We start from the raw sequence: 57,282 nt of genomic DNA, 5'->3' as shown, positions 1-57,282 counted from the left end.
GCAGCGCGGCCTTGTCATCGGCGAGCGGAATGTTGACGGCACTCGACGCGTCGTAACCCACGCCGCCGTCCTGGGTGCTGGAAACATTCGCCCGCACGGTGCCGCTGTACGCCGTGGTGTCCGGAACGTTCGTCACGTACTTCACCAGGCCGCCCATCGTGCTGGCGCCGTACAACGTACCTTGCGGGCCGCGCAGAATTTCAACGCGACTCATGTCGAACAAGCCGACGTCGAGGGCCAACTGCGCGCTCGCCACGAACGCGGTGCTGGAACCGTAGGGCACATCGTCCACATAGATTCCCACGGTCGGCGAGACGTTATAGCCGCTCGTGATACCGCGCAGATTGACTTGGGTCTGGCCCACGCCGCTGCTGGTGAAGTTCAAACTCGGTACGGTGTTGGCGAAGTCGACGAACTGCGTGGCGCCCAGCGCTTGCAGGTCACGGCCGGTCATCGCCGTGATCGACATCGGAATGTCTCGCAGGCGCTCCTCGACCTTCTGCGCCGTGACGATGATTTCTTCGAGCGCCGATGGCTCGTTCGGCGCAGCGTTACCAGGGGTGCTGCTTTCAGGCACCCTGCCGCCACCCACAACCGGCGGTTCTGCCTGTGCCAGCTGTAACGACTGGGGTGAGACTTCAGTCGGCAGCGCCAGACTCTCTCGCGCCGTCGTCACGGCGCCCGACTTCTGTGTCAGCTCTTGCGTGGTGACGACAATATATGCGCGATCGTTGAGCGGTCGAAACGTCAAGCCCGCCGGCGCAAGCAACTCTCGCAGCGCCTGCTCGGCGGAGTAGTTGCCGTTGAGCGGGCCGACCATCGCATCGCCCTTCACCGCGTCGCTGAAGCGAACGATCTGCAGCCCCGTTTGTTGGGCGAGATCCTTGAGCGCCACATCCAACGTTTGTCGTGGAATGTGCAGGTTATGCCGCAGAATGGCGGCGCTGGACTCGGCCGCCAGAGAAACACTCGCGATCCCGACACAAGCAAACGCCGATGCCACGCCGATCCGCATGATCTTTCTCCCCGCCCCTGTTAAGCATGAATGTATGGGCAGGCAGAAGACTGGATGACGGTTTGATTCCTCCCCCGGTCGTGCAAGCGGAAATTTCATCGAGGGGTCGTGCCGATGACGATCCCTGCATCGGTCCGGGTGATGCTGACGTCCGCGCCGCTCTCACGAATGAACGCCAGCAATGTCTCCGAATCCGTGGCCTCGAACACGCCACTGACCTTGCGAGTGGCGAGTTGCGCATCGTCGATGCTCAGCTGCACGCGGTTGTAGCGGTTGAATTCCTGAATGACGTCGGCCAGTGTGTCGTTCTCGAACACGAGCTGACCTTGCGCCCATGCAAGCGCCCGCGTGGTGTCGACTACTCGCACCGGAGCCACGTTGCCAGAGTCCCGCACGGTCACCTGTTGCCCGGCCGTTAGAAAGATCTCGGCGCCATCGGCTTGCGCCTTGGGAGAGTCGGCCACCGCCACTTTGCCTTCGACGACGGTCACGACGACGCCTCGCGATCCGCTCTCCACGCCGAACGCGGTGCCGACCGCACGCACCGATGTTTGATCGGCACTGACCAGGAACGGACGCTGTGCATTCTTGGCCACGCGAAACAGCGCGCGCCCGCGCTCGAGCTCGACTCGACGCAGTTGCTCTTCGAACTTCACTCGCAACCGGGTCTCGGGCTCCAGCTGCACGACCGTGCCATCTTCCAGCATGACCTGCCGCCGTTCGGCCAGCTTCGACTCGATCACATCGCCGCGAAGGCCCAGCGCGAACCACGTGCCGAGGACCGCGATCAGGCAGCTGCTTGCCGCAATCGCCCAGGTGCGGACTCGCGAGCGGGCTTCATGACCGCCGTTCGATTCCTCCGCATCCTCGGGCGCACGCTCATCGACATCGCGCAGCTGCACGATGTTGTCGGGCGCCGCGGCGCCGCCGACCTCTACCTCATCCCACAGCTTGAATCGTTCCAGCGAATCGTGAACATGGGCGACGCGTAGAAATTCCGCGACGTGCAGCGGAGACTCACGCAACCACTCGGTGAACAGCTCACGCTCGGACTGCGAGACTTCGGTCGGCTTCTGAATGCTGAGCCGATTCCACCATTGGGTTGCCTCGTGTGTGGCGCGGGCGCGCCGGTCATTCGTGTCCATACTGGAGCGCTCTGGTCAATTCGTCGTTGAGCTCGCGTCGCAATTTGCCGTAGCTCTTTTCGAAGTCACGCCGCACGATCCGAAAAGAAACATTGAGCCGGGTCGCGATCTCCGCCTGGCTCAGGCCCTCCTCGAAGTACAGCTTTAAAATGGCGCGCTCGCGGGGTGACAAGGTGTTGAGCGCGCGCAGGATCTCCCGCTGCGCGGCCTCGGAGTCCAGGGCCTTTTCCGGACTGTCCTCGGCCGCCAGCGACGCGAGCCAATGCGGTTCATGAAGCAGCCGGTTGCTGGAGCGAATGCTCCACTCGGCAGCCACGTTCGACGCCATCTTGAACAGGTAGGCCTGCGGGTGCTCGACGATCTGAGCCGCGTCATAACGCAGCAGGCGCAGGAACACCTCCTGCGCCACGTCGTCGAAATCGGCGGGACGCACGGCGTTGCGGCTCGCCAGGAATCGACGCAATGGCGTCCGCCAGCGGCGAAACCACTCCACCAGCCGATTCTGTGGATCAAGGTTGGACATAACTCGTGCGCACCCGGGGCCCAGTTCCGGTGCGTTTAAGACTGGGCGATAGTCTAAATCCTCCCCCTTCCAGCTCCGAAATCGGCACTCTGTCTGTCCCCTTGCACGGATGGATCGGCCGGCGCTCGCGCCTATAACGGGGTCGATGAAGCGACTACATCCCTGCCTGGCCCTGCTGCTCTCAGCGACCGCTCTTTGCGGGCTCATCGCGTGCCAGACCACGAAACAGTCTCCCATCGATGACCTGTCAACCCAGGAAGGGCTGCAGCGTGCCGACGTCAAAGGCGTGGACGCGGTGTATCGACGGCCCGGGGCGAACCTCACTCCCTACAACAAGCTGCTGGTGCGCCCGGTGTACGTCGAGTTCAGCAAGAACTGGAAGCCGGAACAGAATTCGGAGCTGTACCGGATGAACGAGCCGGATCGCGAAAAAATCCGCCAGGAGCTCGCGCAGTTGTTCGCCGAAGTAATGGTCAAGGAGCTGCAGACCGAGGGTGGCTATCAGCTCGTCACCGAGCCCGCGGCCGACGTTCTCGAAGTGCGCCCCGCCATCGTCAATCTCTATATCACTGCTCCGGACGTCTCCATGCAGACCGCCGGACGCGTGCGCACCTTTACTGCCGACTCCGGCGAGATGACTCTGATCGCAGAGTTGCGCGACTCAGTCACCGGCACGTTGTTGGCCAGAGCCTTCGATCGACGCGAAGATAACGGCATGATGTGGCAATGGACCAACTCCGTGACCAACAGCGCCGACGCACGGCGCATCATCACCAGTTGGGCCGATACGCTGCGGAACGCGCTCGACGCGGCGCGTGGCAAACAAACCTGATTCACAGCTGCGCGTCGAGATGGAACGCGCGGGCGAACCAGGCTTGAAAGCGACGGCCCAACGACGCGTCCGGCTCTTTGTCGAGGCGCTCCCGGCCATCGCTCCACCACATCTTCCCCGCCTCCAGCTCGACATGCCACGCATGCTCACCGTCGGTCTGCCTCTGGAAGATCTGTTCGAGCTGCTGCGCCAGTACGTCGTTCTCGACGAGCACTCCTTGCTCGCAATTCAGCCATGCCGAGCGCGGGTCGAGGTTGTAGCTGCCGACAAACAGCGCCCGACCATCCACTGCGAGCGCTTTCGTGTGCAGGCTCGCCCCGGACGATCCGAGAAAGCTGGAGCCCGTTTTGCTCTGGGTCAGAGGCTTCAACTCCCAAATCTGCACGCCCGCTTCGAGCAGCGGCTCGCGATAGCGGGAGTAACCGCCGTGCACGGCGGCCACGTCGTTTGCAACGAGGGAATTCGTCAGCACGCGGACGTTGCGCGCGCTGCGAGCAGCGCTGGTCAATAATGCTGTGCCGTTGTCACCGGGAACAAAATAAGGAGAGATGATCGATAAGCGCGCCTGTGCTGCCTGCGCCATGGGCACGAGCGCGGCTGACACCTGCGCGCGCTTCGCGTCGCGTTCTTGCATCGTGACCTTGTTGGGGTCATCCGCCACAAATTGATACTTGCGCGCCCACTGCACCGGCCAGTCGCCCTCGACCATGCGTTTGATCGCATCGTTGGCTCGCAACGCCCTGGCATAGGGGCTATCTTCCGCCCGCGCTGCCTGCGCGGCCAGTTTCGGCCGCAACTGGTGCAGCGCCTCGCTGCTGACCTTATCGGGATCCAGCACTTGCATCGGATAAGCAGATCGCGAGTTCCAATAGGCATCGAACGACTCTGAAGCCTGGCGCACGACCGGGCCGATCATCGCGAAATCCAGATCGACGAAGTTCACCTCGTCGCTGGCGCTGAAGTATTCGTCGCCGATATTGCGGCCGCCGACGATCGCGAGCCGGTTGTCCGCGATCCAGCTCTTGTTGTGCATGCGGCGATTGACGCGCGAGAAGCTGCTCAGACCCTCCGCAAGCAAGCTGAACGTTCCTCGCCTCGAGGCGAAGGGATTGAACGTGCGGATATCGATATTCGGATGTGCGGAGAGCGCCGCAATCGCGTCGTTGTTCCGGCGCGCATCGACATCATCCAGCAGCACGCGCACCTTCACTCCACGGTCCGCGGCCAGGAGCAGTTCGTTTGCGAAATACATGCCCGTGAGATCGGCATGCCAGATGTAGCTTTGAACATCGAGGCTGCGCTTGGCCATGCGCGCGGTTTGAACTCGAACCACGAACGCTTCGGCCCCCTCGATGACCAACCGAAACGCCGATTCATCCGGGTGGCTCGCCTCGACTGCGCGGGTCGCCTGATCCAGCGGGGCGTCATCCGCAACTGCCAATGCGGCTTCTTCGGCGAGCTGCGGTCGCGGCTCGAGCTGAGCGCAGGCAGCAAAGTACGCCAGCAACGCGGCTGTTACTAAGACTGCGAAGAAGCGTTTGATTGGAGGTGCGGTGCGGCTCATCGCTCAGCACTAGGATAGGCGGACGCGGGGCCGATATCAAAAGCTCAGCACGAACATCGCCCCTTTTTCCAGCGGCCGGACGTGGCGCACCCGCCCGCCCATCCCGAACATCAGCTGCCGGACCACCGTCAGCCCGATGCCCTGGCCGCCTTCGCGGGTGCTGAAGAAAGGCAGAAAAATCTGCCGCTCCAGCCCGACCGGTACGCCCGAGCCGTTGTCTCGAACACTGATCTGCAAACGGCCGCCGCGGCTCTGGCGGGCGAGGACCCACAGCCGCGGCTTGATTTGCTCGGCCGTCGCCTGCTCCGCGTTGTTGATGAGGGCCAGCAGCACCTGCTCGAGCTGACCTTCGTCCGCCATCAAGCGCAACCCCGGCGAGCTCACTTCGAATGAAATCTCTCCACCACGCCCCGCCCAGGTCTGCGCTACTGCCTGTTGCAGTCGTTTGAAGAGCTCGGCCAGATCGACTGGCGCCAGTGTCGGCTGCGGCCATTGGCTGACCCTGCGATAGTTGCTCACGAAGCTCGACAAGCTCTCGGCGCGACGCGCAATCGCATCGAGCGCAGTTCGCAAGTCAGCTGAGCTGTCGGGCTCTCCTAACAAATTGTTGGCGGTCTCGCTGAGACTCTTGATGGGCGTGAGCGAGTTCATGATCTCGTGCGTCAATACTCGCAACAGCTGCTGCCACGCGTGCAGCGATTCGGACTCCAGTTCCTGCTCCAGCGGCGTCAGCGCAATCAATGCCTGCGCCTTGCCTTCGACCGCCAGCACCTGACGTTGCAGCTGCCAGCGCTCGCTGCCTCGCTCGGTGTCCAAGGTCACGGGACCGTTGCGCTCGCTAGTGCGAAGCAGTTGATGCAAGACTTCGCGATCGCGCACACCGCCGGGCGCAGACAAACGCCGAGCGCGACTGGTCAAAGGCTCGAGCGCCTGTTCTGTTTGAATCCAGGCGGCGACTGGCAAATGTTCCAGCTGAACCTGCAACGTCGACAATCGCCGTGCGTCCGGATGCGGCGGAGAGTCAGTCGTGGGCGCTGCAGATGAACGTGGTCGAGCCAATGGCCAGAGTCCCGCGAGCGCCGCCAGCAACAGCACCGACGCAGTGATCCAGGTGCGTGCCGAAGCTTCCGCTGACGCGGCGATGGCTCCGGCAGCAAACAGCAGCGCTGCGCCGATCAGAAGTCGCAGCTTCTCAAAGGCCATACCTTTCCAAGCGACGATAAAGCGCCGCGCGTGACAGTCCGAGCGCACGAGCGGCGGCGCTGAGATTACCCTGTGCTTCTGCCATGGCCGCGACCACCGCGGCTCGCTCTTGTTCGGCCAGTGGCCGCAGCGGTTCGGTTGGTTTGGGTGGTGGCGCCGGCTGCCCATCGCGCATTGCCTGCGACTTCTGCAACGCCTCGGTGCAAGTGGCGATCAGACGCACGTTGTCCCATGGCTTGGTAATGAAATCAAAAGCCCCTCGCTTGATGGCTTGTACCGCCAGATCGATATCGGCGTACGCGGTCAGCACCACCACGACCGGCGGATTCGGCCGACTGCAGACATCCGCCAGTAAGCGCAGCCCCTGCGCGCCATCGGTGCGCCCCGGGCCGAAGTTGAGATCGAGCAATAGCACCGCGGGTTGCAGCCGATCGAGCGCCGCGAACAACTCCGCTGGCCGGCGCAAGCACACGACGGGCGCAACTCGTCGCTGCAGTAGCAGCTGAGCGGCGATCCCCACATCGGGATCGTCGTCGAGCAGCAGGATCGATGGCGACGGTGTATCTGGCACGCTGTGCATCTTCGCAGCCCGAGTCGGCGGTACGCCAGCGGAGTGTTCGAAACCGGACAGGGGGCTTGGCTCGAGCGAGCCTCCGGCGGCAGGCTGTGCCCGATGCCCCTGAAATCGTCCCTGCACGCCGTCGATCTGAGCGCCCTTCACAGCGGCGCTTCAATGGACCGTCCGCTGCCGATGAAGTCTCGGCGGCAGCGAATGCTGCGGCATCTCGCGATCGCCGTGGTCGCTGCGATCGCCATGGGCGTCCTGTTCTGGCAGCGACCCTCGCAGCTTCCAGTGGTCAACGTTCCACAACTGGCGAAGGTGGTTGCCGGCGAGTTCCGGGACGAGCTCGCGGTACGCGCCCGCGTCGAGCCGATTCGGTCGGTGCTGCTCGATGCGGCCGAGGCCGGTCGTGTGGAAGCCGTCTTCGCACGAGAAGGTGAATGGGTCGAGGCCGGCGCCCCGCTCTATCAATTGCACAGCCCCGAGCAAGAGCAACTGCTGATGGCACGAAGCGCGGAGGTCGCGCAGCAGATTGCCAACGTCTCAATACAACGGAGCGCGCAAGCCGCGAGTCTCGCGCAGAGTCGCCGGGAGCTTGCACAGTTACGAGCGTCGCAGCAACAGGCGGAATCGGAGTATCGACGAATAGCAAAGTTGACGCGCGAAGGGTTCATGTCCGTGGCGGCGCTGGAGCAAGCAGAACGTCAGCACGCGCTGGCGACGCAATTGCTGGAACAGGCCCGCGAAGATCAGCGCTTCGAAGCCGAAATCCGCCAACGCTCACTGGATGAAATGGCCCGCGCGGTAGAAGGTCTGCAGCGCGGATTGCAGCTGCTCGAACGGGCACGCGAGCGGTTGACTCAGCACGCGCCAACGGCAGGAAGGCTGAGCGGCTTTCGTTTGCAGGTGGGTGCAAGTATCCGGCCCGGCGATCGTCTGGGCCGCATCGATGACGTCACTGGCGGCATGCAACTGGCGGCCGACATCGATGAATATTATCTGCCGAGACTGGAGCCGGGGCTGCCAGCCAACAGCAGCGTGGGCGTGCTGAAACTGACGCAGACGCTGCCACAGGTTCAGGATGGCAAAGTGCGAGTGCTATTGCAGTGGCCGGAAGGTGCTTCGCCGCCCCCGCACCTGCGTCCCGGACAAACATTGGAAACGCGCTTGCAACTCAGCCTGCCCTCGCCGGCACTGATTCTGCCCGATGGGCCGGGCGTGCAAAGCCAGCTCTATGTCCGCGATGGCGAGCAACTCGTCCGCCGCAACGTTCGGCTGGGCCGGCGCGCCGCCGGTCAAGTCGAAGTGCTGGCGGGCTTGCAGCCCGGCGACGAAGTACTGATCTCCCAACCTCCTGCCGAGGCCGCGAGGCTCGCTCTGCCATGATCGAATTGACGCAAGTCACCAAACGCTATCGAACCGGACAGGTCGAGACCACGGCGCTGGACCAGATCGATCTACAGATCGAGGCCGGCGAGTACGTCGCGATCACGGGCCCTTCGGGTTGTGGCAAGTCGACGTTGCTCGGCCTGCTCGGTTTGTTGGATGTGCCCACCAGCGGCAGCTACCGGCTGCAAGGCCAGGAAGTCGCCGCCCGAACCTCACGCGAGCTCGCGGCGATTCGTCGCGGCCGGATCAGTTTCGTCTTTCAAAGTTTCAATCTGGTCGATGAGATGACCGTGCACGACAACGTGCAGCTGGCGCTGCGCTATGGCGAGCTGTCAGCAAGAGCGCAGCGTCAGCGCGTGGCCGAAGTGCTCGAACGCCTGGGACTGACTCATCGCGCCGATCATCATCCGAGTCAACTGAGCGGCGGCCAGCAGCAGCGTGTCGCGATCGCTCGCGCCATTGCCTCGCGCCCTGCACTGCTGCTGGCAGACGAGCCCACGGGCAACCTCGACAGCGCACATGGCCAGGAGGTGATGCGACTGCTTCGCGAACTGAACGACGAAGGCACGACGCTGGTGATGGTGACGCATAGTGCCGAGCATGCAGCGCTCGCTTCACGCGGCGTGCGATTGCTCGACGGCAGAGTGCTGGTGGACACCTACGCGGACCAGCTCTGATGAAAGCACTCTTACTGGATGCCTGGCGCGGCGCCCGTAGTCGAAGCGCGTCGACCTTCGCCGCAGTCAGCGGACTGATGGTCGCGATGGCTGCGTGTTCGATAGTGGCGTTGCTTGCCGTCGCGCTCGCCGAACCGGATCCGACGATCGCCGATCCCGAACGCATCGTGCTGCTCGATATGAAAGGCAATCCGCCGGGCCAGCCGAGCCCGTGGTTCACCGGTTCGCCCGTGTCGTTCGGCGCGATGTTGAAGGAACGCCGCGCGCCCCTGGATCTCATCAGTCGCACCAGCGCCAACGGCCTGGACATCGATATCGAGGGCCGGAAGCAATCGGCGTTGTTATTGATCGCCGACTCGGACCTGGTGCCACTGCTGGGCCTCACTACATTACGGGGTGATTTGCAGAGCACGCTGACCCGACGAGACGCGATCGCGATCACGCTCGATCTCATGCGCAAACTGTGGGGAGATATTTCACCGGCCGAGGCCGTCGGCCGGCGCATCGACGCGCGTGGCGGCGTCTACACCGTCACCGCCGTCATCCCGAATTTCGATCCGCGAACGCCGCTTGGCAGAGCGAATCCGATGGTCGGTAATGCGTGGGCCCTGGTTGGTTTCGAATCGCCGGCGAATCCGATGAGCCAGCAGGAGCTCGCGGCGATCTTCGCAATCAACGGTCGCGTGTTCGCACGCTTGCGTCCGGACAGCTCGGTCGATCAGGTGGCCGGCTGGATGCGCGAGGCCTTCATGGACAATCCGCTCTATGCGCAATTGCCTGCGGACTGGAAAGCTGGCCGCGAAGCCGCTTATTTTCGCGGCATCACGCTCGATCAATTGCCTTTCCAAGGCGCCGCGAACGAGCAGCGCTGGCAATTGCTCGGCGCTATCGCAGCGGCCAGCTTGCTCCTGCTGCTGATGGCCGCGTTCAATTGCATGAATCTGCAGACCGCCACCTTGCTGCAGAGGCAACGCGAAACAGCATTGCGTCGTAGTCTCGGTGCAGATGCTCCGCAGTTGGTGCGTCTATGGAGTCTCGAAGTTCTGATATCGCTGCTGCTGGCCGTTACCGGTGCTTTGTTGCTCGCGTGGTGGACGACGCCTGCTATCGCGACGTGGGTGGGCCTGCCGCCGGAGCAATCCGTTGCCGATCCACTGCCACTGCAACTCGTGCTGGGGTTGGCCATCGGCGTGCTCGTGCTATTGGCACTCACGCTCGCTCTGCCTGCATCGATGGCCCTGCGTCAGCCGCCTGCCCCGGCTTTGCAAGGCCGCACCGCCAGCGAAGGCCCGTGGGGACGTCGGGTGCGTCAGGCGCTGTTGACGGTTCAGCTCAGCGGCGTCGTGCTGCTGCTCTCACTCGCAGGCGTGCTGACTCAACAGCAACGATATCTGCTGAGCCTGGACCGCGGCTTCGATACTCACAATCGCTTGTGGCTGGGCGTGATGGTGGATCCAGCGGCAGTTCCCAGCATGAGCGCGTTCACCGCCGCGCTTGATCGTCATCCGGCAATCAAAGGCTGGGCATTCAGCAACGCACGACCCGCCGGGGATACCGAGGGACCGAACGAGTTGCACGTCAGCCGCTCACAACACCGGCAGGTGCTGCGCGTGACGACTGTCTCGCCGGGTTTCTTTGCGACCTACGGCATGACGTTGCTGGCCGGCACACCGACGCTGGGCACTGGAGAAACTCACGTCGTCATTGATGAAAAGGCCGCGCGGTTGCTGGGCTTTTCCAATCCACAGGCCGCGCTCGGAGAGTTGCTTCGAGGTGGCGGCGGCTTCCTGCAAGAGGGCTCCGATGAACGGCGCGTCGTGGCCGTGGTGAAGAGCGTCAAGCTCGAATCCGCCCGCGACCCGGCACTGCCTCAAGCATTCCTGCTCAGTGACAAGCCCCAGTGGGATCTGACGGTCCACGGCACTGACATGACGACCTTGCGCCAGACGTTGGAAGATCTCTGGAAAGCCTACGGCCCGAGGCTGTTATATGACATCCAATCCGTCGACGCTCAGCTCGCTTCTGTTTATGAACAGGAGCAGCAATTGACCACGATGCTGACTGCCGTGGCATTGCTGTCGGTCGGCGTCGCGATGCTCGGTGCCTATGCGCTGATCGCCGATACGGTGCGGCGGCGACGTACGGAGCTGGTCCTCCGACGACTGCACGGAGCCGACGACGTCGCAATCCTTCGCCAGCTGGCTTTGGAATTCATGCCGCCGCTACTCATGGCTGCCGCGATCGGCTTGCCTCTGGCAACCTGGTTCGGCGAACGCTATCTGGCTGGATTCGTCGACCGCGTCGATGCGGGCACCGGCCTGGTGATGCCAATGGCGATTGCCGGCGCGGCGATGTTGTTTGTTACGACGCTCGCGACGCTGAGACATGTGCGGCAGGCGCTTGCGATCCAGCCAATCGAGGCGTTGACTGCAAGCTGATGGCAACGCCGCCGCTGAACGCCGCCCCCGAGCCGATCGAGTTCATTGCATTCACTTCGTACTGCGACTACGTCGGTGCCGACAATTACAATCCCCTCGAGCCGACGGAGACGCCAGATCCGCGCGAGCTGCTGTTGAACGAGCTCGACCAGAAACTCGCGCACGAGCGCATGGAACCGTGGCCTGGCTACTTGCACGAGGCGGTAAGAGCCGCCGGGTCACAGTGGCTGTTCGTTTGGGGAGTGATTCTGCACAGCGCGCGTGCCGTGTATCACGAAATCGATTCGCTCTACGACTTCCAGCTTCGCAACCAGCCTCCTGAAGTCCTCGCCGAGCTCGCCCGAATCAAAGAGGTCGCGGCCTCGTGGGTTCAACGCGCACGTGAGCACGCGATCTCTGAGCCTTGCGACTCACAGACGCAGCGAGAGTATGACCAGGTCTGGAAATCGTTTGAAGTCGCGGCGCAGACGCTCCAGCGCGCGAAGTTCTACCTGGACATTAGAAAACATCCCGTCCTTGCCGTTCATCTCGTCTGCAATCTGTGCGCGACCGAATCCGCGGAGGCGCTTGCGAGAATTCCTGAAAGCGTCCGCATACCCTTCGAAGCCGAAGCGCGGTGGGAGTTTCGCAATCACGATCGCAGGTTGACTCAAGCCCGCGCGATTCATCAGATGCTGGGCTACGGCGAGTCGGTGCAAAGCGGCCCCATGCAACACGACAGCGACGTGCTGCTGTTGCAAATGAAAGGCGATGTCGGGCTCGAGTGGTTCCAGAACATCGGCTGCGTGCTGCAGTTGTGGATCACGCCGGAAGCGCTGGCCGAGCGTGACTTTGCAGCAGTGAGGATGAGTTTGGAGTGCGACTGAATAGCGTCGAACACTTCGGGTCTACGTGGTTGGCCACGCCATTTCGAGCCACAGCTGTAACGTTTTATCGTGCCAGGAGAGTTTGCTGAGCAGATGCGGCCGCAGCTCTTCGTAGTGTCGATCCTTCAGAACCTTACGATCGATATATCCAGCGCGGGCGAGCCGAAGGAAATCTTCGCGATCCCGCTCCGCGTTGCGCTCCAGCTTCGATAGCGCGATGTCTGTGGCATCCAGCGCAAAAGCGGCTCAGGCGCTTCCACGGCGCGGAAGAAAACATTCGAACGAGACGGCTCGCATAATCAGCAGGCGGCGTCGCGATTGCGACGTGCTGCATGTAGAGACGGTACTTGCGATGGAGCCTCGATCCCAGCCCCGCCAGACTTTCGACATCGTCCTCAGGTGACTGCCCGATGGCAGCGAGGAAATCGATATCGGAGGTTTCGCGTCCGATACCGTATTGGTGAGTCACGACAAACCCGTCGAGGCAACGTAGCTCTACGGGGCCTTCAAGAAGTCCATCTAGATCTGCCAGGAAGGACCGCCATGGTTCGATTGGCGCTGCTTCAACCGAACGTCGTCCGGGCATCTCATATCACTGGCGCCAGGTCAGTACGGTTGAAGTTGATTCAAGTCACACCGCGAGATTGCACTTCGATAACGCGAGAGCCATTCGCCCTGCTCATTCGTATCAGGGACCTGGACTCCGCGCGCCTTGGAAATAGCAGACAGCGCGTCACGAACTGTAAATCCACCATGGATCAGGACGGCTGCGCCTACCAGTCCAGAGCGGCCGATTCCAGCTCGACAGTGGACAGCAGCGAAACGCCCCGCTGCGCACGAGTGATAGAGCCGACATGCCAATCGAGCAAGGTCCTCCGACGATGTAGGAACACCGCGGTCTTTGATCGGGAATGAATAAAAACGTATGCCGGCCGCTGCACAGTAGGCCGGCTCCTCGGCGAGATCGAGTTCATGCGCCTCAGACGGCTCTAATAAAGAGACGATGTCCGTGACGCCGAGCCGCGCCAGACCGGCGAACTCATCAGAGGCCCAATCGCCGGCCCGAGGTCGCCCCATTACGGCCAGACGGCCAGTGCCGATGCGCTCAACTTCGTAGAGGGTTGGTTGCATGTCCTTCGTATTCAAAGTGGGCTGTGGACTGTTGCGCCCCAGCCTTGAAAAGCAGTGCCGTCGACTTCATTTACAGCTGCAACGACTGACATTCACGCTGATTTCGTTACGATTTCGCAGCCGATTATTTAGCTTGTAATGTTCGTCGCGAGGCGCTTACAATGCGCGCCCTCCTGTTGCGGGGTGGAGCAGTCTGGCAGCTCGTCGGGCTCATAACCCGAAGGTCGCAGGTTCAAATCCTGCCCCCGCTACCAACCTTGTCGGCATTCTCGCCGACAAGTGGTTACCTGAATTTGCCGGCATCCGCTTGGCCTCGATCTGGGCCCTAAGCTAGCACGCCTGCGCCTGCAACCACCGTACCCTACTGCTCGAGCGGAACATCACACCGCGACACGCCGTATAGGCTTCTATTTGTTCTACCGCGGCTAAAGGATTTGCGCCGCTGCGGCTCGAGACAGAACCAGCAGCGGCGTTTTTCAAGACGCCCGCGTTACGGCAGTACGCGAGCGCACAGATCCAGCAATACCGACGGGAAAATGCCGAGGGCCAGCACGGCGACGCCGTTGGCGCTCAACACGGCGCGGATCGTGCCGCCGGCTTCGATGTTGTAGGTGTCGGACGGCTCATCGAAGTACATGAGCTTGATAACGCGCAGGTAGTAGAACGCGCCCACGACTGACAACAACACGGCGACCGCAGCCAGCCAGCTCAGACCCACGTTCACCACTGCACCGAGCACGGCGATCTTTGCCCAGAAGCCGACGAACGGCGGGACGCCAGCGGTGCTGAACATCAGCATCATCATGATCGCGGCGAACCAGGGGCTCTTGCGGGCCAGTCCTTTGAAGTCCTCAAGCTGGTCGCCTTCGAAGCCTTCGCGCGACAGCAGCAGGATCATGCCGAAGGAACCGACCGCCATGATCACGTAGGTCAGCGTGTAGAACATCGCCGCGCGATAGCCGTCGTTCGTGCCGGCGAGGATGCCCAGCAGGATGAAGCCGACGTGCGAGATGGTCGAGTACGCGAGCATGCGCTTGAGATTGGTCTGCGCGATGGCGACCACGTTGCCGATGATCATCGAGGCGATCGAGATCGCGATCAGCATGTTCTGCCAGCTCGCAACCATCGCATCGAGGCCTTCGGCGAGCACGCGGATCGCGAGGATGAACGACGCGATCTTCGGCGCGGAGCCGATGAACAAGGTCACCGGCGTCGGTGCGCCGTGATAAACGTCGGGCACCCACATGTGGAACGGCACGGCGCCAAACTTGAACGCGATGCCGACGATGACGAACGCCAGGCCGAAGATCAGGCCGATGTTGCTGGCCCCGACTTCGCGCACTCCCACCGCCAGCTCATCGAGCTGCAACGTGCCAGCGACGCCGTAGAGCATCGAGAAGCCATACAGCAACGCGCCGGAAGAAATCGCGCCGAGCACGAAATACTTCATCGCGGATTCGGCTGCGACACCCGAGTCGCGATCGAACGCCACCATCGCGTACAGCGACAGCGACAACAGCTCGACGCCCAGGTACACGGTGAGCAAGCTGCCGGCCGAGACCATCACCATCACGCCGAGCATCGCCACGAGCGCCAGGATGAAGTACTCGCCGCGGAACAGGCCATTCCGCTGCAGGTACTCCCGCGAGTACAGCAACGACACAGCAACCGTTCCATAAGTGAACAGCTTGAGCACATCACCCATCGGATCGGCGATGAACATGCCATCGAACGCGGTGACGCGGGCGTCGACCGCATAGTTCACGGTAACGAACGCGCAGCCCGCCAGGGTGAGCATCGTGAGTCCGTAGGTGACCCAGCGCTTGCTGTCGTCCAGGAACACATCGACCAGCAGGATCACGCAGATCGCCGTCAGCAGGAAGATCTCTGCCGCCGCAGCCTGCATACCAAAGTTTGTTACTACTGCTTCCATCTACTTAGGCTCGATAGGTTCAGAGCTTGGAGACGGTGATCTGCTGCACCAGGTTTTCCACCGTGGGGCGCATCACGTCCAGCAAAGGTGCGGGCCACAGGCCGAGTCCGAGCACCGCCACGGCCAGCACGCCGAGGACCAGCAGCTCACGGCCATTTACGTCGGTCAGTTCGGCGACGTGATGATTCGCCACCGGGCCGAACACCACGCGCTTGACCAGCCACAAGGTGTAAGCCGCGCCGAGAATCAGCGTCAGACCTGCCAGGAACGCGTACCAGAAGTCGGCACGGAAGCTGGCCAGAATCACCAGGAACTCGCCGACGAAGCCGGACGTCGCGGGCAAGCCGGAATTCGCCATGCCGAACAGCACCATGAAGGCCGCGAAGATCGGCATCGTGTTCACGACACCGCCGTAAGAGCTGATCTCACGACTGTGCACGCGGTCGTACAGCACGCCGACGCAGAAGAACATCGCGCCCGAGATCAGGCCGTGCGAAATCATCTGCACCATCGCGCCGTCGATGCCCATCGCCGCGCCCGTCGTGTCGCCGGAGTTCACGCGCATCAATTCGAACGTGAGGAACGAGCCCAGCGTGACGAAGCCCATGTGCGCGATCGAGGAGTACGCGATCAGCTTCTTCATGTCCTGCTGCACCAGGGCGACGAAGCCGATGTACACCACCCCGATCAGCGACAGCGAAATCACCAGCCAGTCGAGCGTGTCGCTCGCATCCGGCGTGATCGGCAGCGAGAAGCGCAGGAAGCCGTAGCCACCCATCTTCAGCATGATGGCAGCCAGGATCACCGAGCCGCCGGTGGGCGCTTCCACGTGTGCATCCGGCAACCAGGTGTGCACCGGCCACATCGGCACCTTCACCGCGAACGCGGCCAGGAATGCGACGAAAATAAACAGCTGCTCGTTCAGGCCCAGCGGCAGGCGCTGGAAGTCCGCGATCGCATAGCTGCACTGGCCGGCATCGCAGGTCTGCAGATACATGTAGATCAGCGAGACCAGCATCAGCACCGAACCGAGGAACGTGTACAGGAAGAACTTGATCGTCGCGTACACCCGGCGCGGTCCGCCCCAGATGCCGATGATGATGAACATCGGGATCAGCATCGCTTCCCACAGCACGTAGAACAGCAGCGCATCGAGCGCCGCGAACACGCCGATCATCAAGCCTTCGAGGATCAGGAACGCCGCGTAGTACTGTGCCGGGCGCTTGTCGATCACGCTCCAGCCGGCAATCACCACCAGCGGCGTGATGAATGCCGTCAGCACGATCAGCGGCATCGCGAAGCCGTCCACGCCAAGCGCGTAGTACGAATTGAACAGCGGGATCCAGGTGCGCTCCTCGACGAACTGCATCGCCGCGGTCGTGGTATCGAAGTTCGTCCACAGCAGCGTCGAAATGCCGAACGTGGCTGCGGTGGTGATGAGCGCGACCCAGCGACCGAGCGCAATGCCCTTGTCGCCGAGCAGGATCATGGCCACGCCACCGGCGATGGGCAGCCACATCAAGACACTGAGAATGGGCCAGGTAATCGTCGACATATCGGGTTCTTACTTTGAATTACCGCAGCACATACCACGCGAGGAGCACCGACAGACCGATGATCATCGCGAACGCATAGTGGTACAGATAGCCGGACTGAAGACGACGCATGACGCCCGACAGCCAGCCCACCGCACGCGCCGAGCCATTGACCGCCGCGCCATCGATTAGCGCCACGTCACCCACACGCCACAGCGCGGTGCCAAGACCGACGCTGCCGCGCGCGAACACCGCCTGATAGATCTCGTCGAAGTAGAACTTCTTCGCGAACAGGTGATACAGCGCCGAGAACTTGCCCGCGATCACCGCCGGCAGGTCCGGACGCTTGATGTACAGGAACCACGCCGCCGCCCAGCCTGCAAATGCCAGATAGATGGCCGGTTGCTGGAACGCGTGCAAAACGAATCCGAGCGGACCGTGCCACTCTTCGCCTATGTGGCCGAGCACGTCGTGCTCCTCGTTCACAAACAGCACGCCGTTGAAGAAATCGCCGAACAGCATCGGGCCGATCGTGACCGCGCCGATGAACAGCGACGGAATCGCCAGCAGGATCAGCGGCAATGTCACAACCCACGGGCTCTCGTGCGGCTCGACCGGGCCGTGATGGGCGTGATCGTCGTGGCTGGTGCCATGACCATGGCCGTGATCGCCGTGCGCAGCGGCAGCGTGATGGTCCTCATGCGTATCCGGCTCATGACCGGCATCCGCATCGCTCGTCAGATGAGTGCCATTGCTCTCACCGTGCGATTCGTGTGCAACTTCGCGGAAGCGCTCCGGACCGTGGAAGGTCATGAACACCAGGCGGAAGCTGTAGAACGCAGTGATGAACACGCCGAGGAACACGCACCAGTACGCGTAGGTCGCGCCGGGGATGTGCGAAGCGTGCACCGCTTCGATCAGCGCGTCCTTCGAGAAGAAGCCCGACGTGCCTGGGAAGCCGATCAGCGCAAGCGTGCCGATGGCCGAGGTCCAGTACGTGATGGGCATGTACTTCTTCAGGCCACCCATCTTCCGCATGTCCTGCTCGTGGTGCATACCGATGATGACCGAGCCTGCCGCCAGGAACAGCAGCGCCTTGAAGAACGCGTGCGTCATGAGATGGAACAGCGCGCCAGCGTAAGCGGACACACCGAGCGCCACCGTCATGTAGCCGAGCTGCGAAAGCGTCGAGTACGCGACCACGCGCTTGATGTCGTTGTTCACCAAGCCCAGCAGGCCCATGAAGAACGCCGTGGTCGCGCCGATGACCAGCACGAAGGACAACGCCATTTCCGACAGCTCGAACAGCGGCGACATACGCGCCACCATGAAAATGCCCGCGGTCACCATCGTTGCCGCGTGGATCAGCGCCGAGATCGGGGTCGGGCCTTCCATCGAGTCCGGCAGCCACACGTGCAGCGGCACCTGCGCCGACTTGCCCATCGCACCGACGAACAAGCAGATACAAACGACCGTGATCGCCTGCCATTCCACACCCGGGAAGATTTCCATCGTGTTCGCCACGATCGCGTCACGCGCATCGAACACGGTGGCATAGTCGAGCGAGCCGGTGTAGTACGCGACGCCGGCGATGCCGAGCACGAAGCCGAAGTCGCCGACGCGGTTGACCAGGAACGCCTTGAGGTTTGCGAAGATCGCCGACGGGCGCGTGTACCAGAAGCCGATCAGCAGGTACGACACCACGCCCACCGCTTCCCAGCCGAAGAACAGCTGCATGAAGTTGTTCGACATCACCAGCATGAGCATGGAGAACGTGAACAGCGAGATATAAGCGAAGAAGCGCTGATAGCCCGGGTCGTCCTTCATGTAGCCGATGGTGTAGACGTGCACGCACAGCGACACGAAGGTCACCACGGTCATCATCATGGCGCTCAGGTTGTCGACCAGGAAGCCGACTTCCATGCGAATGCCGTCGCTCACCAGCCAGGTGTAGACGGTCTGATTCACAATGGGCGCGCCGTCCACGAGCAACAGCTTCAACACGTAAGCCGACAGGCCGAACGCGATGGCAACGCCGGCGATGGTGACGGTATGAGCACCGGCCCGGCCGATGACCTTGCCGGCGATGCCAGCGAGGATGGCCGCCAGCAGCGGTGCGAGAACGATGGTCAGGAGTACGGATTGCGAGATCATTTCTTGTTAATCCGGGGACTAGCCTTTCATCGTGTCGAGCTGCTCGACGTTGATGCTCTTACGCTCGCGGAACAGCACCACCAGGATGGCGAGACCGATGGCGGACTCGGCGGCCGCGACCGTGAGGATGAAGAACACGAACACCTGCCCGCCGAGGTCGCCCAGCTGGCGCGCGAACGCGATGAAGTTGAAGTTCACCGCGAGCAGCATCAGCTCGATGCACATCAGCAGCAGAATGACGTTCTTCCGGTTCAGGAAGATGCCGGCGACGCTGAGCGCGAACAGAATGCCCGCCAGCATCAACACGAAGTTCAGGGAAATCATGACTGCTTCTCCCCTGCCTCGATCACGGGAGGCATCTTCACCACACGGATGCGATCCTTGGCACGGACCGACACCTGCGCACCGACGTCCTGCTGCTTGAGGCCGGCGCGGCGACGCATGGTCAGCACGATCGCGGCCACGATGGCGAGCAGCAGGATCACGGCCGCGAGCTCGAACGGATACAGATATTTGGTGTACAGCAGCTCACCGAGCGCACCGGTGTTGCTGTAGCCCGCCTCCGCCGCCACCTGCGTGACCGGCGTGACTTCCTGACCGAGCGTCTTCACGTACACGACGCTGCCTATCTCGGCCACCACGATCAGCGCGATCAGGATGCCGAGCGGCGCATAGCGCGTGAATCCCTCTCGCACCTCCGCAACCTTGATATCGAGCATCATGACCACGAACAGGAACAACACCATCACGGCGCCGACGTAGACCAGCACCAGCACGATGGCGAGGAACTCTGCCTCCAGCAATATCCAAAGGACGGCGCTGTTGAAGAACGAGAACACGAGGAACAGCGCCGCGTGCACCGGGTTGCGCGCGGTAATGACGCCGATGGCTGAAACCAGCAGCACACCGGAGAACGCATAAAAGAGGATTTCTGTGATGGACATAGCGGTTAGCGGTTGGCGGTTAGCGGTTGGCGGTTGGTACGCCGGAACCGAACAGCCCCGTCCCCTCTACTAGATTGCACGTTGAACACCGCATCACCTACTACTCGTGATTCTCTCTGGCTAACCGCCAACCGCGAACCGCCAACCGCTAACCGCTTCCTCATCGGTACTTCGCGTCGGCAGCTTTGTCGGCTGCGATCATGGCTTCGTAGCGATCGCCGATGGCCAGCAGCTTGTCCTTGGTCATGATGTTCTCGCCGGGATTCTCCATGTGGTACTCATGGATGCGCGTCTCGACGATGGCATCGACCGGGCAAGCCTCTTCGCAGAAGCCGCAGAAGATGCACTTGAACAGATCGATGTCGTAGCGCGTGGTGCGGCGGGTGCCATCGGCGGCGACATCGGACTCGATCGTGATCGCCAGCGCTGGGCACACCGCTTCGCACAGCTTGCAGGCGATGCAGCGCTCCTGGCCGTTCGCATAACGGCGCTGCGCGTGCAGGCCGCGATAACGAGGCGATTGCGGAGTCTTCTCTTCCGGGTACTGGACCGTGATGTTGGGACGCGCGACGAACTGGCGCATCGTCACGTACAGACCGACGATGAGCTCGGTCAGGAAGAACGTCTTGAAAAAACTGGCAGGCGTTTTCATGGCTTACTCGGTGCTAGCGCCTTTATTTGGACCACGGCCCGATGTCGTACGCGAAGAACACGCCGAGCACCGCCAGCCACACCAGCGTCACCGGAATGAACACTTTCCAGCCCAGGCGCATGATCTGGTCGTAGCGATAGCGCGGGAACGTCGCACGGAACCACAGGTAACAGAACAGGAAGAAAGCCAGCTTCAGGAACAGCCAGTGGAAGCCCGGCGCGGTGATGAAGCCCGGCAGCGGATAGCCTTCGAACGGCGACAGCCAGCCGCCGAAGAAGAAGATCGCGGTCAGCGCCGAAATCAGGATCATGTTCACGTACTCGGCGACGAAGAACACGGCGAACGCCATGCCCGAGTACTCGACGTGGAAGCCGGCAACGATTTCCGACTCGCCTTCCACCACGTCGAACGGCGCGCGGTTGGTTTCGGCGACGCCCGAGATGAAATAGACCACGAACAGCGGAATCATCCACCAGAAGAAGTAGCTGAAGTAGCCGCCCGACTGCTTCTCGATGATCTCACCGAGATTCAGCGAGCCCGCGGCCATGACGACGCCGACGAGCGCGAAGCCCATGGCGATTTCGTAAGCGACCATCTGCGCGGCGGCGCGCATGGCGCCAAGGAACGCGTACTTCGAGTTGGTCGCCCAACCGGCGAGGATCACGCCGTACACACCCGCCGAGCTGAGCGCCAGCAGATACAACAGACCGGCGTTGATGTCGGCCACCGCAAAGCCCGGCCACAACGGAACGACGGCCCACGCCGCGAGCGCAGGAATCACGGCCAGCAGCGGCGCGATGATGAACAGGAACTTGTTGGAAGCCGTCGGGACGACGATTTCCTTCAACATCAGCTTCAGCACGTCCGCGAACGGCTGCAGCAAGCCGCCGGGGCCGACGCGATTCGGACCGATGCGGGCCTGGATCGAGCCGATGACCCGCCGCTCGGCGAGCGTCAGGAACGCCATCGTCAGAATGACGCTGACGAACAGGATCAACGCGACCACGCCGTAGAAAACAACGGCGCGGATCCATTCCGGCAGGAACGGCAGCAGCGTATTTACGAAATCAGGAACGCCACTCACGCGCCGACTCCTCGTTCTTCGCGACCTTCACGCGTGTTCTGCAATGCCGACGAGCGACGGACCATTGCGTCCACCTGATAAATCGGAACATCGCGCACGACCGGAGCACCCGCCGCCTTCGCCTGCAAGGTGCGGGTCGCAGCCTTCGCAGTGAACGCACCCGCCTCATCGAGGGCGTTGCGAATGTCCGCAGTGATCTGATCGGCCGCGGTGTATTCGAAGCCGGGCAGATCCAGCAGGTTCGCCAACACGCGCAACACCTTCCAACCCGGACGCGACTCGCCCACCGGCGATGCGGCCCCTGGCACGCTCTGCCAGCGGCCTTCGAGGTTCACATACGTGCCCGCCGTTTCGGCGAACGTGCCGATCGGCAACACCACGTCGGCGAACTGAGCCGCCGTCGAATACGGCGACAGCGCAACGACGAACTCCGCGCCATCCAGCGCAGCGCTCACGCTCTCGGCGCCGATGTCGAGCTTCGGCTCGATGGCGCCGAACACGATGTAAGCCTTGAGCTTGGCCGCGAACATGTCAGCAACGTTCAAGCCCGGCGAAGCCACCGTCTGCCCGCCAACCGAGCGGCCCGGCAGGAAGCCCACCAGATGTGCGCCGACGGCATTGCCGCCTTCCGGCAGATAACCGAGCGTCGCGCCCGTGACTTCAGCCAGCGCGCTCGCGACCAAACGCAGATCGGCGAACGCCGGATCGCGCTGAGCAATCGCACCGAGCAGGATCAACCGACGCTCGCCTTCGCTCAGCTGCTGAGCAATGGCTTTGTGAGTGTCGTTCGGCTGCGCCTGTCCCACCAGCGACGCAATCGATGCCGGCGCGGTCTTGCCACTCGCGTTGATCGCGGCGGCGGCCACAGCGACCAAATGATCGAGCGAGCCCATGCCGTTCGATGCGAGATAGCCCGCGACCGGGAACAAGTAGTCGTAACGCTTCGCGTTGATGAAGGACACCCTGCCGCCTTTCAGCGCAGCCTTGCGGATGCGATGCGCGAGCAGCGGCACTTCCTTGCGGATGTTCGAGCCGACGACCAGCACGCTGTTCGCGGTCTCGAGCTCTTTGATGGACACACCGAGCGACGGGAACAACGGATCGCTCGCATCGTCGCGGAAGTCGCTGCGACGCAGACGGTGATCCAGGTTCGCACTGCCGAGGCCACGCGCGATGCGCGACAACAGGAACAGCTCTTCAAGCGTCGAGTTCGGCGAAGCAATCGCGCCGATCTGTCCGCCGCCGTGTTGTTTGGCGATGCGACCCAGCTTCTCGGCAACTTTCTGCAGCGCCGTTTCCCAATCCGTCTCCTGCAGCACGCCGTTCTCTCGAATCGACGGCTTCAACAGACGATCTTCGCTGTAGATGCCCTGGTAGCTGAAACGATCGCGGTCCGCGATCCAGGTCTCGTTCACGTCTTCATTCGCACGCGGCACGATGCGCATGACGCGACCGCGCAGCACGTGTGCATAGATGTTGGTGCCGACGGCGTCGTGCGGAGAGATCAGCGGATGCTGAGTCATTTCCCACGCACGCGCGCGATAACGGTACGGCTTGTTGTTCAACGCGCCGACCGGGCACAGATCGATGATGTTCGCCGACAGCTCGTGATCGACGCTCTTCTCGATGAACGTGCCGATCTCGGTCATTTCGCCGCGGCCGACGGTGCCCAGCTCCTGGAAGCCCTGCACGTCCTGCGTGAAACGCACGCAGCGGGTGCAGTGAATGCAGCGGGTCATGTCGGTGGAGACGAGCGGGCCGAGGTTCTTGTCTTTGACGACACGCTTGCGCTCGCTGTAGCGAGAGATGTCGCGGCCGAAGCCCATCGCCAGATCCTGCAGTTCACATTCGCCGCCCTGATCGCAGATCGGGCAGTCGAGCGGATGATTGATCAGCAGGAACTCCATCACGGCGCGCTGCGCGGCGATGGCTTTCGGCGACTTGGTGAAGACTTTCATGCCTTCGGCGACCGGAGTCGCGCACGCCGGCATTGGCTTGGGCGCCTTCTCCACTTCCACCAGGCACATGCGGCAGTTGGCGGCGATCGGCAGCTTCTCGTGGTAACAGAAGCGCGGAACGTACACGTCGTTCGCGTCCGTTACGTGGATCACCATCTGACCCTTGCGCGCCTTCATCGGCACGCCGTTGACTTCAATATTGACCTCGTCACTCATGCTGGGTCACTCGTTAAGCAGCGGCTGCACGGCGATCGCGTTCGACGATGCTGTGTCCGTGCTCGATGATGTATTCGAACTCGTGCCGGAAGTGCTTCATGAAGCTCTGCACCGGCCAGGCAGCGGCGTCGCCGAAGGCGCAAATGGTGTGGCCTTCGATCTTGTTGGCGACGTCGACCAGCATGTCCAGATCGGACTTCTTGCCCTGCCCCGCCAGCATTCGCTTCAACATGCGGTTCATCCAGCCGGTGCCTTCGCGGCACGGCGTGCACTGACCGCATGACTCGGCGTAATAGAAACGGGAGATGCGCTCGAGGGCGCGCACCATGCAAGTCGTGTCGTCCATCACGATCATCGAACCGGTGCCGAGGCTCGAGCCGACTTTGCGCACGCCGTCGTAATCCATCGTGGCGGTCATCATCGCGTCGCCGGGCACGACCGGCACGGAGACGCCGCCGGGGATCACGGCTTTCAACTTACGACCGTTACGAATGCCGCCGCAGATCTCCAGCAGATCCTTGAACGGAATGCCGAGCGGCAGCTCGATGTTCTGCGGCTTGTTCACGTGGCCGGAGATCGAAAAGATCATGGTGCCGCCGGCGTTCGGCACGCCGAGCTCGGTGAACCACTTCGGCCCCTTGCGCAGAATGGTCGGCACCGACGCATAGCTCTGCGTGTTGTTGATCGTCGTGGGCTTGCCGTACAAGCCGAAGTTCGCCGGGAACGGCGGCTTGAAGCGCGGCCGGCCTTGCTTGCCTTCCAACGATTCCAGCAACGCGGTTTCTTCGCCGCAGATGTACGCACCCGCGCCGACGAACGAATACAAATCGAAGTCCACGCCCGAGCCCAGCAGGTTCTTGCCGAGCAGGCCCGCGGCATAAGCTTCTTGCAACGCTTCTTCGAAACGCGGCACAGGCTCATCAAGGAACTCGCCGCGGATGTAGTTGTAACCAACGGACGCGCCCATGCAGTAACCGCCGATGGCCATGCCTTCGATCAGCGCGTGCGGGTTGTAACGCAGGATGTCGCGATCGTGGCAGGTGCCTGGCTCGCTCTCGTCCGAATTACAAACGACGTATTTCTGGCCCGGCGCGTTGCGCGGCATGAAGCTCCACTTCATGCCCGTCGGGAAGCCGGCGCCGCCGCGGCCACGCAGGCCGGAAGCTTTCACCTGCTCGATGATCTCTTCCTTCGGCGTCTTCTCGCGCAGGATCTTCTCCCACACTTCATAGCCGCCGGTCTTGCGATACGTCTCGATCGACGACGGACGCTCCATACCGAGCGTCGCGAAGCAGACGAAGTTGCTCGCGTACTTGCCTAACAGCAGTTTGTTTGATTCGTCAGTCATGGTTGGCGATGGCGGTTGAGTCTCGCGACCTTACTTGTGCCGATCCAGAATCTCGTCGATCTTCTCGGGCGTGAGATTCTCGAAGTACACGTGGTCGACCATCATCATCGGCGCGTTGTTACACGCGGCCAGACATTCCTCTTCGCGCTTCAGGAAGAAGCGGCCATCCGGCGTGCTCTCGCCCACCTTGATGCCGAGCCGTTTCTCGACGTGCGACAACATTTCCTCGCCGCCGCACAACATGCACGAGATGTTGGTGCACACGGAGATGCTGTGACGGCCGACCGGCTTGGTCTCGAACATCGAATAGAACGTCGCGACCTCGTAGACCTGGATCGGCGGCAGGCCGATGTACTCGGCCACTGCGTCCATCGATTCCTTGGTGAGATAGCCGCCGATGTCGTGCTGCACGGCGCGCAGCGCCGCGATCACGGCCGAGCGCCGGCGATCCGGCGGAAACTTCGTCAGCCAATGATCGATTTCATGGCGCGCATGCTCGGACAGAATGCTCTTGCGACCATGCGGGGCGTCGTGGGCGACGTTGCCGGTGTCGATTTCATCCAGCTCCGGCGCGCTCTTGCCGCCGTCGTTGGAACCTGGATCTTGCGTGCCGCTCATCGGTCGATTTCCCCGAATACGATGTCCTGCGTGCCGATCACGGCCACCACGTCCGCGAGCAAATGGCCCTGCACCATCTCTTCCAGCGAAGCGAGGTGCGGGAAGCCCGGCGCGCGGCACTTCAAGCGATACGGTTTGTTGGCGCCGTCGGACACCAGATAGATGCCGAACTCGCCCTTCGGCGCTTCGACGGCCGCGTAGGTCTCACCGGCAGGCACGCAGTAGCCTTCGGTGAACAGCTTGAAGTGGTGAATCAGCGATTCCATGTCGCCCTTCATCTCCTCGCGCTTCGGTGCGGAGACCTTGTGATCGTCGAGCATCACCGGGCCGGGATTGGCGCGCAGCCAGTCGACGCACTGTTTGACGATGCGATTGGACTGACGCATCTCTTCAATGCGCACCAGATAGCGGTCGTAGCAATCGCCGTTCACGCCGACCGGGATGTCGAAATCCATGCGGTCGTACACTTCATACGGCTGCTTCTTGCGCAGATCCCATTCGATGCCGGAACCGCGCAGCATCGGACCCGTGAAGCCGAGCTGCATCGCGCGCTCCGGCGTCACGACGCCGATGTTCACCGTGCGCTGTTTCCAGATGCGGTTGTCGGTCAGCAATGTTTCATACTCATCGACGTTCGCCGGGAAGCGCGCGCAGAAGTCATCGATGAAGTCGAGCATGCTGCCGCGACGACGATCGTTGAGACGATCCACGTCGGCCTGCGAGCGCCACTTCGAGGGCTGATATTTCGGCATTGTGTCCGGCAGGTCGCGGTACACGCCGCCCGGACGATAGTAAGTCGCGTGCATGCGCGTGCCGGACACGGCTTCGTAAACGTCCATGAGGTCTTCGCGCTCGCGGAACGCATACAAGAAGACGGTCATCGCGCCGATGTCGAGGCCGTGCGCGCCGAGCCACATCAAGTGATTCAGGATGCGAGTGATCTCATCGAACATCACACGGATGTATTGAGCGCGCTCCGGCACCTTGATGCCGAGCAGCTTCTCGATCGCCATCACATAGGCGTGCTCGTTGCACATCATCGACACGTAGTCGAGACGATCCATGTAGCCGATCGATTGATTGAACGGCTTGGACTCGGCGAGCTTCTCGGTCGCACGATGCAACAGACCGATATGCGGATCGGCCTTCTGGATGACCTCGCCATCCATCTCGAGCACTAGGCGTAAGACGCCGTGCGCGGCAGGATGCTGCGGGCCGAAGTTCAGCGTGAAATTGTGAATATCTGCCATGTCAGAACTCAGCGATTCGCGGGCGAGGCAGCGGCGCCGACCGGCACTTCCTTGAGCACCTGGTCGTAACGGTTGTCTTCGCGAATGACTCGCGGCACGAGCGTGCGCGGCTCGATGGTCACCGGCTGGTAAACGACACGGCCCTTGGCCGTGTCGTACTTGACCTCGACGTTGCCGATCAGCGGGAAATCCTTGCGGAACGGATGACCGATGAAGCCGTAGTCGGTAAGGATGCGGCGCAGGTCCGGATGATTACGGAACATGATGCCGTACAGATCGAACGCCTCGCGCTCGAACCAGTTGGCGCTGGCCCAAACGTCGACGACCGAATCGATCACCGGCGGCTCGCCTTCGCTGGCGAAGCTGCGCAGACGCAGGCGCCAGTTGTTGGAAATCGAGAGCAGTTGATAAGTCACAGCGAAGCGCGGCTTCTTGGTCTCCTCGCTCACATGTTCCTTGATGCGATTCACGCCACGGCTGAAACCGGTGGCGGTCGACGCCAGCGTGTTCCACTCTTCGCGGCCGTAATCCAAATAGTCCACGCCGGCCAGATCGATCAGCTGCTCGAAGCCGAGCTCTGCGTTGTCACGCAGCTCGCGGCACACAGCAATCAAGTTGGCGGCATCGACTTCGAACGCAACTTCGTTGGGCAACGCCGGCAGCGGACGCAGCTCTTGAGCAAAGCGCGCCGTCAGTCGCGAGGCCAATGTCTCGGTACGTGAACTCATCCCGTTCTCGCTAACTCAAGCCCGAATCAACGGGCGATCGTGCTGGTGCGGCGGATCTTGTTCTGCAATTGCAGGATGCCGTACAGCAATGCTTCGGCACTCGGCGGGCAGCCCGGCACGTACACATCGACCGGAACGATCCGGTCGCAGCCGCGCACCACCGCGTACGAGTAGTGGTAGTAACCGCCGCCATTGGCGCAAGAACCCATCGAGATGACCCAACGGGGCTCGGGCATCTGGTCATAGACCTTGCGCAGCGCCGGCGCCATTTTGTTCACCAGCGTGCCGGCCACGATCATCACGTCGGACTGACGCGGGCTCGGGCGGAACACCACGCCGAAGCGATCGAGGTCATAGCGGGCCGCGCCCGCGTGCATCATCTCGACGGCACAACAAGCGAGGCCGAAAGTCATCGGCCACATCGAACCGGTGCGCGCCCAGTTCATGAGCGAATCGATCGTGGTGGTCATGAAGCCGCGTTGAGTCACCGCGGCGTCCGGCGTTTCCGCCGTGGGAGCCGTCAATCCCATTCCAACGCCCCCTTCTTCCACTCGTACACGAAGCCCACCACCAGGATCAGCAGAAACACACCCATGGCGGCGAGCCCAACCATGCCGACCGCGTCGAGCGCGACCGCCCACGGAAACAGGAAGGCGATTTCCAGGTCGAACACGATGAACAGGATGGCCACCAGGTAATAGCGCACGTCGAATTTCATGCGCGTATCGGAATAAGCCTCGAAGCCGCACTCGTAGGCGGAGAGTTTTTCGGCGTCGGGTTTGCGAGGGCCGAGCAGGAAGCCCAGGCCGATGAGCACGGAGCCGAGCACGGCGGCCACGCCCAGAAAGATCAGGATGGGAACGTAGTTCTGCAACATCGCGTAAGTCGCTGACGCGCCGGGTCCGGCGGCGGCGCGCATTGTATCAGGCCGGTCCAAAAAGGGTTCTATAAGAATTGCACGAAGGCAGCCTTCTTCGGCGAAGAACCCTCAAAAAGGCCGAAAATCTGCGGCACTTGAGCCAACACGCATGACCCGCCGCCGCTCGAAGGCGGGCGCAGGATACGCTGAATCAGGCAGTTGGCAAGCATCTGCGAGAGGGCTCTGCAGATGTGCTCCCGGAGCGGGAGTGAATTCTTTGTTATCTGTAGAGAGGGAAAGAATAAATGGTGCGGCTGAGAGGACTCGAACCTCCACGGATTGCTCCACTACCACCTCAAAGTAGCGTGTCTACCAGTTCCACCACAGCCGCACTGAAATCGACTCGCGAGTTTCTTCGACTCGCTGAAAGACCTTCTACTGTTTCGGCGGTTCGCTCGGAGCCGGTTGAGGGGCCGGTTCCGCGGGCTTTTCTACCGCCGGTTCTACTACCTGATTGCTCGCCGGATTCGCAGGCGGCGTCGCCGGCGTAGTCGCGGGCAACTCAGGCGCCTTGTCCTGCAAATTCACGCGATCGATCACGCTCTTCGGCGCATCCGGCGCGCGACCGCCCAGATACGCCAGCGTCAAGCTGGTAATGATGAACAACGCTGCGAGCGTCGCCGTCGTGCGAGACAGGAACGACGCCGAGCCGCGAGCACCGAACACAGTGCCCGACGCGCCCGCGCCGAAGCCGGCGCCTGCATCGGCGCCCTTGCCTCGCTGGAGCAACACCAGCGCCACAATGGCTGCGGCGATCAACAGGTGAAAAATCACCACCGCCGAATGTAACCAGTTCATACGATTCCAATTCCGCTCTTAATGAGCCCGGTCTTCAATGAGCCTGACCCGCCGCGCAGATCTTCAAAAACTCATCTGCCTTGAGCGACGCGCCGCCGATCAGTCCACCGTCGACATCCGGCATCGCGAAGATCTCCTTCGCATTGCCGGCTTTTACGCTGCCGCCATACAGCACCCGCAAACGGGCCGCGATATTAGCATCACGAGCCGCCACCTCGGCGCGAATATGTGCGTGAACGTCCTGCGCCTGCTGCGGCGTCGCGTTCTTGCCCGTGCCGATCGCCCAGACGGGTTCGTACGCGAGCACTGCCTGCTGTAGCGCCCCCGGGGCCGCCACATCCAAAACCGCCTTCAACTGCCGGGACACCACTTGCATGGTCTGCCCCTTCTCGCGCTCCTCCAGCGTTTCGCCGACGCACAGGATCGGGATCAGACCCTGCGCTTGCGCCGCCAGAAACTTACGCGCCACCAGCGCGTCGTCCTCGCGATAAATCGTGCGCCGCTCGGAGTGGCCCACGATCACATAGGTGCAACCGACATCCTTCAACATGGCCGCCGAGGCCTCGCCGGTGAACGCACCGATCGACTCGGCGCACACCGATTGGGCGCCCAGCTTCACGATCGAATCCTTCAGCAACCGCCCCACTTCCCACAGGTACACATTGGGCGGACACACGGCGATATCGACCGGCACCTGCCCCGGCAACCCGAGCAGCAGCCCCTCGATCAACTCGGCGTTCTGGGCGCGCGAGCCGTGCATCTTCCAATTCCCGGCAATGAATGGCCGGCGCATCGGCGTACCTCCACAGTTGGTGTTCGGGGCGGCCCTGCGAAGGGCGCGGAAGCTTAGCGGCGAGTCAGGCCGAAATCAAACGCCTAAGTCCATAAAATGACGCAGCTTAGGCAGCTTAGCCCACGGCCACCTTCTGTTCCGCGGCCGCGGCCACCGTACTGGCCAATTCCCGGCAGATCTCCCTGACCAGCTTTTCGTCCCTGCCTTCGACCATGACGCGGATCACGGGTTCAGTGCCCGACGGACGCAGCACAATACGGCCCGTTCCGGCCAGCTTCGTCTCGGCGCGCGCCACCGCATCGGTGATCTGCGTGGAGCTGAACGGGTCGATCTTCTTTGCGACCCGCACGTTCTCCATCACCTGCGGATACTTCGGCATCGGCGCCGCCAGCTCGGCCAGGCTGCTGCCGGTCTCCTTCATGATGGCCAGCACCTGGAGCGCGCAGATCAAGGCGTCGCCGGTCGTGGTGTGATCGAGCGCCAGCAGGTGACCCGAGGTCTCGCCACCGAGCGTGCCGCCAGTCTCCTTCAGCAGCTCCATCACGTAACGATCCCCGACCTTGGCGCGACGGAACTGGATGCCCTCTTTCTGCAGCGAATGTTCCAGGCCGAGATTGCTCATGACGGTGCCGACGACCGGTCCCCGCAGCAGCCCCTTCTTCTTACGGTCGCGAGCGATGATGTAGAGCAACTGGTCGCCATCGACCGTGCGGCCGAGGTTGTCGACCATCACCAGGCGATCGCCGTCGCCGTCGAGCGCGATGCCCGCATGCGCCTGCACGCCCGGCACGGTCAGTTGTAACAAGCCCGGTGACGTCGAGCCGCAATTCAGGTTGATGTTACGACCGTTCGGCGAGGAGCCGATCGGCACGATCTCGGCGCCGAGATCGGCGAGGATGCGCGGGCCGACTTTGTAACCGGCGCCGTTGGCGCAATCGATCACCAGCTTGAACCCCGACAAATCCAGGCCCGGCACGGTGCTCATCGCAAATTCCTGATAGCGCACGCGCGACTTGTCGACGCGCGTCGCGCGTCCGAGCTCGCTCGAGCCGCGCGTCACCGGCGGCTCATCGAGATATTGTTCGATCTGCGCTTCGATCTCGTCGGTCAGCTTGCCGCCGTTGCGATCGAAGAACTTGATGCCGTTGTCTTCGTACGGATTGTGAGAAGCGCTGATCACCACGCCGAAGTCGCACTCGAAACGTTTGGTGAGATAGGCGATGCCCGGCGTCGGCAGCGGGCCGATCAACATCACGTTCACGCCCGAAGCGACGAAGCCCGCTTCCAGCGCGGACTCGAACATATAACCGGAGATGCGCGTGTCCTTGCCGACCAGCACCGTGCCGCCCTTCGGCGCCAGCACACGCGCCGCCGAGCTCGCCAGCTTCAGTGCGAATTCCACGGTGAGCGGATGCTCGCCAACGCGGCCACGCACGCCATCGGTGCCAAAGTACTTGCGGCTCAAAACGAATCCCTCGAGTGTTAGTTTTCAATCGGCGCGCGTGCGGTATAACCGGCAGCGCGTAAGGCCAGGGCGACTTTCACGGCGTCCACCGTCTCGGCCACGTCGTGGACGCGAAGGATAGCAGCCCCCGCGAGCACGGCGGCCGTGGCGACGGCCAATCCGCCCGCCAGGCGCTGTTCCAACGGCCGGCCCAGCAAGGTCTGGAACATCGACTTACGCGACACTCCGACCAGCAGCGGCAGCCCGGCGTTGAATCCGGGACGGGTCAGCCCAGGCAGGTGCGCCAGCAGGGCGAGATTATGCTCAAGCCGCTTGCCGAATCCGATACCGGGGTCAAGAACCAGGCGATCGCGACCGATTCCCGCCGCCAGACAGACCTCGACCCGCCGCTCGAGGAATGCGGTCACTTCCCCTACTACGTCGTCATAACGGGGCTCGTGCTGCATGGTCCGCGGCTGCCCCTGCATGTGCATGAGGCACACGGCCGCATCGGTGCGAGCCGCCGCGTCGAGCGCGCCAGGCTCTCGCAGAGCGCGAACGTCATTGATCAAACTGGCGCCGGCCGCGACCGCCGCAGACATCACGGCGGCTTTGCTGGTGTCGATGGAGATGGGAATAGTGGTGCGCGCGACGAGCGCTTCGATCACTGGCACGACGCGACGAATCTCTTCTTCTTCGCTCACATCCGCGGCGCCCGGTCGGGTGGACTCCCCGCCCACATCGATCATTCCGGCGCCCTGCTCGATCATGCGTAACGCGTGCTCGACGGCGCGCGATACATCGATGAACTGGCCGCCGTCGGAAAACGAATCCGGCGTGACATTGAGGATGCCCATCACCAGCGGATGGGACAGATCGAGCGTGTGTGGGCCGCAGCGCAGCTGCATAGGATTTGTATCTGGCTGAAACGGAAAGAGGCGCGTTGCCGCGCCTCTCTCCAACTCCTGACTACCAGCCGCTGTCTTAGTGCTGGCTGGCCGGCTTGCCGATCGGGGCTTCACCGCCCTTCTCGCGCTCGCGGCCCTTGCCGCTGCCATTACCGCCGAACGGCGCACCGCTGTCGTCCCAACCGGCAGGCGGCTTCGGATCGCGGCCTTCCATGATGTCCTTGATCTGCGTCTCGTCGATGGTCTCGTACTTGATCAGCGCATCCGACATCTTGTGCAGCTTGTCCAGGTTGGATTCCAGGATGTGCTTGGCGCGCTTGTAGTTGTTGTCGATGAGCAAGCGGACTTCCTCATCGATGGCGTGCGCCGTCACGTCCGACACCTGCTTGTGCTGCGTCACCTGGCGACCCAGGAACACCTCGCCCTGGTCTTCGCTGTAAGTCAGCGGGCCGAGACGATCCGACAGGCCCCACTTCGTGACCATGTTGCGAGCGATTTCGGTCGCGCGCTCGATGTCGTTCGACGCACCGGTTGTGATCGACTCCGGTCCGAAGATGATCTCTTCGGCAATACGGCCGCCGAACAGCGTGCTGATGCGGCTCTCGAGACGGCGCTTGCTGGTGCTGTAGCGATCGGCTTCCGGCAGGAACATCGTCACGCCCAGCGCGCGGCCGCGCGGGATGATGGTGACCTTATAGACCGGGTCGTGCTCGGGCACCGTCAGGCCGATGATGGCGTGACCAGCCTCGTGATACGCGGTGAGCTTCTTCTCCTGCTCGTCCATGACCATGGAGCGGCGCTCGGCGCCCATCATGATCTTGTCCTTGGCGCGCTCGAACTCGTCCATCGTCACGGTACGACGGTTGGCACGCGCGGCGAACAACGCAGCTTCGTTGACCAGGTTGGCGAGGTCGGCGCCAGAGAAGCCAGGCGTACCCCGCGCGATCACCTGCGGCTTCACGTCTTCAGCCAGCGGCAGCTTGCGCATGTGGACTTTCAGGATCTGCTCGCGACCACGCACGTCCGGCAGCGGCACCACGACCTGACGGTCGAAGCGGCCTGGACGCAGCAGCGCCGGATCGAGCACGTCGGGACGGTTGGTGGCAGCGATGACGATCACGCCTTCGGTGCCTTCGAAACCATCCATCTCGACCAGCAACTGGTTCAGGGTCTGCTCGCGCTCGTCATGACCGCCGCCCAGGCCGGCGCCGCGATGGCGACCGACGGCGTCGATTTCGTCGATGAAGATGATGCACGGAGCGTGCTTCTTGGCCTGGTCGAACATGTCACGCACGCGGCTCGCGCCGACGCCGACGAACATTTCGACGAAGTCAGAACCGGAAATCGTGAAGAACGGCACCTTCGCTTCGCCGGCGATGGCGCGGGCGAGCAGCGTCTTACCGGTACCCGGCGAGCCGACCATCAGCACACCACGCGGAATCTTGCCGCCGAGGCGCTGGAACTTGCCCGGGTCCTTGAGGAACTCGACGATCTCGACCACTTCTTCCTTCGCTTCGTCCACGCCCGCGACATCGGCGAACGTGACTTGCACCTGGTCTTCGCCGAGCAGGCGTGCGCGACTCTTGCCGAAGGACATGGCCCCCCTGCCGCCGGCGCCGCCCTGCATCTGGCGCATGAAGTACACCCACACCGCGATCAGCAGCAGGATGGGGAAGGAAGAGATGAACAGCTGCATCAGGAACGACTGACGCTCCGGCGCCGCGCCCGAGAACTTCACGTTGTTGTCCATCAGCGTGCCGATCAGCGCGTTGTTCTCCGTCTCGGGATTGTTGACGGTGAACTGCTCGCCATTGGTGCGGACGCCGCGAATAACGTCGGTGGTCTTGTTGAGGGTGACTTCGGCGACGCCGCCGTCCTTCACCTGTTGCAGGAAGGTGGAGTACGGCATTTCCTGTACTCCGCCGGACCGCGCACTGAAGTTGCTGACCACCGTGGCGACAACCACGGCGATGACGATCCAGAGTACGATGTTCTTGGCTAGGTCGTTCAAAGTCCCATCCTCGTGCGCCTGGTCCTATACCTTCACGGTCAAGAACGCTGGCGGCAGCCTGGAAGTAAATAAGTAGGCGCCGATTGACACTACACCACCGGACCGGGACGCGCCATAACCGACTCCCCGATCCTTAGCAAGCCCAAACCTAAGAGCGACCAGCTTAAGCCTTAAAGTCCCGGCCCAGCAGGTAAAGTTCCGGACTTCGCTGGCGAGACGCATCTGGTTTACGGACCTTGACGCTGGCAAAGCTCGCCCGGAGCTCCTTCACGAACGGTTGAAAGTGTCGTCCCTGGAAAACCTTGACCAGGAAATCGCCCCCTGGACGGAGCCGCTGACGGGCAAATTCCAGTGACAGTTCAACCAGATGCATCGAACGGTCGTGGTCCACATCGGCAATGCCGGTGGTATTGGGGGCCATATCCGACATTACAAGCTGGGGGCGCTCGTCGCCGAGCATTTGTTCCAACTGCGCCAGCACCGCGTCTTCGGAGAAGTCACCCTGCAGGAAGTCGACGCCGACGATGGCATCCATGGGCAGGATGTCCAGGGCCACGATCCGACCCCTGCCCTGCAGAAGCTTAGCCGCAAGCTGGCTCCAGCCGCCCGGAGCGGCGCCCAGATCGACGATGGTCATGCCAGGGCGAATGAGACGATCGGCGCGCTGGATTTCCTCCAACTTGAACACGGCACGCGAGCGATAGCCCATCTGCCGCGCCTGCTTTACGTACGGGTCGCTCTCATGTTCGGCGAGCCATTCCCGGCTCGATTTAGTACGCTTAGCCATGACTCAAGCTCAGCAGCTTTCCGAAAAGCAGAAAAAGTACCTCCGTGGCCTCGCCCACGGCCGCGATCCCATCATTCTCATCGGCTCATCGGGACTGTCGTCCGGGGTCGCCAAGGAGTTCGATCTCGCCCTCGGCGCGCACGAACTGGTGAAAGTGAAAGCCCGCGTCGGCGACCGTGACGAACGGGACAACATTCTCGCCGAACTGGCCAAGCAAAGCGGCAGCTCTTTGGTCCAACGCATCGGCAATGTGGGTGTGTTCTACCGCCCGCACAAGGACAAGCCGAAGATCATTCTCCCGGCCGATTAACGCTCGAGCTGGCGCACCTTCCACACCAGCGCCAGCGCACTCAGACAAGCGATCAGGAACAGCACGGCGGACACGCCGTGAAGCATCCCGAAGCGAGCCATGTCGTTCGCTTCGCGAGCCGCGTTCATCATCGGGCCGAGGATCAGCTCGCTCGTTAGCGGCGCAGCCGCAGTCAGCAGGATCAACCAGAGAATCGTCTTGCTGACAGCGAAGGCTTTGCGGGCGGCGAATAACGCGATCAACAGGATCGCGATGACAACGCCCAGCCAGGTCTCGATGTGAAACAGCCGCGCCGCCATCTGCCCCGCCAGCTTTCGCTCGGGCAGCGTCGCAAACAACTGCGGCGCGACGATGCCACATACCGTCCACAGCGAGCCGGCCCAGAGCGTGACCAGGAACGTCACGCTGAAGTCCAGCACTGTCCGAGCCGGTGGAAGCTCCACAAAAAATAACTGCTGCTGCGTTGTGCGCTAGAGGTATCGGACGCCGACGATCTCGTAGCTCTTCGTGCCGTTGGGCGCGACCACGTCCACGACGTCGCCCTTCGACTTGCCGACGAGCGCACGGGCGATCGGTGAGGAGACCGAGATCAGGCCGTGTTTGATATCCGCTTCGGCGTCGCCGACGATCTGGTAGAGCACCTTGTTGCCGGTGTCCTCGTCTTCCAGGTCGAGGGTCGCGCCGAACACCACTTTATCCGTAGCCGGCAACGACGCGACGTCGATGATTTCCGAGTTCGACAGATGCGCCTCGATGTCCTTGATGCGGCCTTCGATGAAACTCTGCTGCTCGCGCGCAGCGTGATATTCCGCGTTCTCGCTCAAATCGCCATGGGCGCGCGCTTCGGCAATCGCCTGGATCACGCGCGGACGATCTTCGCTCTTCAAACGCTTCAGCTCGACGCGCAGCTTCTCGGCGCCTTTCAAAGTCAACGGCAGACGTTTCACGATGCGATCTCCAACCGCTGGCCGGCCGCGCCTGTCTCGCCGGTGCGCGAGATCTCCTGATGCAGATCCTGCAATCGGTTCACGTCGACCTCATTCATGTGGGCGATGGCATCGCAGGTCGCGAGTCCCGCCGCCACTGTTGTGTAGTACGTGACGCGCTTATGGACCGCTTCACGCCGGATGGAGCGCGACTCGAAGATCGCCTGCTTGCCTTCGGTGGTATTGACGATCAGCGAAATCTCGTCGTTTTTTATCATGTCCACGATGTGAGGGCGACCCTCACGCACCTTGTTCGCCATGCGGCATGGAATTCCCGCATTGGTGATCATTTCCGCGGTGCCAGACGTTGCAACGATTTCAAATCCCTGCGCGACCAGGCGCCGCGCCAGCTGCACTGCCGCGGGTTTATCGCGGTCGCGCACGCTGATCAAACACACGCCGCGCGTCGGCAGGATGACGCCGGACGCGAGCTGCGCCTTCGCATAGGCCTCGCCGAACGAACGGCCGGTGCCCATCACCTCGCCGGTGGATTTCATTTCCGGGCCGAGGATGGGATCGGCCTCGGGGAACTTCGAGAACGGGAACACGGATTCCTTCACCGCGAAGAACTTCGGCACGCGCTCCTCGGTCAAGCCGAGCTCTTTCAACTTCGCGCCAGCCATGACACGCGCCGCCATCTTCGCGAGCGGCACGCCAGTCGCTTTGGAAACGAACGGCACAGTGCGCGAGGCGCGCGGATTGACTTCGAGGATGTAGACGATGCCGCTCTGGATCGCGAACTGAATGTTCATCAGACCGACGACCTTCAATCCGCGAGCGAGCTTGCGCGTCTGTTCCTTCAGATCTTCCTGGGTCTCGGCCGACAGGCTGTTCGGCGGCAGCGAGCAACCCGAGTCGCCCGAGTGCACACCGGCCTGCTCGACGTGCTCCATGATGCCGCCGATATAAACATCCTCGCCGTCGCAGATTGCGTCGACGTCGACTTCGATGGCCTGATCGAGGAAGCGGTCGAGCAGCACGGGGCTGTCGTTCGACACCTTCACTGCATCGGTCATGTAAGTGCGCAGGTCGTCTTCGGTGAAGACCACTTCCATGGCGCGACCGCCGAGCACGTACGACGGGCGCACGACCAGCGGGAAGCCCACCGTCTTCGACATGGTGATGGCCTGCTCTTCGGTGCGGGCCGTGCAATTTGGCGGCTGCTTCAAATTCAGCTGCTGCACGAGCTGCTGGAAGCGCTCGCGGTCTTCGGCAACGTCGATCGCATCCGGCGTCGTGCCGATGATCGGTGCGCCGGCGGCTTCGAGAGCGCGGCACAGCTTCAGCGGCGTCTGGCCACCGTACTGGACGATCACGCCGACCGGTTTTTCTTTATCGATGATCTCCAGCACGTCCTCGAGCGTCAGCGGCTCGAAGTACAGACGATCCGACGTGTCGTAGTCGGTGGAGACCGTTTCGGGATTGCAGTTGACCATGATGGTCTCGTATCCCGCCTCGCGTAGCGCGAGCGCCGCGTGCACGCAGCAGTAGTCGAACTCGATGCCCTGGCCGATGCGATTCGGGCCGCCGCCGAGAATCATGATCTTCTTGCGGTCGGTCGGATTCGCTTCGCACTCCTCGTCATAGGACGAATACATGTACGCGGTCGAAGTGGAGAACTCGGCGGCGCAAGTGTCGACGCGCTTGTACACCGGGCGAATGCCCATGGTGATGCGCTTACGACGTACGCTCGCCTCATCGATGCCGAGCAGCGTCGCCAGGCGACGATCGGAGAAGCCTTTGCGCTTGAGCGTCCACACGCGATCGCGCGTGAAGGCTTCGAGGCCTTGCTCGCGCACTTTTTCCTCTTCGAGCACGATGTCTTGGATCTGCGCGAGGAACCAGGGATCGATGCGCGACAGCGACTGCACTTCGTTGAACGACAGGCCACCGCGGAACGCATCGCCGACGTAGCGCAGGCGATTCGGACCTGGCATGCGCAGTTCTTCGCGCAGCTTGTGCATCTGTTCTTCGGCAATCGGCAGCGACAGCAACGGATCGAGACCGTCGGTGCCGACTTCCATGCTTCGCAGCGCCTTCTGCAGCGACTCCTGGAACGTGCGGCCCATGGCCATCGCCTCGCCCACCGACTTCATCTGAGTCGTGAGGCGATCGTTGGCGCCGGGGAACTTCTCGAACGTGAAGCGCGGAATCTTGGTGACGACGTAATCGATGGTCGGCTCGAACGAGGCCGGCGTCGCGCCGCCCGTGATTTCGTTGCGCAACTCATCGAGCGTGTAGCCCACGGCCAGCTTGGCCGCGACCTTCGCGATCGGAAAGCCCGTCGCCTTCGATGCGAGCGCCGACGAGCGCGACACGCGCGGGTTCATTTCGATGATGAGCAGACGACCGTCGGCGGGATTGAGCGCGAACTGCACGTTCGAGCCGCCGCACTCCACGCCGATCTTGCGCAACACCGCGATCGAGGCGTTGCGCATCATCTGATATTCCTTGTCCGTCAGCGTCTGCGCCGGCGCGACCGTGATCGAGTCGCCGGTGTGCACGCCCATCGGATCCAGATTTTCGATGGAGCAGATGATGATGCAGTTGTCCGCACGATCGCGGACCACTTCCATCTCGTATTCCTTCCAGCCGATCACCGACTCTTCGAGCAGCACTTCGGAAGTCGGCGATGCGTCCAGACCGCGCTCGACGATGGTGACGAACTCTTCGCGGTTGTACGCGATGCCACCGCCCGAGCCGCCCATGGTGAACGAGGGACGAATGATCGTCGGAAAGCCGATCTCGGCCTGCACCGCCAGCGCTTCATCCATGCTGTGCGCGATCTTCGAACGCGGCGACTCCAAGCCGATCTCACGCATGGCGTTGCGAAACTTCTCGCGGTCCTCGGCCATGTCGATGGCTTCGCGAGACGCGGCGATCAGCTCGACGCCGTGCTTTTCCAGCACGCCTTCGCGCACCAGGTCGAGCGCGCAGTTGAGCGCCGTCTGTCCGCCCATCGTGGGCAGCAGTGCGCTGGGACGTTCCTTCTCGATGATCCGTTCCACCGTGCGCCAGTTGATGGGCTCGATGTAAATGGCATCGGCGGACTCCGGGTCCGTCATGATGGTGGCCGGATTGGAGTTCACCAGGATGACGCGGTAGCCCTCTTCCTTGAGCGCTTTGCAGGCCTGCGCACCGGAATAGTCGAACTCACACGCCTGGCCGATGACGATGGGGCCGGCGCCGATGATCAGGATGCTTTTTAGATCGGTACGTTTGGGCATGTGAGATCGGTCAACCTTCGGCGGCACGGCGGCCGTCTTTCGCGGCGGCCGGGGACTGAGTGGACTGCTGGCTGGCAAGCCGCTGGTGAATCATGGCGGTGAACCGGGCGAACAGCTGGCCCACGTCTTGCGGGCCCGGGCTCGCCTCGGGGTGGCCCTGGAAACTGAAGGCCGGGCAGTCGGTGCGCTCGATGCCTTGCAGCGAGCCGTCGAACAGCGACTTGTGGGTCACCTTCACGTTCTCGCCGAGCGTGCTCTCATCCACCGCGAAGCCGTGGTTCTGGCTGGAGATCAGCACGCGGCCGGATGCGATGTCCTGCACCGGATGATTCGCGCCGTGATGGCCGAACTTCATCTTCACCGTCTTCGCATCGCTCGCCAGGCCCAGCAGCTGATGGCCGAGACAGATGCCGAACACCGGAATGTCGGTCTGCAGGAATCTCTTGATCGCCTCGATCGCGTACGTACACGGCTCCGGATCGCCAGGGCCGTTGGACAGGAAGATGCCGTCTGGATTCATCGCGAGCACTTTGTCTGCCGGCGTCTGCGCGGGCACGACCGTTACGCGAGCACCGTGATCGGCGAGACACCGCAGGATGTTGCGCTTGATGCCGTAGTCATAAGCAACCACGTGCACGCGTTGTCCCGGACGTGACTTCGGCCCCTGGTTCTCGCCCCAGTTGGTGCCTTCGTTCCATTGATACACGCGCTTGGTGGAGACGACCTTCGCGAGGTCCATCCCTTTCAAGCCGGGGAATTTGCGCGCGGCGTGCACCGCTGCCGTGGCGTCGGCCTTCTCGCCAGTCATGATGCAGCCGGCGAGCGCGCCCTTCTCTCTCAAGATGCGCGTCAGCTTGCGAGTGTCGATGTCCGCAATGGCGACGATCTTGCCGCGTTGGAGAAAGCTCTCCAGGGATTCAGAGGCGCGCCAGTTGGAATGGACGGCCGGCAAATCACGAATGATCAGACCTGCCGCGTACACCGATGCCGCTTCCAGGTCTTCCGGATTGGTGCCGGTGTTGCCGATGTGCGGATAGGTGAGAGTAACAATCTGTCTGCAATAGGACGGGTCCGTGAGGATTTCCTGATAGCCCGTCATGGCGGTGTTGAACACCACCTCGCCCGTCGTGTTGCCTTTGGCTCCGATGGATCGGCCGTGGAAAACGGTCCCGTCCTCGAGTGCCAGTACAGCGGCCACGTTACCGGTGTGGTTCATGTAGCTCCCGATGTCAGCTGTTTCAGACACGCATGCGGAAGACGAGATGGGCTCTTAAGGCCCTATCCCGCCACAAGTGTTTTCACCGCGTGCTGAAGACGGCAGTCTACGCGAGTCGCCCAAGTGATGAAAGCGAAATGCGCGTGTCTGTCACCCTCTCCCGCTTCAGCGGAAGTCAGGGTTGGGCGTGCATGCCCGATTTAAAGGGGCATCGTCCGAATTACAGACCGAGCACGTCCTGCATCGAGTACAGGCCCGGCGACTTTCCCACCAGCCACTGGGCTGCTTTGACGGCGCCCCGCGCAAAAGCGAGCCGATCGCTGGCGCGATGTGTCAGCTCGATCCGCTCGCCGATGCCCGCAAAGGTCACGGTGTGGTCGCCGACCACATCGCCACCCCGGAAGACCGAGAAGCCGATGGAGCCGCGCTTGCGGGCGCCAGTGTTGCCGTGACGGGAATATTCAGCCGCGTCCGCCAATTTGACATCTCGTCCGTCGGCCGCCGCCGCACCCAGTGCCAGCGCCGTTCCCGAAGGCGCGTCCTTCTTGTTGCGGTGATGAGCTTCGAAGACTTCGATGTCGTAGTCGGCATCGAGCTTGCTCGCTGCCAATTCAACGAGCTTGAGCAGCAGGTTCACGCCCAGGCTCATGTTCGGCGCCATCACGATCGGAATGGATTGCGCTGCGGCCGCAATCTGGGCTCGCACCGCCTCGGTGTGGCCGGTGGTGCCGATGACGAGCGGGCACTTGGCCGCGACACAAGCGGCAAGATTGGCTGCGGTCGCTTCGGGCAAGGTGAAATCGATGGCGACCTGCACGCTACGCAACGCGGCCGCCGGATCGGCCTCAACGGTTACGTCGCGCTTGGCGCCGCCGGTCGCATCGCCCGCGTCCCTGCCGAGCCAGCGACTGTTCGCGGACGCCGTCGCACCGCTCAGCTTCGTGCCCGGCGCTTCATCGATCGCGGCGAGCAGCGCGCGGCCCATCCGGCCGCTGACGCCGAGCACGGCGATCTGCAATGAGTGTTCGGCCATCGGTCGAATCAGCTTCTGATGGTGTCGAAGAAACGTTTTACGCCGTCCAGCCAGGTGCTTTCCCGCGGGCTGTGATTGCGCTTGCTCTCGTGCATCGACGCGTCGAAGGCGCGCAGCAGTTCTTTCTGCTCTTCGGTGAGATTGACCGGCGTCTCGACCACGACGCGACAGAACAAATCTCCCGTCGCTCCGCCGCGCACCGGCTTGACGCCTTTCTCGCGCAGGCGGAACACACGGCCGGACTGAGTTTCTCCGGGCACTTTCAATTCGACATTGCCGCCGAGCGTGGGCACTTCAATCGTGCCGCCGAGCGTCGCGGTCGAGAAACTCACCGGCACTTCGCACGACAGATGACTGCCATCGCGCTCGAAAATCGCATGTTCCTTGACGCGGATCTCGACGTAGAGATCGCCCGCCGGTCCGCCATTGCGCCCGGCCTCGCCTTCGCCCGTCAGGCGAATGCGGTCGCCGTTGTCGACGCCCTGCGGGACTTTAATGTTGAGCGTCTTCTTCTTGCGCAGCCGGCCCTGCCCCAGGCAGGAATCGCACGGCTGACTGATGATCTGGCCCCGGCCTTTGCAACGCGGACAGGTTTGCTGAACCGCGAAGAACCCCTGCTGCATCCGGACCTGACCGGCGCCGTTACAGGTGTCGCAGGTGACCGGCTTCGAGCCGGGCGCCGCGCCCGAACCCGAGCAAGGCTCGCACTCGGTGAGGGTCGTGAATTCGATATCTGCAGAATGGCCGAACACGGCCTGCTCCAGATCGAGCTCGAGGTCGTAGCGCAGGTCGGCGCCACGAAAGACCTGCTGGCGCCCGCCGCGACGGCCGCCGCCGAAAATGTCACCAAACACATCGCCGAAGATGTCGCTGAACGCATCGGAGGCGCTGTAGCCCGCGCCGCCGCGAGCGGCCAGCCCGTCGTGACCGTGCTGATCGTAGATGGCGCGCTTCTGCGCGTCGGTCAGCACCTCGTAAGCTTCCTTGCACTCCTTGAATTTCTCTTCGGCTTCCGCGTCGTTGGGATTGCGGTCGGGGTGAAACTTCATCGCCAGACGGCGATAAGCCTTCTTGATCTCGGCCTCCGTGGCCGTGCGGGCTACATCGAGCACCTTGTAGTAGTCGCGCTTGGACATTCGCGGAAACAACCCCACGCAAAGATGGCGGCATGATGCCTGCGTGCGCCGGCGTCAGCCACCTAAATACAAAGATCGGCCCGGCGGACATAACATCCGCCGGGCCGCCACTGTGCTTACTTCTTCTTGTCTTTGACTTCTTCGAACTCGGCATCGAGCACGTCGTCGTTGCCGCCGCCCGCGCCACCGGCGCCGGCCGAGCCCTGCGGGCCCGCACCCGGACCCGCCGCGCCCGCTTCGGCAGACTGCTGCGCCAGAGCGGCAGTCAGACGGCTCACTTCGGCAGCCTTCTTCTCGATCACATCCTTGTCGTCGCCGCTCAGTGCGCGCTTCAGATCCGACACGGCATTTTCGATGTTGGCGCGATCGGCGGGCGGAACCTTCTCGCCCAGATCCTTCAGCGCCTTCTCGGTACCGTGCACCAGCGCGTCGGCCTTGTTACGCGACTCGACCAGCTCGCGGAACTTGCGATCTTCCTCGGCGTGCGCCTCGGCGTCCTTCACCATGCGCTTGATCTCATCCTCGTTCAGACCCGAGGAGGCCTTGATGACGATCTTCTGTTCCTTGCCGGTGGCCTTGTCCTTCGCCGACACGTTCAGGATGCCGTTGGCATCGATGTCGAACGTGACTTCGATCTGCGGCATGCCGCGCGGCGCCGGCGGAATGCCTTCGAGGTTGAATTGACCGAGCGACTTGTTGTCGTGCGCACGCTGACGCTCACCCTGCAGCACGTGAATGGTCACGGCGCCCTGGTTGTCGTCCGCGGTCGAGAAGGTCTGATTCGCCTTGGTGGGAATCGTGGTGTTCTTCTCGATCAGCTTGGTCATCACGCCACCGAGCGTCTCGATACCGAGCGACAGCGGCGTCACGTCGAGCAGCAACACGTCCTTCACTTCGCCGGACAGCACGCCGCCCTGAATCGCGGCGCCAACGGCCACGGCTTCATCGGGGTTCACGTCCTTGCGTGGCTCCTGGCCAAAGAAGTCCTTCACCTGCTTCTGCACCAGCGGCATGCGGGTCTGGCCGCCGACCAGGATCACTTCGGACACGTCCTTGATGGACAGGCCCGCGTCCTTCAGCGCGATCCGGCACGGCTCGATGGTCTTGTTCACCAGGTCCTCGACCAGCGACTCGAGCTTGGCGCGAGTGAGCTTGATGTTGAGGTGCTTCGGACCGGACGCATCCGCCGTGATGTACGGCAGATTGATTTCGGTCTGCTGGCTGCTGGACAGCTCGATCTTCGCCTTCTCCGCAGCTTCCTTCAGGCGCTGCATGGCGAGCGGATCGCGACGCACGTCGACGCCGCTTTCCTTCTTGAACTCTTCGCCGAGGTAATCGATGACGCGCTTGTCGAAGTCCTCGCCGCCGAGGAACGTGTCGCCGTTGGTCGCGAGCACTTCGAACTGACGCTCGCCGTCGACATCCGCGACTTCGATGATGGAGACGTCGAACGTGCCGCCACCCAGGTCATACACCGCGATCTTGCGATCGCCGCCCTGCTTGTCGAGGCCATAGGCCAGCGCCGCGGCGGTCGGCTCGTTGATGATGCGCTTGACGTTCAGACCGGCGATGCGGCCGGCGTCTTTGGTCGCCTGGCGCTGCGAGTCGTTAAAGTAAGCGGGCACGGTGATGACGGCTTCGGTGACCGTGGTGCCGAGGAAATCCTCGGCAGTCTTCTTCATTTTCTGCAGGATGCGCGCGGAGATTTCCTGCGGGGCCATCTTCTTGCCCTGCACTTCCACCCAGGCGTCGCCGTTGTCGGCCTTGGCAATCTTGTACGGGACCATGTCGACGTCTTTCTGCACGACGTTGTCTTCGAAGCGGCGGCCGATGAGGCGCTTGATCGCGAACAGGGTGTTCTGCGGATTGGTCACCGCCTGGCGCTTCGCGGACTGGCCGACGAGCACTTCATTGTCCTTGGTGAACGCCACGATCGACGGCGTGGTGCGATCGCCTTCGCTGTTCTCGATCACGCGCGGCTTGCCGCCTTCCATGATCGCGACGCACGAGTTGGTCGTGCCGAGGTCGATGCCGATGACTTTGCTCATGGCCCAATGTCTCCTGCAAATGCTTCGTTAGTAATTGGTTCGAAATTCGGTCTGTAAATCTGGCCAGGTGCGCGAGTTTGAGCCCGGTGCTCCGGCCGTCTTGCCGCGATATCTGCGGATCGTGCCGGCGTTTACAAGGCCTTCAGGGGGCTTTTGCGACGATCACGCGCGCCGGGCGCAACAGGCGACCATTCAGCTGGTAACCCTTCTGCACGACCTGGGTGACGCTGTCGGGGACATGCTCGGCCGAGGGCTGCATGGCCATGGCTTCGTGCTGCTCGGGATTGAACGGCTCGCCCAGCGGATCGATCTCGGTCAGCCCGTTCTTCTCGAACGCCTTGGCCAGCAGTTTCAGGGTCGCTTCGGTGCCGGCGCGCAGGGTCTGCGGGTCGCCGGCGGCCAACAGGCCCAGCTCCAGGCTGTCCTTCACGGCGACCAGATCGTTGGCAAATTTGTCGACCGCGTATTTGTGGGCCTGCTCAACATCCCGGGACGCACGCTTGCGAATATTTTCCATCTCGGCGAGCGCGCGCATGTACATGTCGCGGCTTTCCAGCGCTCGCACTTCGGCTGCCTGCAGGGCCGCCTGCAAATCCGCCGCGCCACCTTCCCCAGCGGGGGCGCCATTGGCGCCGGGCGGGCGATCCTGCTCGTTGGGCGTGCTCATGAATCTGATTCTCCTATCGCAAAAAGGGCTCGTGCCCGGCCGGCGACGCCGGTGGCGGGACGCGGTTTCTTTAAAGGGGCGGCATTCTGCCTGATCAGGCGGCCGACCTCAGCCCTGACCTCTCCTGGGGACAGGTCAGGCGCGACGGGAATGGCGGCTCAGGCGCGGGAATTCAAGGCGGAGCCGAGCAGCTTTGCGGTGATATCGACGATGGGGATGATGCGCTCGTAGGCCATCCGCGTTGGACCGATGACCCCCAACACGCCGACGACTTCCTGGTCGAGGGTGTACGGAGCCGTAACTACGCTGCAGTCGTCCAGGATGGTGTAGCCGGATTCCTGGCCGATGAAGATCTGCACACCGTCGGCCTTCAGACTCAGATCGAGCAGGTGCAGGATGTCGCGCTGCTGGGTGAACGCCTCGAACAGGCGCCGCAGCTTCTCGACGTTGGACAGCTCGGCGAAGCTCATCAGGTTGGTCTCGCCGGCGATGACATATTCCATCCGGCCCGAGGCCTGCGACGGCATGACGACGTGCTGCGCCAGATGAATGGCATCGAGCATCACCTGGTTCAGCGACTCGCGTGTTTCCTTGAGCTGATTGAGCAAGTGGTCGCGCACCGCGCTCAATTCCTTGCCGCCGAATTCCTGATTCAAATAGTTCGAGGCGCGGCGCAGCTCCTCGGAGCTGTAGTGACGCTCCAGCTGCACTATTCGGTTCTGCACTTCGCGGCCGTTCACGACCATGATGGCCAGCACGCGGTTGTCCGACAGCGGCACGAATTCGATCTGGCTGAGCGCCGAATGACTCTGTCGCGGCAGTGTCACGACCCCGGCGAGCCGGGTGACGCTCGATAACATCTGGGAAGCAGCGGCCACCAGCGCTTTGTGGTCGGCAGTGTGCTCGCCGAAGCGCGACTGAATCGCGGCGATCTTGTCGTCGTCGAGCGGCTGGTACTTGAGCAGCGTGTCGACGAAAAAGCGATAACCCTTGTCGGTGGGAACGCGGCCCGCCGAGGTGTGCGGCGAAGTGACGAAGCCCAACTCCTCCAGGTCCGCCATGACATTGCGGATGGTCGCCGCGCTCAGGTTCAGCCCCAGATCACGGGACAGAGTGCGGGACCCGACGGGCTGCCCGTCGCGGATGTAATGTTCGACCAGCAGCTTCAGCAACTGCTGGGAACGTTCATTCAGCGGTTCGTCGTTCAGGGTCGGCATCGTAACGGTTCGGGCGGCTTGGTTCGTGGGGCGCTTTGCCCCGCCGCATCTAGGACTCAAACCTATGTGACAGAAGGCATTTTGCACCAGCTGCAATGCGGTGCCGACTGTCCAAGTGAAGCTAAGCACCGCGCGAGGCGCTGTCAAGCAGACCGCCCCTTAGTCGAGCGGGCGTTCGATAAGGGCTATCTTGGGTCCAGTCGCCGGTTCACAACTGTATTCGCGTGGCTGGCTGACATGGGTCCGTGCTACAAACCGCATCCATGTCCGCAGCGCCCCAACCCTTTCAAACCATCGCCATCATCGGCAACACGCGTGACTCGCGGGTTGTCGAATCCTTGCAGGTTTTGGCCGCTCATCTGCACAGCCGTGCGCGGCGCGTGCTCGTGGATGCGGCCACGAGCGTCGACTACCGCGGCGTCACGGTCGAGCGCTTACCTGAATCGGATCTATGCGCGACGGCCGACCTGCTGATCGCAGTGGGCGGCGACGGCTCTATGTTGCACGCGGCCCGGCTCGCCGCGCCGCGCTCTCTGCCGGTCCTCGGCATCAATCGCGGCCGGCTCGGATTTCTCGCCGACATCGGCCCGAGCGAGCTGACCACGCGCGTCGATGAGATTCTCGCCGGTCGCTATGTGAGCGATCAGCGCGCGATGCTGCAAGCAACCTTGAGCTCTCCCGGTCAGCCCGATCGCCATTGCAACGGCCTGAACGACGTCGTCCTGCAGAAGTGGCAGACCGGTCGCATCCTGGATTTCGAGACCTACATCGACGGCCGCTACGTGAACACACACGGCGGCGACGGTTTAGTCATTGCGACGGCGACCGGCTCGACCGCGTACGCGCTGTCGTGTGGCGGTCCGATCCTGTATCCGGGTCTGGATGCGCTGGTGCTCGCGCCGATCTGTCCGCACACTTTGTCGGATCGACCGATCGTGGTCCGGAGCAATGCCATCATTGAAGTGCGCCTGCTCGATCGACCGGATAGCAACGGACAGGTCACTTGCGACGGTGTATCGCTGGGCGCGTTGTCGCAGGGAGATCGCCTGGTCGTTCAACCCGCCGCGAGCAACGTGACCCTCCTCCACCCCGCCGATCACGATTACTATCGCACGCTGCGCTCGAAGCTGCGCTGGGGCCGCGGTGACCGTACCGCTCCCTACCCAACCTCGGAATAACTTCCTCCAACGCGAAGATGCTCACTCATATTCAGATCCGCGACTTTGCCATCATCGACGCGGTCGAGCTGGAGCTTGGCCCCGGCTTGACGGTGCTCACCGGCGAGACCGGCGCGGGCAAGTCGATCCTTGTCGATGCGCTGCTGCTCGCGGCCGGCGGACGCGCGGGCGCCGAAGTCGTTCGTCACGGCGCCGAACGGGCCGAAGTGTCAGCGACGTTCGCCATCGAAAAGAATGCCGCGGCCCACGCCTGGCTCAACGAACAATCCATCGAGCACGAAGGCGAATGCCTGCTGCGTCGAGTGATCTCCGCGGACGGTCGCTCGCGCGCGTACGTCAACGGACAAACGATGTCCGTGCAATCGCTGCGTCAGCTCGGCGAGACGCTCGTCGATGTGCACGGACAGATGGAATATCAATCCCTGGTTCGTCGCTCCGCGCAGCGCGAACTGCTCGACCAGAGCGGCGAGCATCGCGAGCTGGTGAGCGCTGTGAGCGAGGCATGGCGCACGTTGTCGCAGGTCAAAGAGGAACGCGATCGTGCGGCCGCATCGGTGCAGGATCGCGAGGCTCGTCTAGAGCTGCTGCGCTATCACTTGAGCGAGCTGCAAGCGCTCGACCTCAAGGAAGGTGAAGCTGAAGAGCTCGCCGCCGAACGGACGCGTCTGTCACAGCGCGGGCGACTCGCATCCGGCGCGCGCGAAATCATCCAACTGCTGCGTGAAGCTGAAGATGTGAGCGCTGAGCAAGCCATCTCGCGAGCACTGAGCACCGCGCGTCACGTCGGCGAGTTGGATCCGACGTTCGCACCGATGGGGCAGCTGATCGAGGAGAGCCTGATCGCACTTCGCGAAGGCGTCGAAGCGGTGGAGCGTTACGAGTCCGATCTCGATGCCGATCCGCAGCGGCAGGAGTGGGTCGAAGAGCGGCTCGCGACCATGGAATCGATCGCGCGCAAACATCGCGTCGAAGTCAGCGCCCTGCTCGGCTTGCAAGCGGATCTGCAGCAGGAGTTCCAGCGGCTCGATTCGCTGGAAGCGTCGATGGCGCAGATCGAGAAGCGACTGGAAGAGGCGCAGAAAAAATTCGGTGCGGCGTGCGACAAACTCACGGCTGCGCGCAAAGCCGCCGCGAAAGCGTTGAGCACGAGCATCAGCGCATTGATGCAAACCCTCGGCATGCCGGGCGGCAAGTTCCAGATCGATGTGCGCTCCGCCGAATCGGCCGGCGTGAATGGCGCCGATGACATCGAGTTTCTGGTCAGCGCCAATCCAGGTCAGCCACCCCGCGCGCTCGCCAAAGTGGCGTCGGGCGGTGAGTTGTCACGCATCAGCCTGGCCATTCAGGTTGCCGCTGTGCAGACCGATGCCATGGCCGACTCTCTGGCGTGCCTGGTGTTCGACGAAGTCGATGCCGGCGTCGGTGGCGGTGTGGCCGAGATCGTCGGCCGCCAGCTGCGGACTCTCGGCGAACGGGCGCAAGCCCTGTGCGTCACCCATCTGCCGCAGGTCGCCAGCCAGGCTCACGCACATGTGCGAGTCACGAAACTCACGGATGGCAAAACCACCCGCACGGCTTTGCACCCGCTGACCGCGGATGAGCGCATCGAGGAAATCGCGCGCATGCTGGGCGGTATCAATGTGACGGATAAGGCGCGGGAACATGCCGCGGAGATGCTGCGGCCGGCGCCTGCCAAGGGTCCGGCCAAAGCGGCGACTGGCGCCGCGAAGGCTCCGGCCAAGGCTGCCGCCCCGGCTGCGAAGAAGAAGCCGGCGCGGCGCTGAGCCGTTTGGGGTCGCGTCAGTTGCGACCCTTCTGGTTTCGCGCCGGGCAGTCCGGCCGGCTGCAGTAGCCGTACAGGATCATGGAATGATCCTTCAGCTCGTACTTCAGGCGAGCCGCAACCTGCCGCTGCCGCTCTTCGATGCCGGCATCCATGAACTCTTCCACCCGGCCGCAGCCTAAGCAGACGATGTGGTCGTGGTGCTGGCCCTCGTTGAGCTCGAACACCGCCGTGGTGCCCTCGAAGTGATGACGCGTAACCAGCCCCGCGGCCTCGAACTGCGTCAAGACCCGGTACACCGTGGCAAGGCCGATATCCTCGTGAGACTCAAGCAAGTGCTTATAAATGTCTTCCGCGCTCATGTGTCGCGGCGTGGCCGTGCCGAGAATCTCGAGAATCTTTATACGCGGCAGCGTGACTTTGAGCCCGGCCTTGCGTAAGTCTTGGGTTTCCACGTGTTTGGTCCTCAGATCGAACGTCGGCGAGCGTTTCGCTGCGAGACCGACCACTTTTGAGTATCATCCTGCCGCATTATCTCGCAGCCCAGCCGCTGGCTCCACCCCGAAATGACACGAATCAAGTACACCTGGTCCTGCCTTCGAGTGCGAGCACTGGCCTCGCTGATCGCCACCGCGCTGCTGGCCGGCGGGCTGTCAGGATGCGTCCATCGCGTCGATATTCAACAAGGCAACTTTCTCGACAAAGAGGACATCGACCGCGTAGCGGTCGGCATGACCCGCGTCCAGGTGCGATCGCTTCTCGGTACGCCCATGGTGGCGGATCCCTTCGTGAGCACGCGCTGGGATTACATGTACTACTTCAAACGCGGCCGCTGGAGCGCGCCACAGAAGCGTCATTTCATCGTGTTCTTCGATGCCACGGACAAAGTCCAGCGCATCGATCGGCCGACCGATACGGTGCCGAATCTGGTGAAGCCACCCCAAGCGAAGACCGCGGCAACGAATTGAAGCGAGTTATTTTCGTCGCTGGGATTCGGCGCGGCTGCGCGCGGCCGCTTCGCGCCGGCTCTGTTTAGGATCGATCAGCAGCGGCCGCAGGATTTCGATGCGGTCGCCATCGCGCAGCTCATAGGTCAGCGGCACTGCCCGCCCGAAAATGGCGCATTCCAAGGGACGCGCCGCAGCTTCCGGAAATTTTTGCAGCAGGCCGGAGCGATTCACCGCCTCGGTGAGCGAGGTGCCCGGCGGCACTTGCAGATCGACGCTCGGCTGGCGATCCGGCAGTGCGTACACCACGCGGATGTGCAGTAACTCACTTTTTTCCATACACGGCGCGAGCGCGGTCGACGAAAGCGTCGATCAACTCGCTGCAGTTCTTCTCGAACGTGCGCGACAACAGCATGCCGAGCATGGCGTTGGCGAACTCGAAACGGACCGTGAGCCCTACCTTGACGCCTTTGTCGCCCAGCGGCGTGAACGTCCAGCGGCCTTCGAAGGTCTTGAAAGGGCCGGCCACCAGCGTCATTAACATCTCGGTGGGACGTTTCAGAAAATTGCGCGTCGTGAACGTCTCGCGCACGCCCGCTTTGTGCATTTCCAGCGTGCCAGTGACCTGTTCCGGCGTGCTCTCCAGCTTCGTTGCCGCGGAAATCCACGGCACGAACTGCGGATACTGCTCAATGTCCTCGACCAGCGCGAACATTTGTTCGGCTGAATAGGGCACCAGGGCACTTCGAGTTACTTCACGCATGCGCCGGCACGGTACAATCCGCGCCCTCTATGAGCAAGCAGAAAGCCGACAACAACCCGACCATCGCCGAGAACCGCCAGGCGCGCCACGAGTACTTCATCGAGGAGACTTACGAGGCCGGCCTGTCGTTACAGGGGTGGGAGGTCAAGAGCATGCGTGCAGGGCGCGTACAGCTGAAGGAAGCGTACGTGTTCCTGAAGAACGCGGAAGCCTTCCTGTACGGCGCGCACGTCTCTGCCCTGCCCACTGCGTCCACGCACGTCATCCCCGACCCGATCCGCACGCGAAAGCTGTTGCTGAACCGCGCGGAACTGAGCCGGCTGGTCGGCGCCGTCGAGCGCAAGGGTTACACCTTGGTGCCGCTGGAAATGTATTGGAAAGCTGGGCGCGCCAAGTTGCGCATCGGCCTCGCCAAGGGCAAGAAGGAACACGACAAGCGTGCCACCTCGAAGGACCGCGATTGGCAGCGTGAAAAATCGCGCTTGATGAAACATTCGAAACGCTGAGTCGCAGCGCTTCACCGCTTCGTGCGGTTTACTTCGCCGCTCGACCGAGCGCCGCCTGCAGCAACGTCACGATTCGCTCCGGCGCAATCTCCGGCGCCGATGCGCGCCTCACGTTCGACAGCGTGATCAGCTTATCGCCCGACAGCACACCCGCGGCCGTACCGTTGAAATAGGCCGCGTCTCCCACGCCCTTGAGGCCGATCTCCTTCTTGCCCATCGACAGCAACCGGACCCTGCTCTCGTACGCAGCTTTGCCGCGTGAAGCGATCACATTTAGCGCCAGCTTCCGCGTGGGCGCAGCTACTTCGGCGTACGTGCATAAAGCGGATCCGTCGGCAGCTTTGCCTTCCTGTCCCGCGATGAACTCTCGCCCCGTCGCCGCTCGAAGCTCCTCCGGCGTCACCAGGCATGCGGCCGCGGATGCACCAGCCGGCACTCCCATCGTCACCAGCAGCAAGGTGGTGAGCACTCGCAAGGGGCGGATTTCCATTCAGCAACTCCTACGTTCTTCTTGGTCGATTCCCTCGGCGCACGAAGGATAGGAGACGCCGTGCTTTTGGCAAGCGCATTTCGTGACTGGCAGCCCTTGTGATCCTGGCTTTTGCCCTTACACTAGCGCCGTTGCCACGAGTGGCGACACCTTACGGGGGCGACCGGCTTCGACGTGGGTGGCGAAACTCCAGGTGCATGCGGAGTTGTAGGTAACTCCTTAAACTGCTTACAAACTTATAGTTGCAAACGACGACAACTACGCTCTGGCGGCTTAATCCCGCCTAACCTCCGCCTGGTATGTGCTTGTGCATCCAGATTGGGGGACGCGCTCACAAGCTCGCGAGTCGGTGTGCTACAGGCCGCCTCGTTAAAACGCTCTGCAGCTGGTCGTTCGTCTTCCCTGCTCCTCGGGTAGCGCGCGGCGAGATACAAAGAGTGAGCTAAGCATGTAGGTCCTGTAGCGTAGTGCTTGCGGACGCGGGTTCGATTCCCGCCGCCTCCACCATCACCTGTTCCGAGGACATCCAAGAAGATCCATAAGTCCTCGGAATTACTCGAAAACCCCGAGAATTCCAGCTTCGGATGACTGCTGTCGTCCGTTGACATCTTAGACCTGTCGGGGGCAACTTCAAGGGGTAACTGGAGGCGACCTGTCGCCGACACGGAGAGTTACCCCAATGCCGTTGACCAATGTTCAGGTCCAAAACGCAAAGCCTCGCGAGAAGGATTGGAAGCTCTACGACGAGAAAGGACTGTTCCTGCTCATCCGCGCCGCCGGCCACAAATGGTGGCGGTTCAAGTATCGCTACGGCGCTCGCGCCGATGGCAAGCCGGGAAAAGCAGAGAAGAATTTATCACTCGGCGTCTTTCCCGAGGTGTCGTTGAAGCGCGCTCGCGAGAAGCGAGACGAGGCGCGGCGACTACTCGCCGACAACATCGATCCCAGCACTCACCGGAAGCAGGAAGAACACCAGAGGCGCGTCTCCCAGCTTCAAACGTTCGAAGCCGTGGCCCGCGAATGGCTGACGAAGCAAGGCTGGGGCGAGAGTCACGGCGCGCGCAACGCGCGGAGGTTGGAGCAGCACGTCTTTCCGTGGGTGGGCTCGCTCGGCATCAGTGGCATCAAGCGCGCGCAGATCAAAGAGGTTTTGCACAGGATAGAAAAGACGGGGCACATCGAGACTGCCTACCGTGTGCTTCAACTGATTCGCTCGATCTTCGAATACGCGATTGCGGAGGAAATCTGCGAACACTCGCCATGCTTGGGCTTGTCGAAGACGCTGTCGGCGCGGCCGACTCGTCATCACGCGACCATCACGGACCCGAAGCAAGTCGGCGAGCTGCTGAGAGCCATCGAGGGCTATGGGGGTACGTTCCCAGTCGCCTGCGCTCTTCGCCTCGCTCCGCTCCTGTTTGTTCGGCCTGGCGAACTTCGACAAGCTGACTGGTCGGAATTCGATCTCGACGGCGCGCACCCGCAGTGGCGCATTCCGGCCGCGAGAATGAAGATGCGCGAGCAGCACATCGTGCCGCTGGCGAAACAAGCCGTCGCTATCCTTCGCGAGCTACAGCCGCTCACCGGCCCAACTGGCCTCGTCTTTCCTGGACTGAGAAGTCTTGCGCGGCCGATGAGCGAGAACACCTTGAACGCCGCCCTGCGTCGCATCGGCTACGACAAAGAAACAATGACCGCGCATGGGTTCAGATCGCTGGCTAGCTCGATCCTAAATGAGCAGCACTGGCATAAAGACGCGATCGAGAGGCAACTGGCTCATGGCGAGCGGGACAAGATTCGGGCCGCGTACAACCACGCGGACTACCTGCCGGAGCGGCGGAAGATGATGCAAGCCTGGGCGGACTATCTGGACGGCCTGCGTGGTTGCGGCCCAATAACCGCCGCGGATCGATGAACTGGAACCCACGAAGCCAATAGATCCGCTGCAACAATGACTCTAAAATCAATTTGTTATGTCGCGCATGAGAAGCCAGGACGAACTTGACTTACATGCCGGCTCGAACGTGGTTAATTCGTGGTCGATCCGTGGTAAGGTGAGGGTCCAGCAGGAGTCTCCCCCCATGCCAACAGCACAATCGTCCAACGCGGCCTTTCGCCCGATCACCGGACACATCGCGCCGGATATCTTGGGGTTCTATCGAGACGGCCAGCCAGACTACAAGCGTGTAGCCGACGTGGTGAAACTCACCAAGGAAGATCTCGGCAAGATCTCCAAGGTTTCCAAATCCTCGGTGCGCTTCGACGACGCAATTCCGGCGGCGACAGCGATACGACTGCGCGAGATCGCCAACATCGCAAATCTCGTTGCCGAATTCTTCGACGGCGACATTCATAAGGTCGCTCTTTGGTTTGAGCTGCCGAATCCACACCTCGGGAACGTGTCGCCCCGAACAATGATTCGCGGCGACCGCTACAAGCGCCTTCTAAACTTCGTGCTGGAATCGAGGGAAGCGGAATTGGCTGCCGCTTATCAGCAGCGGAAGCGCGGCTAGTCTGCGCGACCTAAGAGCTATTCTTGGTGGCGAAAAGGAAGAGACATAGTAAGGTCACCTCGAATCGTCGAGTCTTGCTGGAACTGTTCACTGAGCAAGACCTCGAACTATGGTCGAGCCGGTCTCAAGATGCGCAGCGCTACAGCGACTATGTTTACTTTGATCTTGAACGCCAGCGGGCCGCTCATCACGACCAACTCTGCGAAGCTTTGCGTTCGTCAGGGTCAATAGAAATTGACCTTGAGCATTGGGCTCGCGTGTGCGATTACCGATGGAGTCTTGAACCGCTCTCGCCGGCCGGTAGCCTCAAAGGCATCGGCGGTCGATTCAACATTGGGTCGGATCTCGATCGAGCCCGCGGCCAGGAATTTCCGGCGCTGTACATTGCCGAGAATGTCGAAACCGCATACTTTGAATTTTTTGGTGGCCGTCCTGAGACGCGCGGCCCCGGTGGGTTATCCCTTCAAGAATTGGCGCTTCGGCGTAAGACCTCGTTTGTAACCTTCGCGCTTCGCGGCCGCGCCGAGAACGTACTCGACTTGCGCAGTTCCAGCACTATTCGCGATTTCGCAAAGATCATCGCAAAATTTGAGCTGTCTTCGGATACACGCCGATTCGCACGAAAGATCAACCTCCCCCTTCGCGCACTCATGCGCACCGCAAGAGATGTTCATAAGCGCCTACTCGCCCCGCCCAAGGAATGGCGCACTGAGCCTCAGCTCTTTGGAATTCCCGCCCCAAATCAGATTTTCAGTCGCTATGCACGGGGCGCCGGATTCGAGGGTGTGCTCTATCCATCTCAACAAGGCGGTACATTGTGCCTGGCTGTGTACCCTGAAAATCTTCGCAACGGCAGCACCCGTATCGAAGTCGTCGGTGGTGCCCCGCCGGCGGCGCGATGCCTCGTAATGGATAAGGACAATATCTGCCTTGTGCCCTGACCAAGATATTCGCAGTCTTCCAACCGCACTTCGCACAGTACGCGACGCGCTGTTAGGGCGCCGGCGATCCCGCATGGCCGGTGATGCCCGGGGCATCACCTGACTCATGGGCGCAGGCGCGAAGCCGTGATGCTTCGAGCACCGATCAACGAAACGCAGAGCCTTGGAAAAAGCAAACCCCGCCTGAAGCGGGGTTCGTACGCCGATCCTCTTGGCTATCCCACTCATGGTGTGGACCCTTTCGGGCGGGTCGACGCGTGAGTCGGCTATGGCGTCAGGGCGGATGTTAAGCCATTGGAGCCCGACTGCAAGGGCGCCAGCGAAGATCGACCAGCAACCAATACGCGAGGATCGCCCATGAGCGATGCCACAACTCGGAACTACCGATCGCGCTCTATTAAGCGAGGAACGACGAGATTCGCAGTACAAGGACTGGAGACTGATCGAGAATTGATCAGAACGCTCGCTCGGCGCTTGGCAGAAGGCGGACCTGCGTCAATCTCCATGCGGGCAACCGTGAGTCAGCTCATTGCGGCTGGCGGGCCTCCGAAGGGGCGGATTCTGACGGCCTTGCGACGTTCACCCCTTGCCGACGCCGATCTCCAGATTTCCAGAGAACGCCTAGCCGGCCGGCCCCAGCGCTCCCACGAGAGCGAGTGATGCCAGTGGCATCACTCGGCACGGCAAGTACACCAGCCCCCGTACCGAAAAGCGACTCAGCGTCGCTCATTTGCTTCCCCGCGGTCAAACTTGAAATCGGCAGCCAGACGACTGTCATCGGTCACGCAAAACTCCCCAGCTACGGTCACTTAAAATTCCTCACCCTCCTGTTCTGGCCGGAGGGTCATCCGATGTTGGACGATGTCATCGACGGGCAGACCATGGCGCCACCGAGCAAG

54 protein-coding genes, 2 tRNA genes and 1 other RNA gene (1 of these 57 only partly in view) are annotated in these 57,282 nt (G+C 62.3%); 16 read left to right on the top strand and 41 right to left on the bottom strand.

Annotated features, from left to right (window positions below; translation table 11 throughout):
• The 3 genes from EK373_RS30765 to EK373_RS30755 all read right to left on the bottom strand — a co-directional run.
• Positions 1-1,015, bottom strand: partial view of a TonB-dependent receptor domain-containing protein gene (locus EK373_RS30765; protein WP_198683781.1) — the beginning only. It extends 1,556 nt beyond the left edge of the window; the window shows 1,015 of its 2,571 coding nt (coding positions 1-1,015); it begins with the start codon at positions 1,013-1,015; its stop codon lies beyond the left edge, outside the window.
• A 95-nt stretch (positions 1,016-1,110) separates the two neighbouring features.
• On the bottom strand, positions 1,111-2,160 hold the full coding sequence (locus EK373_RS30760) for a FecR family protein (RefSeq protein ID WP_129649200.1): 1,050 nt from the start codon (positions 2,158-2,160) through the stop codon (positions 1,111-1,113).
• Positions 2,147-2,683, bottom strand: a complete 537-nt coding sequence (locus EK373_RS30755; protein ID WP_157994620.1) for an RNA polymerase sigma factor — start codon at positions 2,681-2,683, stop codon at positions 2,147-2,149. The genes EK373_RS30760 and EK373_RS30755 overlap by 14 nt, the downstream gene beginning before the upstream one ends.
• A gap of 145 nt (positions 2,684-2,828) precedes the next feature.
• Here EK373_RS30755 and EK373_RS30750 point away from each other — a divergent pair, with 145 nt between their 5' ends.
• A complete protein-coding gene (locus EK373_RS30750) occupies positions 2,829-3,515 on the top strand; it encodes a DUF3313 family protein (protein ID WP_157994619.1) in 687 nt (228 codons plus the stop codon).
• A gap of 1 nt (position 3,516) precedes the next feature.
• Here EK373_RS30750 and EK373_RS30745 read toward each other — a convergent pair whose 3' ends face one another.
• From EK373_RS30745 to EK373_RS30735, 3 genes are read right to left on the bottom strand one after another with little or no spacing between them, the layout of a single operon-like run.
• A complete protein-coding gene (locus tag EK373_RS30745; RefSeq protein WP_129649197.1) occupies positions 3,517-5,079 on the bottom strand; it encodes a phospholipase D family protein in 1,563 nt (520 codons plus the stop codon).
• A 36-nt stretch (positions 5,080-5,115) separates the two neighbouring features.
• Entirely contained in the window at positions 5,116-6,282 is a 1,167-nt protein-coding gene (locus EK373_RS30740) for a sensor histidine kinase (RefSeq protein ID WP_129649196.1), read from the bottom strand.
• Positions 6,272-6,853 carry a response regulator gene (locus EK373_RS30735; protein ID WP_198683780.1) on the bottom strand — a complete coding sequence of 194 codons (582 nt, stop codon included), beginning with the start codon at positions 6,851-6,853 and terminating at the stop codon, positions 6,272-6,274. Before EK373_RS30735 ends, EK373_RS30740 begins: the two co-directional genes overlap by 11 nt.
• A gap of 102 nt (positions 6,854-6,955) precedes the next feature.
• Between EK373_RS30735 and EK373_RS30730 the strand changes: the two genes are divergently transcribed.
• The 4 genes from EK373_RS30730 to EK373_RS30715 are packed head-to-tail and all read left to right on the top strand — an operon-like array spanning position 6,956 to position 12,214.
• The gene (locus EK373_RS30730; protein ID WP_129649190.1) at positions 6,956-8,230 is read left to right on the top strand and encodes an efflux RND transporter periplasmic adaptor subunit; all 1,275 of its coding nucleotides are present in this window, start codon (positions 6,956-6,958) and stop codon (positions 8,228-8,230) included.
• Positions 8,227-8,910 carry an ABC transporter ATP-binding protein gene (locus EK373_RS30725; protein ID WP_129649188.1) on the top strand — a complete coding sequence of 228 codons (684 nt, stop codon included), beginning with the start codon at positions 8,227-8,229 and terminating at the stop codon, positions 8,908-8,910. Before EK373_RS30730 ends, EK373_RS30725 begins: the two co-directional genes overlap by 4 nt.
• Positions 8,910-11,348, top strand: a complete 2,439-nt coding sequence (locus tag EK373_RS30720; protein WP_129649186.1) for an ABC transporter permease — start codon at positions 8,910-8,912, stop codon at positions 11,346-11,348. The genes EK373_RS30725 and EK373_RS30720 overlap by 1 nt, the downstream gene beginning before the upstream one ends.
• Complete coding sequence (locus tag EK373_RS30715) at positions 11,348-12,214, top strand: DUF1963 domain-containing protein (protein WP_129649183.1); 867 nt, start codon at positions 11,348-11,350, stop codon at positions 12,212-12,214. The genes EK373_RS30720 and EK373_RS30715 overlap by 1 nt, the downstream gene beginning before the upstream one ends.
• A 606-nt stretch (positions 12,215-12,820) precedes the next feature.
• Here the strand turns inward: EK373_RS30715 and EK373_RS30710 are convergent.
• Positions 12,821-13,345: a protein-tyrosine phosphatase family protein gene (locus EK373_RS30710; protein ID WP_129649181.1), complete on the bottom strand. Its 525-nt coding sequence runs from the start codon at positions 13,343-13,345 to the stop codon at positions 12,821-12,823.
• 177 nt (positions 13,346-13,522) lie between these two features.
• Between EK373_RS30710 and EK373_RS30705 the strand changes: the two genes are divergently transcribed.
• Positions 13,523-13,599 (top strand) — tRNA-Met (locus EK373_RS30705).
• Positions 13,600-13,835: 236 nt separating this feature from the next.
• Here the strand turns inward: EK373_RS30705 and nuoN are convergent.
• The 21 genes from nuoN to rlmE form a co-directional block, all read right to left on the bottom strand.
• Positions 13,836-15,278: an NADH-quinone oxidoreductase subunit NuoN gene (nuoN, locus tag EK373_RS30700; protein ID WP_129649179.1), complete on the bottom strand. Its 1,443-nt coding sequence runs from the start codon at positions 15,276-15,278 to the stop codon at positions 13,836-13,838.
• A 19-nt stretch (positions 15,279-15,297) separates the two neighbouring features.
• On the bottom strand, positions 15,298-16,833 hold the full coding sequence (locus EK373_RS30695; RefSeq protein WP_129649177.1) for an NADH-quinone oxidoreductase subunit M: 1,536 nt from the start codon (positions 16,831-16,833) through the stop codon (positions 15,298-15,300).
• 19 nt (positions 16,834-16,852) lie between these two features.
• Entirely contained in the window at positions 16,853-18,967 is a 2,115-nt protein-coding gene (gene nuoL / locus EK373_RS30690; RefSeq protein WP_129649175.1) for an NADH-quinone oxidoreductase subunit L, read from the bottom strand.
• A gap of 18 nt (positions 18,968-18,985) precedes the next feature.
• Positions 18,986-19,291 (bottom strand): NADH-quinone oxidoreductase subunit NuoK, encoded by a 306-nt coding sequence (gene nuoK / locus EK373_RS30685; RefSeq protein WP_129649173.1) that lies wholly within the window; start codon positions 19,289-19,291, stop codon positions 18,986-18,988.
• Positions 19,288-19,911, bottom strand: a complete 624-nt coding sequence (locus EK373_RS30680) for an NADH-quinone oxidoreductase subunit J (protein WP_129649171.1) — start codon at positions 19,909-19,911, stop codon at positions 19,288-19,290. The genes nuoK and EK373_RS30680 overlap by 4 nt, the downstream gene beginning before the upstream one ends.
• A 160-nt stretch (positions 19,912-20,071) precedes the next feature.
• A complete protein-coding gene (gene nuoI / locus EK373_RS30675) occupies positions 20,072-20,563 on the bottom strand; it encodes an NADH-quinone oxidoreductase subunit NuoI (RefSeq protein WP_129649169.1) in 492 nt (163 codons plus the stop codon).
• A 22-nt stretch (positions 20,564-20,585) separates the two neighbouring features.
• A complete protein-coding gene (gene nuoH / locus EK373_RS30670) occupies positions 20,586-21,605 on the bottom strand; it encodes an NADH-quinone oxidoreductase subunit NuoH (RefSeq protein WP_129649368.1) in 1,020 nt (339 codons plus the stop codon).
• 38 nt (positions 21,606-21,643) lie between these two features.
• On the bottom strand, positions 21,644-23,821 hold the full coding sequence (gene nuoG / locus EK373_RS30665) for an NADH-quinone oxidoreductase subunit NuoG (RefSeq protein WP_129649167.1): 2,178 nt from the start codon (positions 23,819-23,821) through the stop codon (positions 21,644-21,646).
• A 13-nt stretch (positions 23,822-23,834) separates the two neighbouring features.
• Entirely contained in the window at positions 23,835-25,169 is a 1,335-nt protein-coding gene (gene nuoF / locus EK373_RS30660) for an NADH-quinone oxidoreductase subunit NuoF (RefSeq protein ID WP_129649165.1), read from the bottom strand.
• 30 nt (positions 25,170-25,199) lie between these two features.
• Complete coding sequence (gene nuoE, locus EK373_RS30655) at positions 25,200-25,787, bottom strand: NADH-quinone oxidoreductase subunit NuoE (protein WP_129649163.1); 588 nt, start codon at positions 25,785-25,787, stop codon at positions 25,200-25,202.
• A complete protein-coding gene (locus EK373_RS30650) occupies positions 25,784-27,037 on the bottom strand; it encodes an NADH-quinone oxidoreductase subunit D (RefSeq protein ID WP_129649161.1) in 1,254 nt (417 codons plus the stop codon). The genes nuoE and EK373_RS30650 overlap by 4 nt, the downstream gene beginning before the upstream one ends.
• Positions 27,038-27,045: 8 nt before the next feature.
• The gene (locus tag EK373_RS30645) at positions 27,046-27,765 is read right to left on the bottom strand and encodes an NADH-quinone oxidoreductase subunit C (protein ID WP_129649159.1); all 720 of its coding nucleotides are present in this window, start codon (positions 27,763-27,765) and stop codon (positions 27,046-27,048) included.
• Between the two features lie 26 nt (positions 27,766-27,791).
• Complete coding sequence (locus tag EK373_RS30640) at positions 27,792-28,295, bottom strand: NuoB/complex I 20 kDa subunit family protein (protein ID WP_129649157.1); 504 nt, start codon at positions 28,293-28,295, stop codon at positions 27,792-27,794.
• The gene (locus tag EK373_RS30635; RefSeq protein WP_129649367.1) at positions 28,286-28,642 is read right to left on the bottom strand and encodes an NADH-quinone oxidoreductase subunit A; all 357 of its coding nucleotides are present in this window, start codon (positions 28,640-28,642) and stop codon (positions 28,286-28,288) included. Before EK373_RS30635 ends, EK373_RS30640 begins: the two co-directional genes overlap by 10 nt.
• A 288-nt stretch (positions 28,643-28,930) precedes the next feature.
• Positions 28,931-29,015, bottom strand: a tRNA-Leu gene (locus EK373_RS30630).
• A 44-nt stretch (positions 29,016-29,059) separates the two neighbouring features.
• Entirely contained in the window at positions 29,060-29,482 is a 423-nt protein-coding gene (gene secG, locus EK373_RS30625; protein ID WP_129649155.1) for a preprotein translocase subunit SecG, read from the bottom strand.
• Positions 29,483-29,516: 34 nt separating this feature from the next.
• Positions 29,517-30,275 (bottom strand): triose-phosphate isomerase, encoded by a 759-nt coding sequence (tpiA, locus tag EK373_RS30620; protein ID WP_129649153.1) that lies wholly within the window; start codon positions 30,273-30,275, stop codon positions 29,517-29,519.
• Between the two features lie 115 nt (positions 30,276-30,390).
• Positions 30,391-31,740 (bottom strand): phosphoglucosamine mutase, encoded by a 1,350-nt coding sequence (gene glmM, locus EK373_RS30615; RefSeq protein WP_129649150.1) that lies wholly within the window; start codon positions 31,738-31,740, stop codon positions 30,391-30,393.
• A 17-nt stretch (positions 31,741-31,757) separates the two neighbouring features.
• Entirely contained in the window at positions 31,758-32,627 is an 870-nt protein-coding gene (gene folP / locus EK373_RS30610) for a dihydropteroate synthase (RefSeq protein ID WP_129649148.1), read from the bottom strand.
• Positions 32,628-32,703: 76 nt separating this feature from the next.
• Positions 32,704-34,638, bottom strand: coding sequence for an ATP-dependent zinc metalloprotease FtsH (ftsH, locus tag EK373_RS30605; protein ID WP_129649146.1), 1,935 nt, complete (start codon positions 34,636-34,638; stop codon positions 32,704-32,706).
• A gap of 163 nt (positions 34,639-34,801) precedes the next feature.
• Complete coding sequence (gene rlmE, locus EK373_RS30600; protein ID WP_129649144.1) at positions 34,802-35,425, bottom strand: 23S rRNA (uridine(2552)-2'-O)-methyltransferase RlmE; 624 nt, start codon at positions 35,423-35,425, stop codon at positions 34,802-34,804.
• Between rlmE and yhbY the strand changes: the two genes are divergently transcribed.
• On the top strand, positions 35,424-35,735 hold the full coding sequence (gene yhbY / locus EK373_RS30595; protein ID WP_129649142.1) for a ribosome assembly RNA-binding protein YhbY: 312 nt from the start codon (positions 35,424-35,426) through the stop codon (positions 35,733-35,735). The genes rlmE and yhbY overlap by 2 nt on opposite strands.
• Here the strand turns inward: yhbY and EK373_RS30590 are convergent.
• From EK373_RS30590 to hrcA, 9 genes are all read right to left on the bottom strand, one after another.
• Positions 35,732-36,178, bottom strand: a complete 447-nt coding sequence (locus EK373_RS30590) for a DUF4149 domain-containing protein (protein WP_129649140.1) — start codon at positions 36,176-36,178, stop codon at positions 35,732-35,734. The two genes, yhbY and EK373_RS30590, sit on opposite strands and share 4 nt — an antisense overlap.
• 27 nt (positions 36,179-36,205) lie before the next feature.
• A complete protein-coding gene (greA, locus tag EK373_RS30585) occupies positions 36,206-36,682 on the bottom strand; it encodes a transcription elongation factor GreA (RefSeq protein ID WP_129649138.1) in 477 nt (158 codons plus the stop codon).
• Positions 36,679-39,948, bottom strand: a complete 3,270-nt coding sequence (gene carB / locus EK373_RS30580; protein ID WP_129649136.1) for a carbamoyl-phosphate synthase large subunit — start codon at positions 39,946-39,948, stop codon at positions 36,679-36,681. Before carB ends, greA begins: the two co-directional genes overlap by 4 nt.
• A gap of 10 nt (positions 39,949-39,958) precedes the next feature.
• Entirely contained in the window at positions 39,959-41,164 is a 1,206-nt protein-coding gene (gene carA / locus EK373_RS30575) for a glutamine-hydrolyzing carbamoyl-phosphate synthase small subunit (protein WP_129649134.1), read from the bottom strand.
• 220 nt (positions 41,165-41,384) lie between these two features.
• On the bottom strand, positions 41,385-42,197 hold the full coding sequence (dapB, locus tag EK373_RS30570; RefSeq protein ID WP_129649132.1) for a 4-hydroxy-tetrahydrodipicolinate reductase: 813 nt from the start codon (positions 42,195-42,197) through the stop codon (positions 41,385-41,387).
• Positions 42,198-42,205: 8 nt separating this feature from the next.
• Positions 42,206-43,333 (bottom strand): molecular chaperone DnaJ, encoded by a 1,128-nt coding sequence (gene dnaJ, locus EK373_RS30565; RefSeq protein WP_129649130.1) that lies wholly within the window; start codon positions 43,331-43,333, stop codon positions 42,206-42,208.
• 116 nt (positions 43,334-43,449) lie between these two features.
• Complete coding sequence (dnaK, locus tag EK373_RS30560) at positions 43,450-45,381, bottom strand: molecular chaperone DnaK (protein ID WP_129649128.1); 1,932 nt, start codon at positions 45,379-45,381, stop codon at positions 43,450-43,452.
• Positions 45,382-45,523: 142 nt separating this feature from the next.
• Positions 45,524-46,048 (bottom strand): nucleotide exchange factor GrpE, encoded by a 525-nt coding sequence (gene grpE, locus EK373_RS30555; RefSeq protein ID WP_129649127.1) that lies wholly within the window; start codon positions 46,046-46,048, stop codon positions 45,524-45,526.
• A gap of 158 nt (positions 46,049-46,206) precedes the next feature.
• Positions 46,207-47,265, bottom strand: coding sequence for a heat-inducible transcriptional repressor HrcA (gene hrcA / locus EK373_RS30550; protein WP_129649126.1), 1,059 nt, complete (start codon positions 47,263-47,265; stop codon positions 46,207-46,209).
• 263 nt (positions 47,266-47,528) lie between these two features.
• On the opposite strand from hrcA, the gene EK373_RS30545 reads away from it, so the two are divergent.
• Positions 47,529-48,443 carry an NAD(+) kinase gene (locus EK373_RS30545; protein ID WP_129649125.1) on the top strand — a complete coding sequence of 305 codons (915 nt, stop codon included), beginning with the start codon at positions 47,529-47,531 and terminating at the stop codon, positions 48,441-48,443.
• A 17-nt stretch (positions 48,444-48,460) separates the two neighbouring features.
• Positions 48,461-50,227 carry a DNA repair protein RecN gene (gene recN / locus EK373_RS30540; protein ID WP_129649124.1) on the top strand — a complete coding sequence of 589 codons (1,767 nt, stop codon included), beginning with the start codon at positions 48,461-48,463 and terminating at the stop codon, positions 50,225-50,227.
• Between the two features lie 16 nt (positions 50,228-50,243).
• Here recN and fur read toward each other — a convergent pair whose 3' ends face one another.
• On the bottom strand, positions 50,244-50,681 hold the full coding sequence (gene fur / locus EK373_RS30535; protein WP_129649123.1) for a ferric iron uptake transcriptional regulator: 438 nt from the start codon (positions 50,679-50,681) through the stop codon (positions 50,244-50,246).
• Between the two features lie 111 nt (positions 50,682-50,792).
• Between fur and EK373_RS30530 the strand changes: the two genes are divergently transcribed.
• Positions 50,793-51,194, top strand: coding sequence for an outer membrane protein assembly factor BamE (locus tag EK373_RS30530; protein WP_129649122.1), 402 nt, complete (start codon positions 50,793-50,795; stop codon positions 51,192-51,194).
• A 6-nt stretch (positions 51,195-51,200) separates the two neighbouring features.
• On the opposite strand, the gene EK373_RS30525 is transcribed toward EK373_RS30530, so the two are convergent.
• Positions 51,201-51,512 carry an RnfH family protein gene (locus tag EK373_RS30525; RefSeq protein WP_129649121.1) on the bottom strand — a complete coding sequence of 104 codons (312 nt, stop codon included), beginning with the start codon at positions 51,510-51,512 and terminating at the stop codon, positions 51,201-51,203.
• Complete coding sequence (locus EK373_RS30520) at positions 51,499-51,936, bottom strand: type II toxin-antitoxin system RatA family toxin (RefSeq protein WP_129649120.1); 438 nt, start codon at positions 51,934-51,936, stop codon at positions 51,499-51,501. Before EK373_RS30520 ends, EK373_RS30525 begins: the two co-directional genes overlap by 14 nt.
• A 29-nt stretch (positions 51,937-51,965) precedes the next feature.
• Here EK373_RS30520 and smpB point away from each other — a divergent pair, with 29 nt between their 5' ends.
• Complete coding sequence (gene smpB, locus EK373_RS30515; protein WP_129649118.1) at positions 51,966-52,442, top strand: SsrA-binding protein SmpB; 477 nt, start codon at positions 51,966-51,968, stop codon at positions 52,440-52,442.
• 28 nt (positions 52,443-52,470) lie between these two features.
• On the opposite strand, the gene EK373_RS30510 is transcribed toward smpB, so the two are convergent.
• Entirely contained in the window at positions 52,471-52,932 is a 462-nt protein-coding gene (locus EK373_RS30510) for a hypothetical protein (RefSeq protein ID WP_129649116.1), read from the bottom strand.
• A gap of 155 nt (positions 52,933-53,087) precedes the next feature.
• Here EK373_RS30510 and ssrA point away from each other — a divergent pair.
• From ssrA to EK373_RS33880, 5 genes are all read left to right on the top strand, one after another.
• Positions 53,088-53,439, top strand: a transfer-messenger RNA (tmRNA) gene (gene ssrA / locus EK373_RS30505).
• Positions 53,440-53,611: 172 nt separating this feature from the next.
• Positions 53,612-54,844: a tyrosine-type recombinase/integrase gene (locus EK373_RS30500; RefSeq protein ID WP_129649114.1), complete on the top strand. Its 1,233-nt coding sequence runs from the start codon at positions 53,612-53,614 to the stop codon at positions 54,842-54,844.
• 58 nt (positions 54,845-54,902) lie between these two features.
• Positions 54,903-55,442, top strand: a complete 540-nt coding sequence (locus EK373_RS30495) for a hypothetical protein (RefSeq protein WP_129649112.1) — start codon at positions 54,903-54,905, stop codon at positions 55,440-55,442.
• Between the two features lie 74 nt (positions 55,443-55,516).
• Positions 55,517-56,383 carry an RES family NAD+ phosphorylase gene (locus tag EK373_RS30490; protein WP_157994617.1) on the top strand — a complete coding sequence of 289 codons (867 nt, stop codon included), beginning with the start codon at positions 55,517-55,519 and terminating at the stop codon, positions 56,381-56,383.
• A 659-nt stretch (positions 56,384-57,042) separates the two neighbouring features.
• A partial coding sequence (locus tag EK373_RS33880) for a hypothetical protein (protein WP_232831398.1) occupies positions 57,043-57,282 on the top strand: 240 nt, incomplete at its 3' end.

This window comes from Peristeroidobacter agariperforans (genome assembly GCF_004138335.1).
GTDB classification, from domain to species: Bacteria; Pseudomonadota; Gammaproteobacteria; order Steroidobacterales; family Steroidobacteraceae; genus Steroidobacter; species Steroidobacter agariperforans.
Note: the sequence above shows the minus strand (reverse complement) of the source record. Positions and strands in the feature narration are given on the sequence as shown.

Bases quoted from the DNA above. Each gene is read 5' to 3' on its own strand.
- EK373_RS30760 (WP_129649200.1), bottom strand. From the start codon at position 2,160: ATGGACACGAATGACCGGCGCGCCCGCGCCACACACGAGGCAACCCAA.
- EK373_RS30755 (WP_157994620.1), bottom strand. From the start codon at position 2,683: ATGTCCAACCTTGATCCACAGAATCGGCTGGTGGAGTGGTTTCGCCGC.
- EK373_RS30750 (WP_157994619.1), top strand. From the start codon at position 2,829: ATGAAGCGACTACATCCCTGCCTGGCCCTGCTGCTCTCAGCGACCGCT.
- EK373_RS30745 (WP_129649197.1), bottom strand. From the start codon at position 5,079: ATGAGCCGCACCGCACCTCCAATCAAACGCTTCTTCGCAGTCTTAGTA.
- EK373_RS30740 (WP_129649196.1), bottom strand. From the start codon at position 6,282: ATGGCCTTTGAGAAGCTGCGACTTCTGATCGGCGCAGCGCTGCTGTTT.
- EK373_RS30730 (WP_129649190.1), top strand. From the start codon at position 6,956: ATGCCCCTGAAATCGTCCCTGCACGCCGTCGATCTGAGCGCCCTTCAC.
- EK373_RS30725 (WP_129649188.1), top strand. From the start codon at position 8,227: ATGATCGAATTGACGCAAGTCACCAAACGCTATCGAACCGGACAGGTC.
- EK373_RS30720 (WP_129649186.1), top strand. From the start codon at position 8,910: ATGAAAGCACTCTTACTGGATGCCTGGCGCGGCGCCCGTAGTCGAAGC.
- EK373_RS30715 (WP_129649183.1), top strand. From the start codon at position 11,348: ATGGCAACGCCGCCGCTGAACGCCGCCCCCGAGCCGATCGAGTTCATT.
- EK373_RS30710 (WP_129649181.1), bottom strand. From the start codon at position 13,345: ATGCAACCAACCCTCTACGAAGTTGAGCGCATCGGCACTGGCCGTCTG.
- nuoN (WP_129649179.1), bottom strand. From the start codon at position 15,278: ATGGAAGCAGTAGTAACAAACTTTGGTATGCAGGCTGCGGCGGCAGAG.
- EK373_RS30695 (WP_129649177.1), bottom strand. From the start codon at position 16,833: ATGTCGACGATTACCTGGCCCATTCTCAGTGTCTTGATGTGGCTGCCC.
- nuoL (WP_129649175.1), bottom strand. From the start codon at position 18,967: ATGATCTCGCAATCCGTACTCCTGACCATCGTTCTCGCACCGCTGCTG.
- nuoK (WP_129649173.1), bottom strand. From the start codon at position 19,291: ATGATTTCCCTGAACTTCGTGTTGATGCTGGCGGGCATTCTGTTCGCG.
- EK373_RS30680 (WP_129649171.1), bottom strand. From the start codon at position 19,911: ATGTCCATCACAGAAATCCTCTTTTATGCGTTCTCCGGTGTGCTGCTG.
- nuoI (WP_129649169.1), bottom strand. From the start codon at position 20,563: ATGAAAACGCCTGCCAGTTTTTTCAAGACGTTCTTCCTGACCGAGCTC.
- nuoG (WP_129649167.1), bottom strand. From the start codon at position 23,821: ATGAGTGACGAGGTCAATATTGAAGTCAACGGCGTGCCGATGAAGGCG.
- nuoF (WP_129649165.1), bottom strand. From the start codon at position 25,169: ATGACTGACGAATCAAACAAACTGCTGTTAGGCAAGTACGCGAGCAAC.
- nuoE (WP_129649163.1), bottom strand. From the start codon at position 25,787: ATGAGCGGCACGCAAGATCCAGGTTCCAACGACGGCGGCAAGAGCGCG.
- EK373_RS30650 (WP_129649161.1), bottom strand. From the start codon at position 27,037: ATGGCAGATATTCACAATTTCACGCTGAACTTCGGCCCGCAGCATCCT.
- EK373_RS30645 (WP_129649159.1), bottom strand. From the start codon at position 27,765: ATGAGTTCACGTACCGAGACATTGGCCTCGCGACTGACGGCGCGCTTT.
- EK373_RS30640 (WP_129649157.1), bottom strand. From the start codon at position 28,295: ATGGGATTGACGGCTCCCACGGCGGAAACGCCGGACGCCGCGGTGACT.
- EK373_RS30635 (WP_129649367.1), bottom strand. From the start codon at position 28,642: ATGTTGCAGAACTACGTTCCCATCCTGATCTTTCTGGGCGTGGCCGCC.
- secG (WP_129649155.1), bottom strand. From the start codon at position 29,482: ATGAACTGGTTACATTCGGCGGTGGTGATTTTTCACCTGTTGATCGCC.
- tpiA (WP_129649153.1), bottom strand. From the start codon at position 30,275: ATGCGCCGGCCATTCATTGCCGGGAATTGGAAGATGCACGGCTCGCGC.
- folP (WP_129649148.1), bottom strand. From the start codon at position 32,627: ATGCAGCTGCGCTGCGGCCCACACACGCTCGATCTGTCCCATCCGCTG.
- yhbY (WP_129649142.1), top strand. From the start codon at position 35,424: ATGACTCAAGCTCAGCAGCTTTCCGAAAAGCAGAAAAAGTACCTCCGT.
- rlmE (WP_129649144.1), bottom strand. From the start codon at position 35,425: ATGGCTAAGCGTACTAAATCGAGCCGGGAATGGCTCGCCGAACATGAG.
- carB (WP_129649136.1), bottom strand. From the start codon at position 39,948: ATGCCCAAACGTACCGATCTAAAAAGCATCCTGATCATCGGCGCCGGC.
- carA (WP_129649134.1), bottom strand. From the start codon at position 41,164: ATGAACCACACCGGTAACGTGGCCGCTGTACTGGCACTCGAGGACGGG.
- dapB (WP_129649132.1), bottom strand. From the start codon at position 42,197: ATGGCCGAACACTCATTGCAGATCGCCGTGCTCGGCGTCAGCGGCCGG.
- dnaJ (WP_129649130.1), bottom strand. From the start codon at position 43,333: ATGTCCAAGCGCGACTACTACAAGGTGCTCGATGTAGCCCGCACGGCC.
- dnaK (WP_129649128.1), bottom strand. From the start codon at position 45,381: ATGAGCAAAGTCATCGGCATCGACCTCGGCACGACCAACTCGTGCGTC.
- grpE (WP_129649127.1), bottom strand. From the start codon at position 46,048: ATGAGCACGCCCAACGAGCAGGATCGCCCGCCCGGCGCCAATGGCGCC.
- hrcA (WP_129649126.1), bottom strand. From the start codon at position 47,265: ATGCCGACCCTGAACGACGAACCGCTGAATGAACGTTCCCAGCAGTTG.
- EK373_RS30545 (WP_129649125.1), top strand. From the start codon at position 47,529: ATGTCCGCAGCGCCCCAACCCTTTCAAACCATCGCCATCATCGGCAAC.
- recN (WP_129649124.1), top strand. From the start codon at position 48,461: ATGCTCACTCATATTCAGATCCGCGACTTTGCCATCATCGACGCGGTC.
- EK373_RS30530 (WP_129649122.1), top strand. From the start codon at position 50,793: ATGACACGAATCAAGTACACCTGGTCCTGCCTTCGAGTGCGAGCACTG.
- EK373_RS30525 (WP_129649121.1), bottom strand. From the start codon at position 51,512: ATGGAAAAAAGTGAGTTACTGCACATCCGCGTGGTGTACGCACTGCCG.
- EK373_RS30520 (WP_129649120.1), bottom strand. From the start codon at position 51,936: ATGCGTGAAGTAACTCGAAGTGCCCTGGTGCCCTATTCAGCCGAACAA.
- smpB (WP_129649118.1), top strand. From the start codon at position 51,966: ATGAGCAAGCAGAAAGCCGACAACAACCCGACCATCGCCGAGAACCGC.
- EK373_RS30510 (WP_129649116.1), bottom strand. From the start codon at position 52,932: ATGGAAATCCGCCCCTTGCGAGTGCTCACCACCTTGCTGCTGGTGACG.
- EK373_RS30500 (WP_129649114.1), top strand. From the start codon at position 53,612: ATGCCGTTGACCAATGTTCAGGTCCAAAACGCAAAGCCTCGCGAGAAG.
- EK373_RS30495 (WP_129649112.1), top strand. From the start codon at position 54,903: ATGTCGCGCATGAGAAGCCAGGACGAACTTGACTTACATGCCGGCTCG.